Origin of the sequence: Natronorubrum sp. A-ect3, from assembly GCF_041821125.1 — an archaeon.
Classification (GTDB): Archaea; Halobacteriota; Halobacteria; order Halobacteriales; family Natrialbaceae; genus Natronorubrum; species Natronorubrum bangense.
Window position 1 is genome coordinate 1 of the sequence record NZ_JBGUBB010000009.1, and the last position, 57,406, is coordinate 57,406.

Consider the following 57,406-nt stretch of genomic DNA (forward strand, 5'->3'; position numbering starts at 1 on the left):
CTTTCCAATCGAGAGAACCATGGTACGGTGAATCGGGACACGGCATGCCCCTCGCACACACTTATGTCATACATTAACATGCTCCACAAGGAATTTAACTGATACTGGGCTATTATCGAGTGTGATCGGCACCTCCGGTCAGGTTTGCCCGGCCGGATAGCTGTTGCTCCCGATCGAGTTAGTAACCGTTAAATGCGTCCCGCCGGTATCTGCCTGTAGTATCTCGTGACAGCCGCTTCTTTCCCGATAGCCCACACGCACATCAATCCCAACACATGGTAGACGTAAGCCAACACGAACTCGTGCCGGAACATACCGTCCTCGAGGAAGAGGTCCTCGAGGAGGTTCTCTCCGAGTACGACATCGACCGTACAGACCTGCCCAAAATCAAATATACCGACGCTGCACTCCCGGATGACGCGGAGATCGGTGACGTCATCAAGATCGTTCGGAACTCGCGGACGACCGATCAGGCGATTATCTATCGACTTGTGGTGGAATAAATGGCAATGGAACTTGACCGAACGAAACGACGTGACATTTCGCGCGAATACTTTTCGAAGGAACGACTCGCCGAACACCACTACCGCTCGTTCAACGCCTTCCTCAACCGAGGGATGCAGGAAGTCGTCGACGAGAAGGCAACGATCGACACCGACATCGGTGACAAAGAAGGCGAGGAACCAGTCCACGTCGAGCTCGGCGACGTTCGTGTCGTCACACCGCGTGTGCGCGAGGCCGACGGGTCGGAGGAACTTCTCTACCCACAGGAAGCCCGGCTTCGGAACATCACCTACTCCGCACCCGTCTTCATGGAGATGTCCATCGTCAAAGGCGAGGAAGGCGACCAGCGGGTCGTCGACTCGACCGAGACAAAGATCGGTCGGATGCCGATCATGGTCGGCTCCGACAAATGTAACATCGCCGGCTTCTCCGATGAAGAACTGATCGAAATCGGTGAAGACCCCGCCGACCCTGGCGGCTACTTCATCGTCAACGGCTCCGAGCGCGTTCTGATGACCAGCGAGGACCTTGCACCGAACAAGATCCTCGCCGAGTACGACACCAAGTACGGCGACGAGATTCAGGTCGCCAAGACCTTCTCGCAGCGTCGTGGATACCGTGCACTGGTGCTGTGTGAACGAACGCGTGACGGCCTGCTCGAGGTCTCGTTCCCTTCGGTGTCAGGCTCGATTGACTTCGTGACACTCGTGCGTGCACTTGGCCTCGAGAGCGACGAGGAGATTGTCCACAAGGTCTCGAACGACCCCGAGGTCGTCAAGTACATGCTCGAGAATCTGGAGGAAGCAGAGGTCCAGACCGAGGAAGAAGCGATCGAGACGCTCGGGAAACGCGTCGCCTCGGGCCAGGGGAAAAACTACCAGCTCAAGCGCGCAAACTACGTCATCGACCGCTATCTCCTCCCACACCTCCACGAGGACGGTGTCGAGGAAGAAGACGTCCGGATCAACAAGGCACACTATCTCTGTCGGATGGCCGAGGCCTGTTTCGAACTCGCACTCAACCGACGCGAGGCCGACGACAAAGACCACTACGCCAACAAGCGCCTGAAGGTCAGCGGCGACCTGATGAAAGACCTGTTCCGGACCGCGCTGAACAAGCTGGCACGGGACGTCAAGTACCAGCTCGAGCGCGCAAACATGCGAAACCGGAACCTCTCTGTCTCGACGGTTGTGCGCTCGGACGTGCTCACCGAACGACTCGAGCACCCGATCGCGACGGGCAACTGGGTCGGTGGCCGCTCCGGCGTGAGCCAGCTGGTCGACCGGACCGACTTCATGGGGGTTCTCTCTCACCTTCGGCGGCTCCGGTCGCCGCTGTCGCGCAGTCAGCCCCACTTCGAGGCACGGGACCTTCACGCGACCCAGTGGGGTCGTATCTGTCCCTCGGAGACGCCTGAGGGGCCAAACTGTGGCCTGGTGAAGAACTTCGCACAGGCGATGGAGCTCTCCCAGAACGTCGAGGACGAACAGGAACTCAAACGCGAACTGGCATCGATGGGCGTCGAGGGCATTCCGGGCCTCGAGGGCATCGAACGATCGACATCGACGGCAGACGACTAATACAATGAGCAGCCAACAACGAGAAGCCAAGGTATACGTCAACGGGTCGCTGGTGGGGACACATCCCGACCCGCACGAGCTAGCCGAACAGATTCGCGAAGCACGACGCATCGGGGACGTCAGCGAGATGGTCAACGTCTCGGTCAAAGAGCGTACCCGCGAAGTGATCGTCAACGCCGACGCCGGTCGTGCACGGCGACCACTGCTGGTCGTCGAGGACGGCGAGCCCCGGATTACCGACCAGGAGATCGAGGCGCTTCAGCAGGGCGACCTCGAGTTCGAGGACCTCGTCGATCACGGCTACATCGAGTTTATCGACGCCGAGGAAGAAGAGGACATCTACGTCGCCGTCGACGAGGACGACGTCACCGAAAAACACACGCACCTCGAGATCGATCCCTCTCTGATCTTCGGGATCGGTGCGGGAATGATTCCGTACCCAGAGCACAACGCGAGTCCGCGTATTACGATGGGTGCAGGGATGGTCAAACAGTCGCTCGGACTGCCGAGCGCAAACTACCGCATCCGGCCGGACACGCGCCAGCACCTGCTGCACTATCCGCAGCTCTCGATGGTCAAGACCCAGACGACTGAACAGATCGGCTTCGACGAGCGGCCTGCCGCACAGAACTTCGTCGTCGCCGTGATGAGCTATGAAGGGTTCAACATCGAGGACGCGCTGGTCATGAACAAAGCCAGCGTCGAGCGTGCACTCGCTCGCTCGCACTTCTTCCGAACCTACGAGGGCGAGGAGCGACGCTACCCCGGTGGACAGGAAGACCGCTTCGAAATCCCAAGCCAGGACGTTCGTGGTGCACGCGGCGAGGAAGCCTACGCACATCTGGACGAGGACGGACTGGTCAACCCCGAAACGCGAGTCGACGAGAACTCCGTCTTGCTCGGGAAGACCTCCCCGCCACGATTCTTGGAAGAACCCGACGACATGGGTGGTCTCTCGCCACAGAAACGTCGCGAGACGTCGGTGACGATGCGCTCGGGCGAATCCGGCGTCGTCGACACGGTCACGCTGATGGAAGGCGAGGACGGCTCGAAGCTCTCGAAGGTCTCGGTGCGTGACGAGCGAATCCCGGAACTCGGGGACAAGTTCGCGAGTCGCCACGGCCAGAAGGGGGTTGTCGGCCACCTCGCTCCACAGGAGGACATGCCGTTCACGCAGGATGGCGTCGTTCCTGACCTCGTGCTCAACCCACACGCGCTGCCGTCGCGGATGACCGTCGGACACATCCTCGAGATGATCGGCGGCAAACTCGGTGCGATGGAAGGCCGTCGCGTCGACGGGACACCGTTCCTCGGTGAAGACGAATCCGAGCTTCGAGACGGACTCGAGAACGCTGGCTTCGACTCCGCGGGCAAAGAGGTCATGTACTCCGGTGTCACTGGGGAAAAGATCGAGGCCGAGATCTTCGTTGGAATCATTTTCTACCAGAAGCTCTACCACATGGTCTCGAACAAACTGCACGCCCGTTCGCGCGGGCCGGTGCAGGTGCTGACTCGCCAGCCGACGGAAGGGCGCGCCCGCGAGGGTGGTCTCCGTATCGGGGAGATGGAGCGGGACGTGTTCATCGGCCACGGTGCGGCCATGACGCTCAAAGAACGACTGGTCGACGAATCCGACCGCGAGGAGGTGTACATCTCCGCGGAAACCGGCATGATCGCGGTCCAAGACGTCAATCAACGTCGTGTCTACGACCAGCTCACCGGTGACGAAAGCGACATCCACCGCGTCGAAATCAGTTACGCGTTCAAACTGTTGCTAGACGAGATGATGGCACTCGGCATTCGACCACGGCTCAACCTCAAGGACGCAGTTTAACATGTCAATCCAAACACCAAAAGAACTCGACGAGATCCAGTTCGGGCTCATGGACCCGGAGACGTATCGGGACCTCTCGGTCACGAAGGTCATTACGGCGGACACCTACGACGACGACGGTTTCCCCATCGATATGGGGCTTATGGACACGCGTCTGGGCGTCATCGACCCCGGTCTCGAGTGTCCGACCTGTGGACAACACTCTGGATCGTGTCCGGGCCACTTCGGACACATCGAACTCGCTGCACCGGTCATTCACGTCGGCTTTACGAAGCTCATCCGTCGACTGCTGCGTGGCACGTGCCGGGAGTGTTCACGGCTGTTGCTCACCGAAGACGAGAAAGAGGAGTTCCGCGAACGGCTTGCAGAAGCGAAACGCCTCAGCCGTGACCCACAGGACGTATTGAAGGCGGCGATTCGGCAGGCACGAAAGAAAGACCGATGTCCGCACTGTGGCGAGGTCCAGTACGACATCGACCACGAAAAGCCGACGACGTACTACGAGGTCCAGCAGGTGCTGACCAGCGAGTACTCCCAGCGCATCGCCGCGGCGATGCAGGGTGGCGAAGACGGCGAACGGATGTCGCCGGACGAACTCGCCGACGAGACCGATATCGATCTCACCCGAATCAACGAGATTCTCTCAGGGTCGTTCCGCCCACGAGAGAGTCAGCGCAAATCGATCGAGAAGGCCCTCGACATCGACCTCACGGAAGAGGACACCAACAAGCTGATGCCCTCCGACATTCGGGACTGGTTCGAAGCGATTCCCGACGAGGACATCGAAGTCCTGGGTATCAACTCCGAGCGCTCGCGTCCCGAGTGGATGATTCTGACCGTGTTGCCGGTTCCACCCGTGACGACACGGCCGTCGATCACGCTCGATAACGGCCAGCGCTCCGAAGACGACCTTACCCACAAACTCGTGGACATCATCCGGATCAACCAGCGGTTCATGGAGAACCGTGAAGCCGGTGCCCCACAGCTGATCATCGAGGACCTCTGGGAACTGCTCCAGTACCACGTCACCACGTTCATGGACAACGAGATTTCGGGGACGCCGCCCGCTCGCCACCGCTCGGGACGGCCGCTCAAGACCCTCTCTCAGCGCCTGAAAGGCAAAGAGGGACGATTCCGTGGCTCGCTGTCCGGGAAGCGTGTCAACTTCTCCGCCCGAACCGTTATCTCACCTGACCCAACGCTGAGCCTGAACGAGGTTGGGGTTCCGGATCGGGTCGCAAAGGAGATGACCCAGACGATGAACGTCACCGAGCGCAATCTCGAGGAGGCTCGGCGATTCGTCTCCAACGGCCCAGAGGGCCATCCTGGCGCAAACTACGTTCGCCGACCGGACGGTCGTCGACTCAAAGTCACCGAGAAGAACTGCGAACAGCTCGCCGAGAAAGTCGAGGCCGGCTGGGAGGTCAACCGCCACCTCATCGACGGCGACATCATCATCTTCAACCGGCAGCCGTCGCTCCACCGGATGTCGATCATGGCCCACGAGGTCGTGGTCATGCCGTACAAGACGTTCCGACTCAACACGGTTGTCTGTCCGCCGTACAACGCCGACTTCGACGGCGACGAGATGAACATGCACGCCCTCCAAAACGAGGAGGCTCGCGCCGAGGCGCGCGTGCTCATGCGTGTCCAAGAACAGATGCTCTCGCCGCGATTCGGTGAGAACATCATCGGTGCGATCCAGGACCACATCTCCGGAACGTACCTGCTTACCCACGACAACCCACGGTTCAACGAAACCCAGGCACTCGACCTGCTCCGTGCGACGCGGATCGACGAACTGCCCGAGCCAAGCGGGATCGACGACGAAGGAAAGCCGTTCTGGACCGGCTACGCCGTCTTCTCCGAACTGCTTCCCGACGACCTCAACCTCAATTTCACTGGGACGATCGGTGAAGACGTCATCATCGAAGACGGACAGCTCATCGAGGGAACCATCGCCGAAGACGAGGTCGGCGAGTTCGGCGGCGAGATCGTCGACACGATCACGAAGGTCTACGGCAACACGCGTGCCCGGATCTTCGTCAACGAGCTCTCGACGCTGGCGATGCGTGCGATCATGCACTTCGGGTTCTCGATCGGGATCGACGACGAGACGATTCCAAAAGAAGCCCAAGACCGCATCGACGAGACGATCGACGACGCCAACGACCGCGTCGAGGAACTCATCGAGGCCTACGAACGGGGCGAACTCGAGTCCCTACCAGGCCGGACGATCGACGAGACCCTCGAGATGAAGATCATGCAGACGCTCTCGCGTGCGCGTGACAACGCCGGGAACATCGCCGACGAGCACTTCGAAGACGACAACCCGGCCGTCGTCATGGCAAACTCCGGTGCCCGTGGGTCGATGCTCAACCTGACCCAGATGGCCGGCGCCGTCGGCCAGCAGGCAGTTCGAGGCGAGCGAATCAACCGTGGCTACGAGGACCGCACCCTCAGCCACTACGAGCCAAACGACCTCTCGGCAGAAGCCCACGGCTTCGTCGAGAACTCCTATACAAGCGGGCTGACTCCACGAGAGTTCTTCTTCCACGCGATGGGTGGCCGGGAAGGACTGGTCGACACGGCAGTCCGAACTTCCAAGTCCGGATACCTCCAGCGTCGGCTGATTAACGCCCTCTCGGAACTCGAAACCCAGTACGACGGCACCGTCCGAGACACCTCGGACACCATCGTCCAGTTCGAGTTCGGTGAGGACGGTACCTCGCCAGTCAAGGTGTCCTCCAGCGCGGACAACGACATCGACGTCGACGAAATCGCCACGAAGGTTCTCGACGAGGAGTTCGACTCCGAAGAGGAGAAGGAGGCGTTCTTCAGCCGGAAACCGGAGCCGACGAACCTCTCCGAGCATGCGGATAGCCGCGTTGTCGACCGAACGGAGGTGACCTCCGATGACTGAGGTCGACTACGACGTCACCGACGACATGATCGCCGTCGTCGAAGACACCGACCTCCCCCGTCGTCTCAAGGACAACGTCTACGAGACACTCGAGAAACGCGGTGACGCCACCGTCGAGGACGCAGACGACGTCGCAAGAGCCGTTGAAGCCCGATATCTCGATACTCGAGTCGACCCACTCGACCCTGTCGGGACCGTCTCCGCCCAGTCGATCGGCGAGCCCGGAACGCAGCTGACGATGAACACGTTCCACTACGCCGGTGTCGCAGAGATCGACGTGACCCAGGGGCTGCCGCGACTGATCGAACTGGTCGACGCACGGAAGACCCCTGACACGCCGATGATGACCGTCTATCTCGAAGACGAGTACGCGACCGAACGCGAGAAGGCCCACGAGGTCGTCTGGAACATCGAGGCGACGAAGATCCTCGCGCTGGGTGACGTCTCGACAAATGTCGCGGATATGCGAGTCCAGATCTCGCTCAATGAGGACACCCTCAAAGAGCGGATGATTACGCCTGAAGAGGTCGCCTCGATCATCGAGGACAACCTCGGCGTCAGCACGATCCAGCAGGGCACCCAGATTCAGTTCGGTCCCGAAGAGCCGTCCTACCGTGACCTGCTCCAGCTCGTCGAAGAGCTGCGTGAGATCACGTTCAAAGGCATCGAAGAGATCTCTCGTGTCGTCATCCGACGCGAGGAACTCGAGGACGGCGAGGAGTTCGTCCTCTACACCGAGGGGTCGGCGTTTGGTGACGCCCTCGAGATCGAGGGTGTCGACGCCTCGCGCACGACGTGTAACAACATCCACGAGATCCACCGCAACCTGGGTATCGAGGCTGCCCGTGAGACGATCATCGAGGAGACGAACAACACGCTCGCAGAGCAGGGACTTGACGACGTTAACGTTCGTCACCTGATGCTCGTCGCCGACATGATGACCAACCGCGGCGAGATCGAATCGATCGGTCGCCACGGCATCTCGGGTTCGAAAGACTCGGTGTTGGCTCGCGCAGCGTTCGAAGTGACGGTCAACCACCTGCTCAACGCCGCAATCCACGGCGAAGTCGACGAACTCGACGGCGTCACGGAGAACGTCATCGTCGGCAAACCGATCAAGCTCGGCACCGGTGACGTCGATCTGCGGATGGGATCGACAAGCACCGGCTCCGGCGGCCAAGCCGACTGATCGATGGGTGTTACCCTCGACGACGACGCCCGTCAGTATCTCGCCGCATTCGAGGATACAACGGGCGTGGATGGACAGGACTGTCTCGTCACCACGGCCGATGCAGATGACGAACGACTCCTCATCGTCGTCTCGAGCGGGCGGATGAGCGAAGCTATCGGTCCGGGCGGACGAACCGTCAAACGATACGAGGACCGTGTCGGCCACCCCGTCAGGCTCGTCGAAGACGCCGACGACCCAGAGGAGTTCGTCGCGAACACGCTCGCCCCAGCGGCAGTGTACAACGTCACGATCAGCGAAAACGACGATACCGTCGCCTACGTCGAAGTCGCCGACGCCGACCGTGGCGTCGCAATCGGGACAAACGGCCGGACGATCGAGGCTGCACGAACGCTCGTGGATCGCCACTTCGGGATCGACGACGTACAGCTGCTCTGATCGCTGGCGACACCGTTTTTTGAGCACCACAGACGACTCGAGACACCGTCCGGACAGCGGCGTTGTTCCACATAGCTGTCATTTACACAACTCGCACAGTTGGGCTCCCTCATGCCCGCCGAGATGCGCTGCGCCGTTCTCAGTCCGTAACTCGAGCAGCGAAACGCGCTCAGATTCGGCGAGCGGGGTGCCTCGAGGACTCTCGTGGCGTAACGGCGACTCGAAACAGGGATGCTTAAGTGCCTTCGTCGGATAGCGATGGATACTATGGCAAACGGCAAGTATGCCGCGCGCAAGCTCAAGAAGGACCGCCAGAATCAGCGGTGGTCCGACTCTGACTACGCGCGCCGCGCCCGTGGACTTCGCGAGAAGTCCGACCCACTCGAGGGTGCGCCGCAGGCTCGAGGTATTGTACTGGAAAAGGTCGGCATCGAGGCAAAACAGCCCAACTCGGCAATCCGAAAGTGTGTCCGAGTCCAGCTGATCAAAAACGGCAAACAGGTCACCGCGTTCTGTCCCGGTGACGGCGCAATCAGCTTCATCGACGAACACGACGAAGTCACCATCGCTGGTATCGGTGGGGCAAAGGGTCGTGCGATGGGTGACCTTTCCGGTGTCAACTACAAGGTTGACAAGGTCAACGGTGTTGCACTGAAAGAACTGGTTCGTGGCAACGCAGAGAAACCGGTGCGATAATTATGGCTGCAGAAGACCAACCCGACCCAGACGCCCCCGCAGGTGGCGCAGACGTCGGCGCGAAGCTGTTCGGCACGTGGGAGATCGACGAAATCGCATACAACGATCCGTCCACCGAACGCTACATTTCGGTGACGCCAGTCGCTCACACGGCCGGCCGCCACGCCAGCAAGCAGTTCAAGAAATCCCAGATCTCGATCGTCGAGCGCTTCATCAACCGCTTGATGCAGACCGAAGAGAACACGGGCAAGAAACAGCAGACGCTCAATCACGTGCGTGATGCGTTCGAACTCATCCACGAGCGCACTGACGAGAACCCGATTCAGGTGCTCGTCACCGCCGTCGAGAACGCAGCCCCACGCGAGGAGACCGTCCGCCTCAAATACGGTGGCATCTCGGTCCCCAAGGCCGTCGACGTCGCACCCCAGCGTCGTGTCGACCAGGCCCTGAAGTTCCTCGCCGAAGGCGTCTACAACGACTCGTTCAAGACCCCGACGCCCGTCGCAGAGGCCATCGCCAGCCAGCTTATCGGCGCGGCCAACTACGACGTCCAGACCTACGCGGTCAGTCAGAAAGAAGAGAAAGAGCGCGTCGCGGCAGCTGCACGCTAAGCTCTCGGTTTTCTTTTGTTTTCTTACCTCGAGAGCGGCAGTGCTCCACTCTCAGCCGACGAGCTACAGTTCATGTGTCTTGATGGCGGTACTCCAGCGGAGTTCGCCGTCAAGTAATACGGGGAACGACTCAGTATTAAGGAATTTTACGAGCTCCGCTGTCGTCACTGACCGCAAGCGAAGTTCTCCGAAAGCTAGATGAAACGACTCAATTGATTCAATCGCCAAATTAGATACGCCGCCTAATTTTCGATGAGACGATGGATACATATCTAAGACAACCTCTCTCTCCCCTCTCTCTCGAACGAGTGTCCCCACTGTCGGTAGTCCTTGATTCGTCTGCACTACAGAGAGTGTACCATCACCGACGAGATGATATTGGCAAGCATAGTCTCGTGTCTTTTGAAACATGTCCAATGCACCATAGAGTGGTAGACCAAAATTCAACAGGCGGGCAAATGCACGTCCCGCGAAAACTGCATCGCTATTTTCAATCTCACTGAATGTGACGATGCCGCCGATCGCTCCGCCCTCGATAAGACGAAGGCCCTGTTCGTAGGACTGGCATGCGTTGAGGAGAAACGCCTTCGCGCCAACCGTTCCGAAGTCGCCTGCATCAACTGTCCCATCTGAACATCGAAAACCGTTGGAATCGATGTGGCCAATATAATGAACGAAATCACTTTCACGAGTGAAGATTTCCTCGAGTTCATCGGTTGTGAGGTTATAGTGGACGGTAACATCAAGCGGAAGATCGTTCCGACTGTGATACGCGCTGTTGACCGTCACGAACTCGCCGCTCATCTCCGAGTCGTTACAGATCACTTCAATCTCGAGCGGGCCGTCTCGTGGTGATTGTGTGATTCTATTTTCGAAAGCTAGTAGCGTCCCAGTACCAGTTACTCCGGTTTGATCACCCCGCCAAGACTGTCGGATCGGTACTGAATTAGAATCCGTTTCCGCCCTCTGAACCTGCATCTGTGATGTTTGAACTGGGTTGCTTACAGTATTCTCGACATTAATAGTCGCAAGTAAGTCCGTCAAGAATGGAAGTGATTCAACATTCTTTGCAGACTGACTAAGCTGGACTTCAAACTGCCACTCAGGAAGGTGTGGTTGTATCGTCTCGAACGGAACCGCCAAATAAGTCTCGAGCTGTTCGGCTAGCGGCTGTTCATAAATAGCTTCAATATCAAATTCGAGAATCGGCTCGACCGCTTGCCGTTCGTACAGTGGCAGTGGTGTCTCCCCCTCAGTTCGAACGATGCAATCAAGCAAGAAAATGTGCTTGAACACCTGCTCGACTCTCCGTTCAAACCCGTGTTCTCCCTTGAGTGGATAAGAGTAGCCGGCTTCCGTGACGAGTCGTGGTGTCGGCCCCGGAACAACCGCTGCTGCGAGATAGTACGCAAGTGGTGCGACGACGAACGTGTGTTGGAGTGTCGGTGGAATCTCGATCCGAACACCTGTCTGTGGTCGTGATAACTCATCAGGAATTTCAACATCAGCACCCAATTCGACAGCTGGTGGATGGCCACGAAGTGTCGGATACGATCGCTCGGGTGTCGTCGTCTTCAGTGCGGACCCGAACATCGAGATGGCTTGCATCACATCGGTTGGTTCTGTGGTCGTCGTGATCGTCGCTGCCGGTGATGTGTGATACGATCGTGCGCCGATGACGATCGACGTCGGTTCCTCAAACTCAATCAGTGTCTGACCAACACTCGCACGAATGTCCACCGCACTTTCGATGGTTGCATAAACTTTCAGTGGTCCAGAGATATCGAGATGGTATTCTGCTCGTGGGAGGGTTACTGTCTCGTGTATTTTAACTTCAGTAACCAGCGAGCCAGATGAATTGCGGACGTAGACTGAATTATCGCTTAACACCCTGAAGCCATTAGTCGTAATCTCTACTGCGGACTCTAATGGATACGGTATACAATCGTCAGAAACCGATGTCGGCGTGACTGACGTGTTCGTTTCGATCTGATACTGCTTACGTTCAATCGGATCAACAATCGCTAACCCGTCTGAAGTCGGTTTGAATTTTGGTTTCATCGGCAAAGAAAAGATAACAAACAACTCGTGGTTGTCAGCGCTAGATCTTATGTGAGATTTCTGTATAGAGATGAATATACGTTGTGGCCAATTGAGAATGTCGTCCGCTCGTTCCACAGTATATGTGTATGGGTTGTAATGTTCTGTCCGCTCCCGACCACATTTAATAGTATCTACCAGAGGATACTAGTACGAGCTGTGTTGCAGGACTCTCCGTTCCAACTGTTTGTTGTCCATCCGACACTCTCTCTGGCCGAGGTGGAGACCGATCGGTCTCGAGTCACCGTCGATATCCGCAGGGCCGATTTTGATCGATCGATTCTCGAACAAATCGACACCGGGTGCGATCTACTCGTTCTCGACTGGAAACTCGAGACGCCCGACGCGCGCGGTGTGCTCGACACGTTCCGACAGAACGCTCCAGATACGCAGATTCTTGTCCTCTCCGAGGACGTTCCCGCCGATGATCCCGTTGATCGTGGTGCCGACGAACTCCTTGTCGGACCGCACTCAGACGAGAAGTTGTGCTTGACGATCGAACGGCTTCTGCTGCAGGGTGCCTACGAGGAGGCCATGAACGAATTTTTCCGGTTATCGACCGAGCGAGCACTCCTCGAGAGTGAACGCCAGTCCGATGTCGACGCCGCTGATCGGTATCAATCAATCGTCTGTAACCTCAATGAGTCTCGGAGACGAGCAGCCACGATTCGCGACGAACTCTCGGTTGATGAATTCAATCGGTCACTTCGGCAGTTGTTCGATAAGTAGCAGCGGCGGGATGAAATAGATGACTGTGCGACTTTATCATCGGTTTGCAAGTGAGGAGCGGCCGCTCTACGCTTTCGAACACCTTCTTACATATATAACACTACTATCTATTTATATGGTATATTAAAATAAATTTATATTATAGCGACAGAATGTATCAAGTGTACCATGGATGACCTAACCCAGTACCTCAAGAACCACCCACGAATGATCGGCGCGCTGTTTACGATCCTGCTGGTGCTGTCGCAAGCAGGAACTGTTGCAGCTGCCAACTACTCATACCCCGGCCCGTAGTTCATTCTAATCGTTCTACGTTGACATCGACACTCCACTGAATCTCATCATCAATGAGGACCGGCACATTATCTATCCTAAATAGTTCCCGTAACTGTGTTTTTGTTACGGGAATCCATCCAGTTTTGCTGGGAACGATATGATATGAGTTGATATCATCTACACTTGGCACGTATACGCCACCCTTCTTTACTCTAACAGACATGTACGTATACATATTTATGAATATTTGATCGTTTTCAACCGTAACTGAACATATTTCTGGAGATCCAACCTTCGATTGAGCGATCGCGATCAATCCATCGCCAACAATATGATACTGCTCGCCTACGACACTCTTTTTCCGTGCAATCTCCACCGCAGCGTACAGCGGATATCCTCGGTTCAACAATCGTGCGATCGTACTTCCGACGCTCACTGCCCCGGTATTCACAACGTCGTCGTGGGTCACAATGCCGCCGATGCTGCCAGCTTCGATGAGGTGGAGTCCTTGATCATGCGACTGACAGCCGTTGAGTAGAAACGCTTTTGCACCGGATGTCTCGAGCAGCGATGCATCGACTGTGCCATCCGAACACTGCATCCCGTCGTCATCGATGTGGCCAATAAAGTGGAGGAAGTCTGTGTCGGACTCCAAGACGGCTTCGAGTTCGTCCGTCGAGAGTTCGTAGTGAACCGTCACGTCGAATGGGAGTTCCGCTCGAGTTCCATAGACGCCGTCTACGGTCTCGAGTTCGTCTCGCATCGCTGCATCGTTGCAGACGACGTCGATTTCGATCGGATCTGCCTTCGGCTGTCGGCCGATACTGTTGTGAAACGCAGACAGTGGCGCGTTGCTGATAATCTGTGTTGACCCACTGCTGTTCCAGCGTTGTTCTATTGTCGGGATTGACATGCCCTCGTTCGACGTTGTCGCCAGCTCTGCGTCACGGACTGGACTGTTGCTCCGGGTGAAATCCCCTCTGGCGAACTCTTCGATTGCCTGTGCCGAGACTGTGGGCTGTGTGTCCGTTGGCGGCTGTGGCTCGTCTTGGACACGGATACTCGAGAGGCTGTTCGTGACGAACGGGAGAAACTCAACGCGTTCTGGATCCGGCTGGAGTCGCGTCTCGAGACTCCAATCTGGAAGGTGTCGGTCGCCAGTCTCAAACGAGACGTCGGTGAGATACGTCTCGAGTTGTGCGGATAGGGGCTGGTCGTATACGGTCTCGATATTGAACGCAAGGGCTGGTTCAATCGCGTCTCGCTCGTGTAAGGGGAGTGGTGTTGTGCCCTCGGTACGGACGATGCAATCGAGGAAAAAAACATGTTTAAGCACACGCTCGACAGTGTCAGCAAAATCGGCTCCACAACCGAGGGAGTACGTAAAGCCGCTCTCGGTAACGAGCCGTGGTGTAGATCCGGGTACAACGTCAGCGCCGAGATAGTACGCGAGCGGTGCAACGACGAACACGTGGCGAGTTGTGTTTGGGATTTCGATCCGCACACCGGTTTCTGGAGTGGCAAACTGCGATGGGATATGCAACTCATCTCCGAGTTCTATTTTTGGTGGGTGACCACGGAGTGTCGGATACGACCGTTCAGGCGTCGTCGTTTTCAGTGCTGATCCGAACGTCGAAACCGCTCGCATCATGTCGGTCGGGTTTGAGGTCGTCGTAACCGTTCCTGCTGGACGCCGATGATAGGAGCGAGCACCGAGACTCACGGCCGTCGATCCATCGAGAGAGACGTAGGTCTGGTCCGTATCAGAGTAAATCTGCACCGAACTTTCGAGACGGGCATACAGCTTCAGTGGGCCGGACAGATCGAGGATATACTGATCTCGTGGCAGTGACGCTTGTTCACTCGGACGAACTTCGGCGACCATCGATCCGTCTCGGTCGCGGACGTAGACGGTGTTACTCGTCGGCAGCGTAAGCATCGCCGTTGTAATCTCGACGGCAGCATCGACGGGATACTGTAGCCGGTCTGTACGCACTTCCTCGAGCGAAACCGGATCGTGTGTCGTGAGCCGATACCGATGGCGTTCGATCGAATCGATGACCTCCAAACCGTCGTCAGTAGGCTCGAATGTGGGGTTCATGGAGTGGAGAGGGTCGTGGTGTGATCGGGAGACAGAACACGAGTCGTCACTCGAGTGGGTAGGTGGTGGTTACGACTGGGAGACAGAAACCCAGCCAGAGTGGAGTTCACCGTCGGCGATCGACCAGCGTTCCTGGGGGACGCCGTTTTGCTCTCGCAGCTCAATGATGATGTCAAACAGCGGTGCCAGTACTGATGCGGTGTCCGAGTCGCTGTCCATCGAGAGATGATAGTGGATCATCCCGTCAACAGTTTTGGCCCGACCGTTAGTCAGATGGAGGAATTTGAAGACCTGTTCGGTGCCGTACTCCTCGAGCAGCGGCACCAGCGATTCGACGCCAACACGGAGTTCTGCGGGTGCAAGCCCGTTCGACTCGGCGTCGAACGTTTCGATTGCATTCGAGATTTCGATCCCCAGCTCGGCGAGCGTAGTGGTCGTGACCGGTGAGTCGTCGATCGAGGGTGCGATGGAGTCCATCGCGTCCGAGTCCCCAGCACTCACAGCAGCGCCGCGAGCCTGTGTCGCGTACCGGATGAGCGTACTCGTTGCTTGGGAACCGGAGATACCCTCGAGTAACTCGGAGGCGTCGTGGCGCGTTCCGGTCGTGGAGACCAAAACACGTCGGCGTGATTCGGCTGTCGCCTGTCCGAGTAGTCGACGACAGAGATGTCGACGCTGCGCTGGTCGGACGGAGCCGACGACGAGGACACTGGCACCCTGTCGCTTCAGTTGAGAGAGCCCGTTGGAGAATCGCTCCTCGTTCGACTCGCCCCCCAGAGCGTTTCGCGAAAGCATCAGTATATATTTCAGATATGGACCTATCAAACGTTAAGTGTTCGGGCCGATCTGAACCTAGAGATTGGGTCTGACGGCACGCTGACAATGATTAAGCGCTATCGATCACTCTGCAGCCAGTCCCTCGCCACCGACGTACGCGCGGGTGGCATCGACGAGGATCTGTCGATAGGTGCTTGCATCGGGATCGCAGGCGAGTTCGCGGAACCGTCGTTTGAACCCCTCGAAGTCCACACTGGGAGCGTCCATCGCAGCCGCGTGTGAGAGGTCATAGAGTCGATGAGTGTCCTCGACGAGATCGTGGCGTTCTGCCAGTGCCAGGGCAAACGCCGCGTTCACGGCCGTAATCTCGGGATCAGCACTCGTCGAAAGGCGCTCGAGACCGGGCCGAGCGGGCAGCTCTGGGCGGTCGGCAATCGCCATCGCGAGACTCGACTCGAGAAACGAGAGGAGTTTCTGCCCGGGGCCAACTGCGAGCGTAATGTCGTCGGCGTAGATGTCTTTCATGTGATTCGCGATCTGATAGCAGTGAGAGAGTTTGCGTCGTTCGACGCGTTTGCCAGCCAGTGCGAGATAGAGAACCTCTTCGGTCGACTGGATGTGAGACGGGTGTTCTTGCTCGTGTCTGGCCATATGTGAAAACTCGTGTAAAGCCAGTTCGCGGGCCATGGCACTCGAGGCGGCCTGTTTCGAGATGTTGAGGACATGGTGGTCGTCGTAGTGGCCGGCCCAGGTCCGTTCGTCGGGGTCGTCTCGAAGCTGGACGGAGACGGGTAACGACAGCTCGTACTCAGTCTCGAAGAGGTCTCGAGCGCTGAGAAACGGCGACGTAGGGCCAGAGCCCCGTATTCGGAGATCCATGCGTATCAGTACCAAGTTCTGTGAGTGTATGTCTCTTACGCCCAATTTCGTCGGTCGAAACTCGCCCGGTCGTCAGTGTCGTCTGTTGCGTGGCATTCACTCACGCAAGTTGGAAATTCCGGCGTAAAAACCGGGATAATCGACGGATTCGCTCGAGGACGAAACACTACCCTTTTGACCCCGCTACCGGTAACAAGGAGTATATGGGCCGACGCAAGAAGATCGTCCAAGAGTGTGAACGGCTGATGGGCGAACCGGAGAACATCCGGAACATCGCCATCGCCGCTCACGTCGACCACGGTAAAACAACCCTTTCTGACAACCTCCTCGCTGGCGCCGGCATGATCTCCGACGAGACCGCTGGAGAGCAGCTTGCGATGGACACGGAAGAAGACGAGCAGGAACGTGGGATCACCATCGACGCAGCAAACGTTTCGATGACCCACGAGTATGAGGACACCAACCACCTCATCAACCTCATCGACACGCCAGGCCACGTCGACTTCGGTGGCGACGTCACGCGTGCGATGCGTGCTGTAGACGGCGCACTCGTCGTCGTCGACGCCGTCGAAGGGGCCATGCCTCAGACGGAGACAGTGCTTCGACAGGCACTGCGCGAAGGTGTCAAGCCAACACTGTTCATCAACAAAGTCGACCGCCTGATCTCGGAGCTTCAGGAAGGACCTGAAGAGATGCAGGAGCGACTCCTCGCAGTCATCCACGACGTCAACGAACTCATTCGTGGCATGACCGAGGACATGGATGACATCGAGGACTGGACGGTTTCCGTCGAAGACGGAACCGTCGGCTTCGGATCCGCCCTCTACAAATGGGGCGTTTCGATGCCGTCGATGCAGCGCACCGGCATGGACTTCGGCGAAATCATGGAACTCGAGCGCAACGACAACCGTCAGGAGCTCCACGAGCGGACGCCCCTGTCGGATGTCGTCCTCGACATGGTCTGTGAGCACTTCCCGAACCCTGTCGACGCACAGCCCCGCCGTGTCCCACGCATCTGGCGTGGTGACGCCGAGTCCGACCTCGCCGAAGAGATGCGTCTCGTCGACGAGAACGGCGAGGTCGTCTTCATGGTCACCGACATCGCGATGGACCCCCACGCGGGCGAAGTCGCCTCCGGTCGTGTCTTCTCGGGTTCGCTCGAGAAGGGCCAGGAGCTGTACGTCTCCGGGACCGCAGGCAAGAACCGCGTCCAGTCTGTCGGCATCTACATGGGTGGCGAACGCGAGGAAGTCGACCACGTTCCCGCAGGGAACATCGCAGCCGTCACTGGCCTGCGCGACGCCATCGCCGGTTCGACCGTCTCGAGCGTCGAGATGACGCCGTTCGAGTCGATCGAGCACATCTCGGAGCCGGTCATTACGAAGAGCGTGGAGGCCCAGACGATGGACGACCTCCCCAAGCTCATCGAAACACTGCGTCAGGTCTCGAAAGAGGACCCAACGATCCAGATTACGATCAACGAGGACACCGGCGAGCACCTGATCTCCGGACAGGGTGAGCTTCACCTCGAGGTCATCACCCAGCGTATCGAGAAGAACCAGGGCATCCCGGTCAACACCGGTGAACCGATCGTTGTCTACCGCGAGGCAATCGACCGTGTAAGCGAAGAGGTCGAGGGTATCTCGCCAAACCGTCACAACCGCTTCTACATCTCCGCCGAGCCACTCGACGAGGAGATCGTCGAGACGATCCGGATGGGCGAGGCGTCGATGGACATGCCTGAACTCGAGCGCCGTGAAGCGCTTCAGGAAGCCGGCATGGACAAAGACGACTCCCAGGACGTCGAGCATATCCACGGGACGAACATCCTGCTCGACCAGACCAAGGGTATCCAGCACCTGAACGAGACGATGGAGCTGTTCATCGAGGGACTCGAGGAAGCCCTCGACAACGGTCCACTCGCCAACGAGCCGGTCCAGGGTGCACTCATCCGTCTGCACGACGCACGACTCCACGAGGACACCATCCACCGTGGCCCAGCACAGGTCATCCCCGCCACGCGTGAGGCCGTCCACAAGTCGCTGATCGTCGGTCAGATCAAGATGATGGAGCCGATGCAGGACGTCCGTATCGACGTGCCAAACGACCACATGGGCGCCGCCTCCGGCGAGATTCAGGGTCGTCGTGGCCGCGTCGACGACATGTACCAGGAAGGTGACCTCATGGTCGTCGAGGGTATCGCACCCGTCGACGAGATGATCGGATTCGCCTCCGACATCCGGAGCGCGACCGAAGGTCGTGCCTCCTGGAACACTGAGAACGCCGGCTTCGAATTCATGTCCCAGTCCCTCCAGCGCGATAAGATTATGGAGATCCGAGAGCGCAAGGGCATGAAGCTCGAACTGCCACCAAGCATCGACTACATCTAAGCAGTGGACTTGACGGGCACCAGCCCGTCAGTATGCTGTTGTTGCCGTTTTCTTTCGACGTTGGGACGTGAGCGACAGCGCTCCACAGGCGATCCGTTCAGATAGTTAGAACAGTGAACGGACCACGCACTACGGCTGCCTACCGAGCGGCTAGTTCCAAGCTCTGACTTCGGAAAGCAATAGAATGATATTTTCTCGGTAGCGAACTGATTCCATGGGCGAACAACAAGAAATTGCATTGTCTAACCCACCAATAAAGAATGTCTTGGTAGTGTCCGCAATTGTTCTTGTCGCTACCGTCGTCGGGTCATGGGGAGTTAGCGCTACTGATAGTCTCGGGACGGTAGTAACGTGGATCTGGATCGGGATTGGACTCGCCGCACTCTATCTGCTTTACGACATCGCAAACAGTGTGAAAGAACTCAACTACAACTCTTAGCTGTTCAGTACCTCGCCCGTACTGACCGCTGAGCGGTGTTAATCCGATCAGTTACTGTAGATTTTGAAGAGAGTTGTGAGAACACCGCTTCCGTACGGAGCCAGCGCTAGCTGGCGAGTTGGTGAGGTGGTTATTCGCGTTCGCCGGCACCCAGCGCCGCCTCACCGACCTTCTCGTGGCCCTCGATAACTTCCTTCCCGCCCATGTACGGCCGCAGGGCTTCGGGAATCGTCACTGTGCCGTCTTCGTTCTGGTAGTACTCGAGGATCGCCACCATCACGCGGGGCAGGGCAAGCCCGGAGGCGTTCAGGGTGTGGAGGAACTCAGCCGATTCGTGACGCTCGGGCCGATAGCGCAGGCCGGCACGGCGAGCCTGGAAGTCCTCGAAGTTCGAGGCACTCGAGACCTCGAGCCAGCGGCCACCTTCCTCGGGGCCGTCCTCGAGGTCGTCGCCGGGGGCCCAGACTTCGATGTCGTAGGTCTTCGCGCTCGCGAACGTGAGGTCGCCGGTACAGAGTTCGAGAATGCGGTAGGGAAGGCCGAGTTCCTGGAGAACGGTTTCGGCTTCCGAAAGCAGCCCCTCGAGGCGGTCGTAGCTCGTTTCAGGTTCGACGAAGTTGACGAGTTCGACCTTGTTGAACTGGTGGACGCGCACGATCCCGCGCGTCTCGGTGCCGTGCTCGCCAGCTTCACGCCGGAAGTTCGGCGTGTACGCCTGATGTTTGAGCGGGAGGTCGTCTTTCAGGAGGATGTCGCCGCCGTACATGTTGGTGACCGGCACTTCGGCGGTCGGACAGAGCCAGAGATCGTCGTCGCCGTACTCGTCGTTGTCGCCGCCCAGCCGATAGGCGTCGTCGGCGAACTTCGGAAGCTGTCCAGTCCCGCGCATGGCCTTGCTCTTGACGGGAATCGGCGGGAAGAGGTCGACGTACCCCTGTTCGCGGTGGATATCCATCATGAACTGGATCAGCGCGTGCTCGAGTCGGGCGCCGTCGCCTTTGAGGAAATAGAAGCCAGCGCCAGTGGTCTTGGCACCGCGTTCCTCGTCGATGATGTCCAGTTCGTCGCCGAGTTCGTAGTGGGGCGTGACGTCCTCGGGCAGCGCACGGAGATCGTCGAAGCCCCAGCGCCGATCTTCGACGTTATGGCGCTCGTCGACCCCGAGTGGGACGCTCTCGTGGGGGATCTGTGGGACCTCGAGGAGGCGCTCTTTGAGTTCTTCTTTGAGCTCGGCGGCCTCGCTTTCGACGTCTTCGATCTCGGCTTTGAGCTCTTTCGAGCGAGCGATAGCCTCCTCGCGTTCTTCGTCTTTCCCTGCAGCGACGAGCTTGCCGATCTGCGTGGTGATCTCGTTGCGGTCGTGGCGCAGGTCATCGCCGCGGGCTTTCAGCTCTCGCCAGCGCTCGTCGATCTCGAGGATTTCGTCGAGATCGACGTCAGCACCTCGGTTGTCGAGGGCATCGCGCGCCGCGTCGGTGTTTTCGCGCAGATAAGTCCGATCGTGCATTGCTGGATCCTTCTTTGTGCCCCTCCAAAACCGTGTCGGAAGGCTGCATCGTGTGGCCACGATGGCCACATCCGGGCTGTGGATCGCCGGTTACATCGACCGCGCTCGGGAAACGTTTTTTTCGGCAGGGAACCGTCTTCGGTGTATGGACCCGCTCGAGGGCGAAGCGTCGTCGGTATCGGTTGAGTACGAGCCCGTCAGCGTCAAGGACGTGCTCGTCGAGATGAAAGACACGGCGGAGCTGCTGATCGATCTCTCTTATTCTGCAGTGCTCCACCGGAACACGGATCTCGCACAGGAAGTGCTCAAGCTCGAACAGCGCATGGACGTCCTCGAGCTTCGAGCACGGATGAGCCTTATGATGGCCGTGCGCAAGCCTGATGACGCCGAGGAGCTCGCTCCCGTGTTGGGAATCGTCGCCGCGACCGGTGAGATAAGCGATGCTGCCGGTGACATCGCAAAAATCGTCTTAGAGGAGATGGGGCTCCCCGATGCCATGCGTGCAGCGCTGCCCGAAGCCGCCGAAACGCTCGTTCGCGGCGTCGTCGATCCCAACTCCGCGTACGCTGATCGAACCCTCGTCGATATCGACCTTGAGTCGGAGACAGGGGTGCGCGTGATCGCGCTCCGGCGTGGTGACGACTGGCTGCTCAACCCCGGCCCGGAGACAACTGTCGCGGCCGACGATGTCGCGTTGCTCCGCGGCCCCGAGCTGGCGATTGGCGATGTCTACGAGACACTGACTGGCGACGTCTACGAGACGCCAACCGTCGACGACCCCGGGATTGAAGACTTAGAGCGGGCAGTGGACACGATTATCCACATGAAGAACCTCTCGGAGCTGGCGGTCGATCTGGCTTACAGTAGCGTGCTGTTCGACAGCGCAAAACTGGCCGAAGAGGTCCGAAACTTAGAGATAGAGGTCGACGCGTTACAGTCACGCTTCGAAGCCTGGACGCTGCGGGCGGCTGCCGACGCGGCGGATCCAGTGACGCTTCGGGGACTGATCCGACTGGGCAGCAGTACGGAGGTGATCAGCGACGCAGCGATCGACATCAGCGAGGGTGTGCTTCGAGATATCGACGTCCACCCGGTCGTGCAGCTGGCAGTTCAGGAAAGCGACGAGCTCATCACACGCGTCGAGATCGAGTCGGGAAGCGAACTCGACGGCACGTCGGTCGCAGCCGGCGTCCCGGACGTCGAGTCGACGATGTCGGTGATCGCCATCCGCCGGCCCGACGAAGGCTGGCTACTTGTGACTGACTCCGATGCCGAACTCCGTGGTGGCGACATCCTCATCTCCAAAGGGACACGGACGGCCGCGAGCGAGTTCGAAGCACTGGCACAGGCCTGATCGGCATCCGAAGACGGCACGCGGCGTCTCACTCGACGAACTCGAGTAAGATGCCGACGAGTTCGAGGTAGACGAACGTTCCGAGGACGACGACGGCAATTGCGAGGAGAAACGGAACGAGTGTCTGTCCCAGTCCTCGAAGCGGTACTGTTCGAAAGAGTCCGATCATCGTGCTGCCCGCCTCGTTGGGGCTGCGTGTTGGTGGGAGTGGTGTCGGTCTCGTCGGCCGTGAGCTGGTTCAGGCGACATATGTGAACAGCCAACAGCGTTGTACTTGAAACTCAGTCAGACGCCCGACAGACGTGGCGATGACAGGGTTTTGAGACACTGACTCAGACTGGTAGAAACTATCAGTGAAAGGCCACATTTTGTTTCACAGTTCGTCGCCGAGCGATGGCCTCGCGGATGTCGGTGATGGCCGGCAGATCAGAAGCCAAGCACCAGTGCCGAGACGCCGATAAAGATGACCATCCCGAAGACGTCAACGACGTTGGTGACGATGGGGATCGTCGTGTCGTCGGGGTCGATCCCCAGTCTGTAGGAGCCGTAGGTCGCGGCGAAGCTGAAAACGATCGCGATAACGGCGACGGACATCCCGCTGACGAGCGAGATGAACAACAGCGTGGCGAGCCCGATCGCGCTGTTGAAAAAGAGGACCCCGATCAGGTAGGCCCCGATACCAAGCGCCGTAAAGATCGTCGCCGCAAGTGCGAGGACCGCCGCAACGTTCGCCCACAGCACCCGATCCCGTGGATCGAGCTCCGTCGTCCCCAGGTGGAATCGTGTCGAGAGCCGCGAACTCAAAATCGCCCCGAGGTTGCCTCCCATGTCGACCATCGTGGGGACCATCACCGCCAGAATAGCGACCTCCTCGAGCATCTCTTCGGCGCTCTCGAGGGTAACGCCCGCCCAGAGGACGATGATCGAGAGGACGATCAACAGCGGAAACATATTGCTGACGATCGACTTCCAGTCCCACGTCCCAAGCGAGCCCTGCGGGACGACCATCAGACGATCACCTCGACGAGGCCGACCGCAAAGAGCATGAACAGCATGCCGAAGATGTCACCGAGAGTCGTAACGATCGGGCCGACGAGATTGTCTGGGTCGTAGCCGAACTTGTAGCCGGTGAAGATCAGCCCAAGCAGGCCGAAGATCATGATGACCGACGTCAGCATCCCCGCAATCAACATGATCCCGACGAGTTCATAGAGGGCTGCGACCTCCCAGCCAAGAATCAGGAGGCCGACCCAGGTGACGACCCCGATGACGATGGAAATCCCGATCCCATTGATAAACGACGCGAGGATTGCATTGACGAGACGATCGTCCCACTCGAATCGAGGGTCGATCAACCCCTGGTGGAGCCCGCTGGCGATTCGTCCTCCGAGAGCCCCGTAGACGTTCCCTCTTGTCGCGAGGAAGACGGGAATCATCACGAACAGACCAGGAAACCGTTCAATACTCTCGACCATCCCCTCAAGGACGATTCCAGCGAAGAGTCCGCCACCGAGTGCGATGAACAAGATAGGAAGTGCCTCCCGATAGATCGACCAGAAGTCACTGCGAACGCTCATATCAGTGCATTACTCAGTTGCAAGTTAAACGTACCGGGAACGAATGTCTCCGCAGTCGCTACCGGTGAATTCCGACGAGATCGTTTCGAGTTCACTGATAGGTGTCTGTTGAAGAGAATGAAGCGATCGTCGGAAATCAACGAGATGGAAGCGACAGTCGGCTCCTCGAGACGGTGCGTTCGTTACTGCTGGAGGTGCTCGAGAATATCGTCCGTGTCAGCCGGAACGGGTTCGGGGTCGCCACCGGCAGCGGCCGCAGCGTCAGGGTCTTTGAGCAGGTGGCCGGTCGTGAGACAGGCAACGCGTTCGTCGTCGTCGACGACGCCCGATGCACGGAGTTTTCGAAGGCCAGCGACGGAGGCAGCGGAGGCAGGTTCGACGCCGATCCCCTCGCGGGCGAGGGCTCGCTGGGCGTCAGTGATCTCCTCGTCGGAGACGGCAACGGCGGTGCCACCGGTTTCACGGATACCGGGGATGGCTTTCGGTGCGTTGACGGGGTTCCCGATCCGGATCGCCGTCGCACGCGTCTCGACATCGTCCCAGCGTCGGACCTCGTCGGCGTCGTTCTCGATCGCTTCGACCATCGGCGCAGCGCCGTCGGCCTGCACGCCCGTCAGCTTGGGGACGTCGTCCTCGTCGAGTTCGCCCGCCTGAACGAGTTCGCGGAACGCCTTGTACAGCGCCGAGGTGTTCCCGGCGTTACCCACCGGCAGGACGATTCGGTCGGGGACGGTGTCGTAATCGGCGAGAAAGCCCTCGAGGATCTCGAGGCCGATCGTCTTCTGGCCCTCGAGCCGGAACGGGTTCAGCGAGTTCAACAGGTACACCTCGCCTTTGGCGGCCAGTTCCTGAACGATGTCGAGGCAGGCGTCGAAGTTACCGTCGACCTCGAGAATGCGCGCGTCGTGCAGACTCGCCTGGGCGATTTTCCCGGCTGCGACCTTGCCCGCAGGCAAGAGCACGAGCGTCTCCATATCGCCACGAGTGCCGTAGGCGGCCAGCGCAGCGCTCGTGTTCCCCGTCGACGCACAGGCCAGTCGGCCGACGCCGAGTTCTTTGGCGACCTGAACACCGACAGTCATGCCTCGGTCTTTGAACGAGCCAGTCGGGTTCATCCCCTCGTGTTTGATTCGCAGCGCTTCGATGCCGATCTCGTCCTCGAGACGGGGCACCTCATACAGCGGCGTCGCTCCCTCCTGAATGGAGACACCCGCCTCGAACGGCAACGCGGCGGCATACCGCCAGACACCGTGCCCCTCGAAATCGTCGAACGTCGGCAGGTCTGCGTAGCGGACCTCGAGTAAGCCGCCACATTCGTCGCAGGTGTACCGGACGTCGTCAAACGGCGCAAACGTTTCGCCACACTCGATACACTCGAGCCAGACGCCATCGTCTGCGACGTCGGGAACGGCCGGCTGCTCTGCGGACAGGCTGAGACTCATTATCAGCCGAGAGGTGTGGCAGTGGCAAAAAGGACGTGGATTCGCCGGTCACCCTTGTGACTGACCCGCAGTCGGTTCCGATGCCGCCCATACTCGATGCTGCTGCTCCGACAGCCGTGTCTGCTCAGACAACGATGAGTGCAAGCAATACTGCAGGACCCAACAGCAGGATGACCGTCGCGAGTAGCAACCGAACTGACATGCTGATGGGATCCGATGTCGAACACTCTGATAACTGTCCCACACTGTTCAACACGGTAACCATTCCATACCAGAAATAACACCCAGCTTAACAGCGTGGACGGTGAGCAGCAGATCGCGTCGAACGCGGACAACACACTCGAGCAACCAGCTCAACACCGCCTTCTGAGCGTGGAGCCGGTTTTACAGCCCACCTTCTTTCGCTCGGGTTCGTTCCACTCACCGCTCACGAACAAATCTGGATCAAAAAGCCACTCGCGTCGCTCGCGGTTCTTACTCGAGCAACCAGCTCAATACGGCTTTCTGGGCGTGGAGCCGGTTTTCGGCCTGATCGAAGACGATCGACTGGTCGCTCTCGATGGCCTCGTCGGTGATCTCCTCGCCGCGGTGGGCAGGGAGACAGTGCATAATCGACGCTTCGGGGGCGTACTCGAGCAGGTCGGCTCCGACCTGGAAGCCCTCGAAGTCGTTCATTCGAACGTCGCGTTCGTCCTCTTGGCCCATGCTGATCCAGACGTCGGTGTAGATGATATCGGCGTCCGAGACCGCCTCGATCGGGTCCGTCGTCGTCGTCGGATCGCCACCGAGCTCGCGGGCACGCTCGAGCACTTCGTCGTCGAGTTCGTAGCCCTCGGGTGTGGCGACCGTCAGATCGATGTCGGTCAGCGCACAGCCGAGTGCGAACGACTGAGCGACGTTGTTGCCGTCGCCGATCCAGGTCGCTGAGACGCCATCGAAGCCGTCTTCCTGTTCACGGATCGTCTGGAGGTCCGCGAGCGTCTGGCAGGGGTGGGCGTCGTCGGTCAGCCCGTTGACGACGGGGACATCGGCGTACTCCGCGAGCACCTCGACGTTCTCGTGTTTGAACACGCGGGCCATCACGGCGTCGACGTACCGCGAGAGCGCACGCGAGGTGTCTTTTAGCGGCTCGCCACGACCCAGTTGGATGTCGTCTTCCCCGAGGAAGATCGCGTGGCCGCCCAGTTGGGTCATCCCCGTCTCGAAGGAGACACGGGTACGGGTGCTCGCCTTCTGGAAGAGCATCCCCAGGGTCTGGTCCTCGAGATCAGCATGGTCGTCGCCAGCTTCGACAGCGCGTTTGTACGCTGTGGCCCGATCGAGGACCGTGAGCAGTTCCGTCTCGGTGAGATCGTCGACGTCGAGGAAATGTCTCGGCTGTGTATCGTCAGTCTCTGTCGTCATTGTTGTATATGAAAATTGTATGCTCAGTTTTCGCTCAACGTCCGCGAGACACGCTCGAGGACGGCAACTGACTTGTCGAACTCCGACAGCGACAGTCGTTCGTCGGGTGCGTGATCTAAGTCGGAGTTGCCGGGGCCGTAGGTAACCATTGGACAGTCCCACGCGCCCGCGTAGATGTTCATGTCGCTGGTCCCCGTCTTGCGCACCAGTCGTGGCTCTTTGCCCTCCTTACGGATGGCGACGCGGAACGCTCGAGCGACCTCCGTTCGCGGGCTCATCATCACGGGCGGAACCTTGTCTTTCCAGGTCACGGTTCCGACCTCGAGTTCGGCTTCCGCGGCTTCGCGAACGGTCTCGACATCGAGTGCAGGCGGGACGCGCAACTGGACGTCCATCGTCGCCTCGACGGAGAGACCGTCCTCGCTGACACCGCCTTCGATGTCCACGGGCTTGGTCGTCACCTGCTCGAAGACGGGTTCGTACTCGCCACCTTCGAACTGTTTTTCGACGCCAGCCCACCAGCGAACGGCGTGTTGGATCGCGTTCGGGTCTGGCCGGGAGGTGTGGCCGGATTCGCTGGTTGCGACGTACGTGCCAGCGATGAGACCACGGTAGCCGAGCGTAATCCCATCAGTTCCGGAGGGTTCGCCGTTGACGACGGCGTTCGGTGCGTCGTCTCTGTCGGCGACGAGATAGCGCGATCCCTTCGAGTCGACTTCCTCGCCGACGACGCCGACGAAAGAGACGCCGGTGCGGACGGCGGCGGCCGCCATCGCGGCGAGGGGGCCTGTCGCGTCGACGCTGCCACGACCCCAGAGAACCTCGTCGTCGCCGGTTTCTTCGACCTCGACGGGGATATCCCCTGGCACGGTGTCGATGTGTGACGTGAGCAACACGGAATCGTCTGCTGGTGCGCGGACGTTGCCAACCGCGTCGATCCAGACCTCACGATTGTGGGCCTCGAAGAAGTCCACAAGCCGTTTGGCCGCCTTGCGCTCCTCGCGGGTCGGCGATGGGATCGAAACGAGGTCGACCAGCAGCTCCCGGGCGTCCGAAAGCGAGACATCCGCCGGTTCACTCGTGCTCGCGCTCATGATTCAGGGTCGTCGGGTGCGATAACCGCGCCAAGTGCGTCGACGAGCTGGTCTGCCTCCTCCTGGTCGAGCACCAGCGGCGGCAGCAGGCGCAGGACGGTCCGACCCGCCGGCAGCGCCAACACCTGGTGGTTGATCGCCAGGTCACGGGCGGCACGATTTGCTCCTCGCTTCAACTCGATGCCGATAAGCAGGCCCTCGCCGCGGACCTCGCGGATCTCGTCACCGAGCCTGGCCTCGAGTTCGGTCGTAAGGTAGTCGCCCATCGACGCGGCGTGGGCTGGCCACTCCTCTTCGACCAGCGTCGAAATCGTCGCGTGGACCGCCGCGGTGACGACGGGACCACCGCTGAACGTGGCGTTGTGTGAGGCCGCGCCGTCGGCGATCCAGTCTGCGACCACGACGCCACCGATAGGCAGGCCGTTGCCGAGTCCTTTCGCCGTCGTGAGGATGTCGGGCGTGACGCCAGCGTTCTGGCAGGCCCACATCGAACCCGTCCGTCCCATGCCGGTCTGGACCTCGTCGAAGACGAGCGCCGCATCGGCCTCGTCGGTTGCCTCACGGGCGGTCTCGAGGTAGCCCGCTGGCGGGACGTTGATGCCGCCTTCGCCCTGGATGGGCTCTAAGATGACGGCTGCAGTTTCGTCGTCGACGGCGTCGGCGAGTTCCTCGCCATCGCCGTAGGGGACGAACTCCACGTCGCCGGCCAACGGCTCGAACGGTTTCTTGTATTTGTCCTTCCAGGTCGCCGCGAGCGAGCCCATCGTCCGGCCGTGGAAGCTCCGGGTGGCGGCGATGATTTTCGAGTTGCCGGTCGCCGAGCGAGCGAACTTCAGTGCGGCCTCGTTGGCCTCGGTGCCGGAGTTACAGAACCACGCAGAGTCGAGCCCGTCGGGCGTCGACGCGACGAGCGCTGCGTAGGCATCCTCGCGGGACTGAACCGGGAACGAGGAGTCGACGAACGTCAGCTGGCCGACCTGTTCCTGTACCGCATCGACGACAGCCGGGTGGCTGTGTCCAAGCGGCGTACACGCGTAGCTCGCGCCCGCGTCGAGGTACTCTGTCCCGTCAGTGCTGTAGAGGGACGATCCCTCGCCGCGCTCGAGTGGGATCGGCTTGCTGCCGGAGATGAAGTCATGGTCGCTCATTGTGCAGCCTCCTCAGTGTTGAGGACGCCGGGCTCGAGGGTCGTTCCCTCGCCAGCGAGTGCACTCGAGATCGGTTCGTCTGCGTTCGCATCAGCGACGACGACCGAGGATGCACCGCCCGTCAGCGCCTCCTCTGCGGCCATGACTTTCTTCGTCATGAACCCTTCCGCAGCCGATTTGACGGTCTCGAACGCCTCGGGAGTCGACGCCGAATCGATTTTTGTCGACTCGTCGTCGGGGTCCTCGTAGACGCCGGAGACGTCCGTGAGGAGCACGAGGTCGGCCTCGAGTGCGCCGGCAACCGCCGCAGCGGCGCGGTCGGCGTCGGCGTTGACGGCCGTGTAGCCACCGTCTTTCTCCTTGCCGAGCACCGGGACGGAGACGACAGGCGTGTAGCCACCCTCGAGGAGGGTCTCGAGCAGATCCGCGTTGACCGACTCGATTGTGCCCGAGTGGTCGCCGCGTTTGATCTTTTTCTTGCCGTCTTCTTTGACGCGGACGGCTGACTTGCGCTTGCCTTCCAGCAGTTTGCCGTCGGTGCCCGAGAGGCCGACTGCGTTGACGCCCTCGTTCTGGAGACTCTCGACCAGATCGGTGTTGAGCTTGCCGGGCATCACCATCTTGAAGACGTCCATGGTACGATCGTCGGTAAAGCGGCCGACGACGCCGCCAGGAGTCTCGACGTAGGTCGGCTCCTCGCCGAGTTCCTCGAGCGTCTCGTCGACGGCGGTTGAGCCGCCGTGGGTGAGTACGACGTCCTCGCCATCCTCGACGAGACTCGCAACGTCCGCGAGTGCGCCTTCGGGATCGACGGCGCGTGCGCCGCCGATTTTGACGACGGTCGTCATGGTGCCCCCACGGGGTGCAGCCCCGCAAACTCGAGTCCGGCCGTCTCCTCGAAGCCCAGCGCGATGTTGGCGGCGTGGACTGCCTGGCCCGCCGAGCCTTTCATCATGTTGTCGATCGCCGAGAAGACGACGATGCGCTTGTTCGAGGGGTCGAGTTCGAAGCCGACTTCGGCGAGGTTCGTCCCCGCGACCGACTTCGGCTCTGGGTAGCGGTAGACGCCGGAGCCACCGGCAGCCATGCGGACGAACGGCTCGTCCTCGTAGGCGCCGCGGTAGGCCTTCCAGAGGTCGCCTTTCGAGACGGGACCCGACGGGAAGACGTGGCTCGTCGCGCTCGCGCCGCGGATCATATCGACGGCGTGGCAGGTAAACGCCACTGAGGTGCCGAGGAACTGCTCGATTTCGGCTTCGTGTCGGTGACCCGTCGGCGCGTAGGGACGGACGACGCCCGAGCGCTCGGGATGGCTCGAGGCCTCGCCGCCGCCGGCGCCGCCTTCGGAGGAGCCGACTTTCACGTCGACGACGACCTGCTCGCCACCCTCGAGAATCCCCTGGTCGAACAGCGGGTAGAGGCCGAGGATCGTCGCGGTGGCGTTACAGCCGCCGCCGGCGATCAGCTCCGCGCCCGCGAGGTTCTCACGGTTGATCTCGGGCAGGGCGTACTCCGCCTTCTCGAGATACTCTGGTGCGCTGTGGCCGTCGTACCACTCGTCGTACTGTGCTTCCGTATCGAGCCGGAAGTCAGCCGAGAGGTCGACGACGGTGTCGGCGATCTCGAAGAACTCGTCGATCTGTCCCATCGAGACGCCGTGTGGCGTCGCCGCAAAGAGGACATCGACGCTTTCGAGATCCTCGGGTTCGGTAAAGCGCAGGTCCGTGCCGCGCAGCGGTGGGTGGACGGAGCCGACGCTTTTGCCGGCTTTCGATCGACTCGTGACTTCGGCGATCTCGACGTTCGGGTGGCCGGCGAGCAGTCGCAGCAGTTCGCCGCCCGTAAAGCCCGAGCCGCCGATGACGGTCGCAGTAGCGGTTTCGGTGGCTGCCATCAGGCGCTCACCTCGAGTTCGTTCTCGGCAGCGTCGGCTGCCTTCTGCTCAAGCCAGTCGACGACGGTGCCGGCGATGTCGGTGTCGACGGCGCCGTCGAGGGCTTTGAACTCGACAGTGTGGTTGACCTCGTGGACAGTATAGCCGTCTTCGGTCTCCATCAGGTCGATACCGAGCAGTCCACCGCCAACGGCGTCGCTGGCCTTTTCGACGAGTTCAATAGCCTCTTCGTCTGGCTCGAAGACGTCCGTCTCCGCGCCTTTGGCGGCGTTGGTGATCCAGTGGTCCGACGAACGGACCATGCCGGCGATCGGCTCGCCATCGGTCGCGAGCACGCGGATGTCACGGCCGGGTTTCTCGACGAACTCCTGGACGTAGAACACCTTGTGCTCGTAGTGGCCGAGCGTGGCCTTGTGCTCTAAGATGGCTTCGGCGGCGTCCGGCGAGTCGATCTTGGCCATCAGGCGGCCCCACGATCCCACGACGGGTTTGAGCACGCAGGGGTAGCCAAAGTCTTCGATGGCTTCCATCGCGGTCTCTTTGGTGAACGCGACCTTGGTCGCCGGCGTCGGCACGCCTGCCTGCTCGAGCGCGAGACTGTTTTTCACTTTGTCCGCACAGATGTCGGCTGTCTCGTGGCTGTTGACCACGGGGATGCCGTAGGCCTCGAAAAACTGCGTGGCATAGAGGCTGCGGCTCGTGGCGAGACAGCGATCGACGACGATGTCGAGGTCAGCGAACGCTTCGGGGGCCTCGCTGATGTCGAACGTCTGCTTGCGGACGTCGATCTTTGCGACCTCGTGGTCGCGCTCGCGAAGCTCGTTGAGCAGGAGCTTCTCGTCCTTGCGAATCCGGGAATAGAGTATTCCTACGTTCACGCGAACCACCCCTGGTGTGTGAGCTCAGGGCTCAAGGTAGTCGCGACCGTGTGCAAGGTCACTCACCCCAGTCCTCTTCGAGCTCGGGGGCTCGCTCGAGGACTGGCGGCTCGGTGTCGACGACTTCAAGCTCTGCGCCACAGGTCGTACAGTCAACGATCTCTCCCACTTCCAGATCATCGTGCAGGGACACTTCCGCCCCACACTCGACGCATTCGGTCATTGTACCTGCAACTGGGAGCCAATAACCCTTAAACCCTTCGAACTTATCAAGAGATATACACGAAGCGCAGTATCGTCTAATGGAGTGAAAGTACTGTTTTCCAGCCGATTACGGTTTCCGTATCATGGAGTTGGTAGTTTGTCCCCTGACGGGGACCGCCGCGAAATCGTGGGTCGCACTCGAGCAACCGAACGGTTCGCCACTGTGGGGTGTACAGGCTCAAACATAGCCGTTTACCTCCGAGCGAAGCGTCTGACGAGCTGTTTCGAGTGCGTCGTCGGTCACTTCGAGCGTTTCGTTGTCGGCCTCGAGCGCATCGCGAGCCGCCTCGAGCTGTGGGTCGACGGCCTCGGGAGCGGGCCCACCCTGTGAGTCACGGCTCGCAACGCTTTCGGCGGGATCGAGGGCGGCCTCGACGGCATCGGGGTCGACGACTGACTCGAGGGGTTCACCGAGCACCTCCTCGGCAGCGGCCGCGATCGCGTCGTAGTCTGCTCCACTCTCCGCTGCAATCGCAACGAGTTCGTGTGCCGTCCGGAACGGCAACCCATTCGCCGCAAGCAGGTCAGCGACGCCGGTCGCCGTCGAAAAGCCCGCGCCAGCTTCTGCCGCGAGCGTCTCTGCGTTCCAGTCGGCCGTCGCCACGGCCCCGGCCGCGACTTCGCTGGCTTCGGTCACCGCGTCGACGGTCTCCCAGGCGTGGGTCGTCGCACGCTGGAGGTCACGGTTGTACGCACGGGGGAGCCCTTTGAGCGTCGTCGTCAGCCCCTGTACGCTGCCGGCCGCATCGCCCGCGACCGCGCGAACGAGTTCCAGCGTGTCGGGATTTTTCTTCTGGGGCATGATCGACGACGTCGAGGAGTAGTCGTCGGCAAGGTCGACGAAGCCACGGTTGGCGAAGATGATGATATCTTCGGCCAGCCCGGACAGCGTCGTCGCATGTGTCGACAGCGCCTGGGTCGTCTCGAGCAAGAAATCGCGACTCGAGGAGGCGTCCATCGAGTTCTCGACAACCGACTCGAAGCCGAGCAACTCGGCGGTGCGTTCGCGGTCGATGTCGAACGTCGTGCCGGCGAATGCGGCCCCACCCAACGGCGACTGGTTGATCCGCTGGTAGGCATCGAAGAGGCGTTCCGTATCGCGACGAACCGCGCCTTCGTACGCCAGCGCCCAGTGTGCCACCGTCGTTGGCTGGGCTGGCTGGAGGTGCGTGTAGCCGGGCATGATCGTCTCCGTGTGCTCGGCGGCGACCTCGACGAGCGACTCGCGCAGTGCGAGCGTTGTCTCGATCGCCTCGAGGACGTCCTCACGCAGGCGATAGCGGATGCAGGTCGCGACCTCGTCGTTTCTCGAGCGTGCGGTGTGCATCTTCCCGCCATCGGGGCCGACCCCCTCGATGACGGCCGTCTCGATGGCCTCGTGGACGTCCTCGCCGTCGGGCAAGGAGGCGTGGCCGTCGACTTCGATCGCATCGAGTGCCATGAGGATCTTGCCCGCAACGTCGTCGCCGATGATGTCCTGCTCGGCGAGCATGATGGCGTGTGCGCGGTCGATCTCGATATCGGCCTCGAAGATCCGTTCGTCAGCCGCAAGCGAGGAGAGGAAGCTCCGGGCGGGGCCGCCGCTGAATCGGTCCCGCCGGACGACACCTTCGTCACCCGAGATGCCGCTTCCGTCGGTTTCCAGTGTGGATTCGGTCGGCCCGTCGTGAGCGCTCTCCTCAGTCATTGTTATTCGTCCTCGTCCGTGTTCGCCGCGATCGCTTCGTTTGCGAGACGGCGCTGGAAGCCGTGGTACTTCGCGACGCCGGTGGCGTCTTCCTGGGTGATCTTCCCAACCGTTTCGGTGTCGAAGGAGGCGTGTTCAGCCGAGTAGGCCGCGAATTTGCTGTCGCGAGCCACGGCGCGAGCCTGGCCACCCTCGAAGCGAATCGTGACGGTGCCGGTGACGCGTTTCTGGGTTTCGTCGATGAAGCCCTCGAGTGCGCCGACGAGCGGGGCGTCGATCAGGCCCTCGTAGCCCTTCTTGGACCACTTCTGGTCGATCAGCTGCTTGAACTCACGTTCTTCCTGCGTGAGGACGAGCCCTTCGAGCGCCTCGTGGGCGTTGAGCAGCGTCGTCGCTGCGGGGTGCTCGTAGTTCTCACGAACCTTCAGCCCGAGCATACGGTCTTCCATCGAGTCGGTACGGCCGACGCCGTAGGCGCCAGCGACCTCGTTCAGGTGCTCGATGAGCTCGACGGGCTCGTACTCGACGCCGTCGACGGCGACGGGACGACCCTGCTCGAACTCGATGTCGATCTCCTGGGTCTCGCCGGTTGGGGCCTGCGTCCAGGCGTAGATGTCCTCCGGTGGGACGTAGCTTGGGTCCTCGAGGTCGTCGCCCTCGACGGAGCGACTCCAGAGGTTGGTGTCGATCGACCAGTCGCCGCCACTGCCACCCTCGACGGGGAGGTCTTTCTCGGCGGCGTACTCCTGTTCCCACTCACGGGTCAGACCGAGTTCACGCACGGGGGCGATGACCTCGAGGTCGGAGTTACGCCAGACAGCTTCGAAACGCAGCTGGTCGTTTCCTTTGCCCGTACAGCCGTGGGCGATGCCGGTACAGCCCTGTTCTTCTGCGACCTCGAGAATTGCCTCGGCGATCACTGGGCGGGCAAGTGCCGTCCCGAGTGGGTAGCCCTGGTAGGTCGCGTTCGCGCGAACGCTCTCAAGGCAGAGGTCTGCGAACTCTTCTTTCGCGTCGACGACGTAGTGTTCGAGGCCGAGTGCCTCGGCAGTCTCTTCGGCTTCGTCGAACTCTGAAGCCGGCTGGCCGACGTCTACCGTGACGCCGATAACGTCGTCGTATCCGTACTCTTCCTCAAGCAGCGGGACACAAACAGTCGTGTCAAGCCCACCCGAGAACGCAAGTGCGACGCGTGTCATATGGTACTCGAGTGAAACAGCAGGAGGGACTTAAGGACATTGATTTTAACTGCGTAAATTAAGGACAGAGCGGCTGCTAACAGGAAATTTGGCGTTTCTGGGATAGTGGAACAATCCGGTGACGTGGGGTGTGATGTAGGTCGGGCTCAAAGGCCCGCCGTCGCCGTCGTCGCCGCGGAGAAGCAGTCCCGTCGGTACCGGAAACCGAACTCGTGGTTCCGACGGTGAGACTCATTGGTGGGGGAATGGCAGTCCTCTGTATTAAATCCTGCTGAATAGCGAGCAACGTGACGGCTACGTCTCCGCTTCGTCCTCGTCGGGAAGCGCGAGCACGTTCTCCCGACCGATCCGGAAGACCTCAATCTCGTCGTCTTCTCGCAGGCTCCCGACGACTTGGCTCGTTTTGGCTTCAGTCCAGTCCAGTTCTGAGACGACTGCCTGCTGTTTGATCCGGCCACCATGGGCCTCGAGCAGTTGCAGAACGCGTTCTTCGTTGCTGAGCAGGTCGGATGACGGCCCGTTCGAGCCATTAGCTGCACTCGAGCCATCGGCAACCGGCGGGGTCATACCGCCGCTGCTGGTCGTCGCCGCGTCGTCTCGGTTCCGTTTGAGCAACCAGCCAGCAGCGCCAACGGTCGCTAGCAGGGCAAGCGCGGCCAGCACAGCAAGCCACGGCATCGACGGCCCATCCGTCGCTTCAGTCGGCTGTCCGTCATCGTTCGTCTCTTCGATCATGACGACAAGGGGTGGGTCGGGTGAAAACTCGGAGCCATCGCTGTCCCAGTAGACGTAGTCTTCGCCGACATCCTCCGGTGAGGGAGCGGTCTCCTCGATCGTGTAGCCCTCGGGGGCGATTATTTGTAGCGAGGTGTTCTGCGACAGAGTGTATCCTGCGAGTGCGTCGCCTGCCTCGATTCGATTCAGTTCGACGTACGCGAACTTCGACCACTCGAAGCGAACCTCGACACGGCCGATATCTCGCGGTGCAGCGCTCGTATCCGTCCCAACGGAGACGTTCGAGATCTCCATCTCGTCTCTCTCCGTCGCGTTTACCCCTTCAGCCAGGACCTCACTCCAGCGGGCTTCTTGGCTGTCGGCGTACGCCTCCGGATTCGCTTCGACATCCTCCTGAAGCGCTTCCCACGTGCCATCGGAGTTGTTCTCGAAGCGATATTCGATGGCGAACGTGGCCGACCCGTTTTCGGAGACGAAGATATCGATGTGGATATCGTCTGCTTGGGCGAGCCGGTCGCTCTCATCGGATGACTCCTGCATCAGTGCACCCTGTGCACCGGCGGTGCCAGCGGCCCCAGCCGAAAGGGCCGGCAGCAACGCGAGCGCACACCCGATACCCACGAGCACCCAGACCAGGGCCCAAAGCCCCTTTACATCCATTACAATCACATGCCGTAGCCGTCCAGATATGCTTTGCGACGTTGTAACGGTGTATTTTTCAGACAGTCACGCCTACATGAAGGTATGCTCGACACGCGTGGCGAACTCGAGGTCGAAACACTTCTGAAAATCGTCCTCGGACTGGTCGCCGTCTTACTGGTCTTGCAGATCCTCCAGACACTGGTCAGCGGACTCGCCAGCCTGCTCGGCCCGTTTTTCTTGCTGGTCCAGCTTGCGATCGCCGTCCTGATCGTCCTCTGGTTGGTCGATCGGATCTAACTCACAAGTCGCCAGATCAGCACACTCATACGCGAACCACCCCTACAGCGAGGCACGTGTACAGCGTCAACGTCCCGGTCCCCGGTCGCGTCCGCACGCTCGCGAACGAACTCTACCCTGATCTCGTCGGCTTCGAGCACGTCCGTGAGGAGCACTCGTGTCTGCTCAAACGCCTCGGCGAAGCCGACCACGTCGCCCAGTTACAACACCGCGCACATCGCGCGCTCGAGGGCGCGCCCGCAGTCGAGGCCCAGATCACCGAGATCAACTACTTCGAAGACCCCCCACTCGGATCAGCCCCCGTCGTCTATCTCGCCGTCGAGAGCCCCGGCCTCGAGTCGATTCACAACGATCTCACTGAGGCGTTCGAGGTCGTCGAGGGACTCGAGGGCGACGACTACGTCCCCCACGTCACGCTGGCCCGCGGCGGCGACCTCGAGACTGCGAAACGACTGGCCGACCGCGAAATCGAGCCGATCAAATGGACGGTCAACGGCCTCGAGTTCTGGGATGGAACGTACAAACTCCCAGTGAGTCGGGTGTCGTTGCCAGCCTAACTCGAGGGCTGTTAGGGCCGCGGCGACTCGCCATCGTAGGCGTCGTGGTCACCGTAGAAATTGAGCATCGCGAACTTCAGCTTCTCGGGGTCAATATCGAGCAGTTCCTCGCGTTCCTCGTGTGGGAACGTGCTGTTGACACTGTATCTGCCGAGGTCGGATTTGGCCGTCCGCGAGTAGCGCCGGTCGAGCAGTGCGCGGACGCCGACGTCCTCCGGCGAGCGAATCACTCGGCCGAGCGCCTGTCTCGTTTTGCGAATCGTCGGAATCTCAACGGCGTAGCGCCAGCCGGTCTCGGTTCCCTCGAAGGCCGCGTCGTAGGCCTCCTGTACGGCCTCGGCTCGGTCGTCGAGATGCGGGTACGGCACGCCGACAACCAGCACCGTGGTCGCGTCGTCGCCGTCGAAACTTACCCCTTCTGCGAGGGTTCCCCACAGCGAGGTACACAACACCGCCCCGTCGTCTGCGACGAACCGCTGGCGCAACCGCTCGACTGACTCACCCGGTTCGTCCAGGTACACCGTCTTCTCCGAGCGGCGCTCGAGGCGGTCGGCATACCGGCCCGCTTCGCCGTAGTTGGGGAAAAACGCGAGCGTGTTTCCGGGAGTCATCCGCACGGCGTCGTGGATCGTCTCCGTTACGGTCTCTTGGACGTCGGGATCGTCCCGGTCCGAGGCGAACAGCGGCGGCGTCTCGACGGCGTACGTTCGCCGTCTGTCCGCGGGAAACTGCAACCCGTAGGCCATCGTAACCGGCTCCTCGAGGCCCAACACGCTCTCGGTGACGTCGAACGGCTGAAGGGTCGCACTCATCAGGACGGTGCTCGAGACCTCCTCGAACAGTCGCCCCGTCACCTGCCGCGGCAGACAGGAGTACAGCTCCGCGCGGCCGTAGACTTCGTCGGTGCCGGCATCGCGGGTGACGGCGACGACCGGGTACAGCCCCTCGGCCGTTCCCTCGTCGAGCCACGCGCTAACGAACGCCGCGGCCTGGAGCGTTTGACACTCCGTTCGCGTTGCCGTTTCGCCCTCACGGTAGGCCTCTTCGTACTGCTCGTCGAGTTCCTGGCCGAGTTCCATCGCGGCCTCGAGGTCGTCGTCGATTCCCCGGCCGGAGTAACGCTGGAGGAACTCGAGTGTCAGGTCATCGCGTCGGTCATCGTTGGCGATCGAGATATCAGTCCAGTTCTCGCCGATCGCTTCACGATCGCCGAAGCCAAACGACGCTTCGTAGGTCTCGACCAGCGCGCGGTGAAACGCCGAGAGGACGTTGCCGGCGTTCTCGGCTCGCGAGTCGTCGGCCTCCGCGAGTTCGTCCAGCGCCGAGTCGAACGTGCGCTCGGAGCAGGTCCGGGTGGCGTGTTCACGAGCGGCGTCTTCGACGTTGTGGGCCTCGTCGAAGACGACGATGACGTCCTCAGGATCGCGACCCAGCCAGCGGAAAAACTGCTGTCGGATCGTCGAGTCGAGCAGATGGTGGTAGTTACAGACGACGAGGTCGACACCCTCGAGGCCCTCCTTGAGGAGTTCGTACCCACACAGCTGCTGGCTGTCGGCGTACTCGTAGATCTCATCCGGCGTGCGGACGTCTTCGAACAGCCAGCCGAAGAAGTCGTCCGTGTCTTCGGTCAGGTTGTTCCGGTAGTACTCACAGACGTTCTGCTTCTCGAGATCATCGAGTCGCTCCTCGAGTGACTCGAGTTCGTCCATGACGGCGCTTCGGGCGTCGGCTGCACCGCTGTCGCCGTCTTGGCTCTCTGTGAGGAGTTCGCGCTGGCGGCGCTCAAGCTGTCGTTTGTCGCGTTCGGTGTCGACGACTGCGCGGGTGTTATCCCGCAGGGCCTGACACTCCTCGTAGCCAACATCGATGTGACACATCGACGATTTGCCCTTGAAAACGACCGCTCGAATCCGTTCTTCGCGGGTGATCGCGCGGGCCTCGGCGACGAACTGGCGCATCTGCTGGTGGACGTTAGTCGTAATGACGACCGTCTTGTCCTGCTCGCGGGCGACCTCCAGCGCTGGAACCAGCGACGAGAGCGTCTTTCCGGTTCCACAGGCTCCTTCGAAGAGGACGTTCTGCCCGCGTGTCAACGCGTTATGGATGCGATCCATCGCCTCGCGCTGATTCTCGTACGGCTGGTCGTACGGGAAAAAGCGCATGTACCCGGCAGTCTCGGACACGGTACGTGATTGGCTCTTCATTCGATAAAAGAGTTCGTCTCAGCCGATCCCCAGACGGTCCCGCCGCCCACGGGGACAGTGTGACGCGATGGCGAAAGGATCGTCATCCCCCGACCTGTAGCAGATCGTATGATTGCAATCTTCTCCGATACGCATCGCAGCCGTGGACACGGTCTCGAGGGCGAGGCGCTGACTGCGGCCCGCGAAGCCGATGTCGTGATTCACGCGGGTGACTTTACGAGTGCGACCGCACTCGAGGCGTTTCAAGACGAGTGTGCGGTACTCCACGCCGTCCACGGAAACGCCGACAGCGCGGCTGTCCGCGACCGACTCCCGACGGCCCGTACCGTCGAGGCTGATGGGATCAGATTCGCCGTCACCCACCGCCGAGACGGCGGCGAGATGGGACTCGTCATGTTCGGCCGCTCACGGGACGCCGATGTCGTCGTCTCGGGGCATAGCCACCGACCGACGGTCGTCGAGACTGAGGACTGTCTCCTCGTAAACCCCGGCAGCCACGCCGATCCACGCGGGAACCGGCCGGGGTTTGCCGTCCTCGAGGCGGTGGGGGACGACGAACACACTGGGGGTGAGACACGACTCGAAGGCGAGATCCGCCAACCGGATGGGACGCTCGTCGAGTCGTTCGAGGTCACGGGAACGGCGACAGCCGATCACACGGAGTAACCCAGGAGGAGAGGCGTCAGCGGGGTCGACGTGGGTGATCCCGTCTCGACCACGGCGGACGGCGACCCGTGTTCGAGACGTATGTGCTCCGTTGTTAGCCAGATGAATAGACACAGCGGAAGGTGAAACAGCTGTTTTACCGTTCGTCTCGCTCGTCTCGCCGCCTGCTCGCGTCGCGATCTCTCAGCAGTGTATCAGATGAACGAGGTCGAAACGGTTTTGCGCGCTGGCACAGTACGGGTCTTGTATGCTCGGTTTCCTCCCCGACGATCCCGTCATCATCGCGGTCGTGGTGATCCTCCTGTCGCTGGTCTTTTTCTCGTATCTGCTGATCCGGCGCACGATCCTCGAGTTCCGAGATGGGATGCGCTGACGGCCGTCAAACCGTGTCGAACACTGTGCTGACAGCGTCAACTGCGTTCTCGAGATCCGCTCGTGAGATGTCTCGATGGGTACAGAACCGAATCGTCGTCGCATCGAGCGCGGATGCGGCCACGCCTCGCTCGTGAAGCCGCTCGAGAACCGCTTCGGACTCGAGTCCCGTTTCAGCGACGTCGACGAGCACGATGTTCGTCTCGGGCGCGTGGACGTCGACCCCCTCAACGTCGGCTAGTCCATCGGCGAGCAGCCGTGCGTGTTCGTGGTCCGTCTCGAGCGTCGACACGTTCTCGAGGGCACACAATCCGGGTGCCGCGATGAGGCCAGCCTGTCGCATGCCGCCACCGAACAGCTTTCGCGTCCGCCGAGCACGTTCGACGAACGCCTCGCTGCCGGCGAGTATCGATCCGACCGGCGCGCCGAGCCCCTTCGACAGACAGAACATGACCGAGTCGACGGGCTCGGTGAGGTCGGTCACAGAGACGTCGAGCGCTGTCGCGGCGTTGAACAGCCGTGCCCCGTCGACGTGAACCGGCACACCGCGCTCGTGAGCCGCGTCGGCTGCGCCGGCGATCCGATCGGGGGCGATCGCGAGCCCGCCGCGGGCGTTGTGCGTGTTCTCGAGCCAGAGCAGTCCGGTTCCGGGTCGGTGAAGGTCCGCCGCGACGTACTCGTCGTCGACCTGTGCCGGCGACGGGACGCCACGCGCCGTCTCGAACGTCCGGAGCTGGAGGCCGGCGTGCTGGGCGAGGCCACCGAGTTCGTACTTGACGACGTGGCTTTTGCGATCTGCGAGCAGTTCTTGGCCCCGTTCGGTGTGGACGCGCGCCGCGATCTGGTTCCCCATCGTTCCCGATGGAACGTACAGGGCGGCGTCCATCCCCACCGCCGATGCGGCCCGTGCCTCGAGGTCGTTCACTGTTGGATCCTCGCCGTAGACGTCGTCGCCCACGTCGGCCGTGCGAGCAGCTTCGCGCATCCTTTCGTCGGGTGTCGTGACCGTATCCGAGCGGAGATCAATCATATGCTGACCAACAGCCGACGACAGGGAACCATTTACGGTCGTGCTGTTCGACGACGACTGCATGGACGACACCACCCGACAACTGAACCGGAGCCGTTCGAAACGACGATGAGCCAAGACGAGTCGACCGGCTCGAGTGGGCACACGCAAGGAAGGCGTCTCGTCTCGGTACTCCGTCTCGCGGCCGTCGCGTTGCTCGTCGTCGGCTTCAGCGGCTGGCTGCTTGACGACGGTGGGGAGGTCACACTCGAGTCTCCGTTTACGATCGCGTTCGGACTCGGTGTCGGCTGTGCGGTTGCCTCGATCTATCTCGGGATCTTTCTGGCGAATCGGGACTAACCGTCGATCGAAACGTCAGCCCCAGATGTGTTCAGCTGCCGAACGCTACGAACGCGGCTCGAAGCGGTGCAACACGGCCGTTTTGTCGTCATCCCATTCGGTGTCGTGGGTCCGTTCGATCCGGCGCTTGTACGACTCGAGATCAGGCGACCCCTCGGCGCGGGCGTCCTCGTCGGTGAGTTCACCGAGGCGCTCTTCAGTGACGTCGACGACTTCGAACGTGGTGTCGTCGATCTCGAAGGTATCACCCTCCGAGGCGTGTTTGTCACCACGGTGGAGCTGTGTGACGTCGCCCTCGAGTGCAGCCGTTCGGAGCCGTGGTGCCGGTAACAGATCGCTCGCGTCGATTGTGCCCATACCGAGCCGGTTTCGCTACAGGATAATAACCCTATCGGCAGCGTTAACAACGGCTGTGGAGGGCGAAAGGGGGTGTCAGTATGCAAGTAGAACAGCTATCTCCATCCCACAGTTATGCTGTGGTATGCCCTACCAATTTTCGTGTTCGGGTGGGAACTGTCAGTTCATGGTTCGCTCGAGTAGTTCCGACGAAGTGAAACGATTAGTTCGGGCACACGTGCGGATGACTCACGGCGGTCGGATCGATCAGTCAGACCTCGAACGTGGCATGGAACGGATCGAGCTGGCCTGATCGCGTTCGGATCGTTGTCGACGGACAGTGCAGACTGTGCTCGTGACCTCACATCACTACAGTCCCGTGTGCCAGAATGTTCCGTGACTGGTACTGCCAGATGAACGTCAGTAACCGCCCAAGCGCGTCTCACGTGCGATCAGTGCGTGAGTAGTTTTATCTGGCAGTGTGAGTCGACGTCTCGTTCTCGAGGACCGTCGCAAGCGAGTCGGCGTCGCCGGCGACCGCTCGCTGGACTGTTCGAGCGGAAAGTCGAAGCTCGAATGTGGAGAGTTCGGGGTTGGCCACCGAACCGTTAAGACGCTGCGGAAGCAGGGTGAAAGTGATGGTGGACGACCCCGAGGAGGGGATGTTGTCGTGGGACGAATCCGTGTTCAAAAACGAGCACGTCTTCGAGATCGACTACGTTCCCGAGACGTTCAAGCACCGCGAAGGCCAGACCCAGAGCCTGACGTACGCGCTTCGGCCAGCAGTCCGTGGATCGCGGCCGCTCAACGTCGTGGTCCGTGGCCCGCCCGGAACCGGCAAGACGACGGCCATCCAGAAGCTGTTCGACGAGGTCGGTGCCCAGACCAGCGAGGTCCGGACCATCCGGGTCAACTGTCAGGTCAACGCCACCCGTTACTCGGTGTTCTCGCGCCTGTTCGAGGGCACGTTCGATTACGAGCCGCCGTCGTCGGGAATCTCCTTCAAGAAGCTGTTCGGCCAGATCGCCGAGAAACTCGTCGAGGAAGACCGCGTGCTCGTCGTTGCACTCGACGACGTCAACTACCTCTTCTACGAGAACGAGGCCAGCGATACCCTCTACTCGCTGTTGCGCGCCCACGAGGAGTATCCGGGTGCCAAAATCGGCGTCGTCGTCGTCTCCTCGGATCCGGCACTGGACGTCATCGACGAACTCGACTCTCGGGTCCAGAGCGTCTTCCGGCCCGAAGACGTCTACTTTCCGATCTACGACCAGCCCGAAATCGTCGACATTCTCACCGAGCGGGTCACGCGCGGGTTCCACGACGGTGTCATCTCCCGTGACGTTCTCGAGTACGTCGCCGAGCTCACTGCCGAGAGCGGTGATCTCCGGGTCGGGATCGACCTGCTGCGTCGAGCCGGCCTCAACGCCGAGATGCGAGCTAGCCGTACCGTCGAGCTACAAGACGTCGAAGACGCCTACGAGACATCGAAGTACATCAACCTCACACACAGCCTCTCGGGACTGACCGACACCGAAGAGGCGCTGCTCGAGGTGATCGCCAACCACGACGGCGAGCAGGCCGGCGACGTCTACGAGGCGTTTCACGACCAGACGGAGCTGGGCTACACCCGCTACTCCGAAATCGTCAACAAACTCGACCAGCTGGGACTGATCGACGCCGACTACACCGAGGTCGACGGCCGCGGTCGCTCGCGGTCGCTGTCGCTCTCCTACGAGAAAGACGCGGTGTTAGATCGGCTCGAGTGAGACGGTCATCTGCGGAGACGGTTACGCCTGCTCAATATCCGTTCGATACGACTCGGCCGTTTCGAGTGCGTTCTCGAGGCGGGCTTTGGTGTCGCCACTGGCTCGTTCACGGGCCTGACGGAGCGTGTTGAGATGGGCGTCAAAAACCGCGTGGTCAGGGTTTTGCTCGCTGGTAACGTACTCGTCGAACGCGTCAGCCGTCTCATGGAGGTCGTCACGGACGTCGTCGTCGGTCGCCGCTTTCGCTGCCTGTTCGAGATCGTCGCGGGCTTGCTCGAGTTGATCCGTCATAGCCAGAGCCACACCGACCGGGTCCATAACAGTTGGGCGGGCAGGAGCCACCTGACGATGCGGGCAACGAGAACGGAGGGCGAACGGCCAACTATAGTAGCCACTGAACGTCAGTGCGTACCCGATCGCACGACAGCTGTGCGATCGGTGTGCAAACAGTTTCAGTTGTTGCTATAGGGCGGGCCTACACGATCGCAGCCGAGTATGGCGACGAAACCGCCGTTGCTGGACGCTCGAGCGACGAGAGTCGTCGGTGTAGCGCCGTCCTTCAGTATGCACAGACAGCCTACACGAACGGGGGTCGCGGGAAACGACACGACAACCATCGATACTAACTACCCCGTTTTTGCTGGTTCCGTCCTCCGTCTTGGCTGCACTATGCCAGTATCACGACGCACAGCCCTGAAATCGATGGGCGCTGCCGGTGGGCTCGCTGCCGCAAGCGGAACCGTCTTTGCAGCCGGAGAGTACGAAGACGACAAGCGACCGACAAAGAAAGACGAAAAAGAGTACCCTGCCGACGAACCGACCGTGCCGAACGCGGCAGTTCGCGTCGCGCACTTCTCGCCAGATGCACCGAACGTAGACGTCTTCGTCGACGGAGCGCAGGTGCTTTCGGACGTTGCGTACGGTGACGTCTCGCCGTATCTCGAGATCGAGCCGGGAACGTACACCGTCACGATCACGGCGGCTGGCGACCCCGAAACCGTCGCGTTCGAGGGAGATGTCGAGTTCGGCTCCGCGTTCTACACCGTCGCGGCGATCGGTGAACTCGGCGCCGACACGTTCCGACCCGAGGTGCTCGTCGACGCCGGCTCGGCGCTCGTCCGGCTGTTCCACGCGTCACCGGATGCCCCAGCCGTCGACGTCTACGCCGACGACGCCCCGCTGTTCGAGAACGTCGAATTCGGCGAGTCGACCGACTACGTCGCCGTTCCGGCCGGCAGCTACACCCTGTCAGTTCGGCCGGCGGGCGATCCGGAGACGACCGTCGCCGCGTTCGACGTCGACCTCGAGTTGGACACGGCCTACACCGCAAACGCCATCGGCTACCTCGAGCCGCCGGCGGAAGCGGAAGGTCGTGAGTTCACCGTCGAGATTACGGTCGACGGTGTGCTCGGCGACGACGAGTAATCGGCGCCGACCGATCCAGTCGGCCGTCGGCTCGGTGAACGCCATCCCTCGCTGTGACTGTCTCGTGTGCCGCATGCGAGCGGGTGAAGTGGCTCGACCACCTGAACCCGATAATGAGCGACACGCGAGGCCCCCTCCAGCCGGACCGTCCCGACGTCGACCGTCCTTTCGAGGTCGATGCGCCATTCGATCCCGCCGGTGACCAGCCCGAGGCGATCGAGCAACTCGCCGACGGCTTCCGGTCAGGCATGGACAAACAAACCCTGCTCGGCGTGACCGGCTCGGGGAAGACAAACACCGTCTCGTGGACGATCGAGGAGATCCAGAAGCCGACGCTCGTCATCGCCCACAACAAGACGCTGGCAGCCCAACTGTACGAGGAGTTCCGGAATCTCTTTCCCGACAACGCCGTCGAGTACTTCGTCTCCTACTACGACTACTACCAGCCCGAGGCCTACGTCGAGCAAACCGACACCTACATCGACAAGGACGCCTCGATCAACGACGAAATCGACCGGCTTCGACACTCTGCAACCCGATCACTGCTGACTCGTGAGGACGTCATCGTCGTCGCCTCCGTCTCGGCGATCTACGGCCTCGGTGACCCGCGCAACTACATCGACATGTCGTTGCGACTCGAGGTCGGCGAGGAGGTCGGCCGCGACGGCCTCCTTGCCCAACTGGTCGATCTGAACTACGAGCGCAACGACGTCGACTTCACGCAGGGGACGTTTCGCGTGCGTGGTGACACCATTGAGATCTATCCGATGTACGGCCGGTATGCCATCCGCGTCGAACTCTGGGGTGACGAGATCGATCGGATGGTGAAAGTCGATCCGCTCGAGGGCAAAACACAGGGCGAGCAACAGGCCGTGCTGGTCCACCCCGCAGAGCACTACTCGATTCCCGAAGCGAAACTCGAGCGCGCGATGGACGAGATTCGCGACGACCTCGACTCCCGGATTTCGTACTTCGAACGCCAGGGCGACATGATCGCTGCCCAGCGCATCGACGAGCGGACAACGTTCGACCTCGAAATGATGGCCGAGACGGGCTACTGTTCGGGCATCGAGAACTACTCGCTGTATCTCTCGGATCGGGAGTCGGGCGAGGCTCCCTACACGCTGCTGGATTACTTCCCGGACGATTTCCTCACCGTCGTCGACGAATCCCACGTGACTCTGCCCCAGATTCGGGGCCAGTACGCCGGCGACAAGTCCCGCAAAGATTCGCTGGTCGAGAACGGCTTTCGACTCCCCACCGCCTACGACAATCGCCCGCTTACGTTCGAGGAGTTCCAGGAGAAGACCGACCAAACGCTGTACGTCAGTGCGACCCCAAGCGACTACGAGCAAGAGCAGTCGGGACAGATCGTCGAACAGATCGTTCGTCCGACCCACCTCGTCGACCCCCAGATCGAGGTCGCAGATGCCACCGGACAGGTCGACGACCTCATGGATCGCATCGACAAGCGCATCGACCGCGACGAACGGACGCTCGTGACGACGCTGACCAAGCGGATGGCTGAGGATCTGACCGAGTACCTCGAGGAAGCCGGCGTCGACGTCGCGTACATGCACGACGAGACGGACACCTTAGAGCGCCACGAGATCATCCGCTCGCTTCGCCTGGGCGAGATCGACGTCCTCGTCGGCATCAACCTGTTGCGGGAGGGACTGGACATTCCCGAAGTCTCGCTCGTCGCGATTCTCGACGCCGACCAGGAAGGGTTCCTGCGTAGTGAAACCACGCTCGTCCAGACGATGGGCCGGGCGGCCCGAAACGTCAACGGCGAAGTCGTCCTCTACGCCGACGAGCCCTCGAACGCGATGGAGTCGGCGATCGAAGAAACCCAGCGACGTCGCGAGATTCAACAGGCGTACAACGAGGAACACGACCTCGAGCCGACGACGATCGAGAAAGCGGTGGGCGAAACCAACCTCCCAGGGAGCAAGACCGACACCTCGAGCGTCTCCGGGAAGGACATCGCGGACGACGACGAGGCTGCCCGCTACATCGCCGACCTCGAGACACAGATGCAGGAGGCAGCGAGCAACCTCGAGTTCGAGTTGGCGGCGGACATCCGGGATCGCATCCGGGAAGTGCGCGAGGAGTTCGACCTCGAGGGCGACGACGAGGGGATCGCGCCGCCGGCCGAGGAGTTCTAGGTCCGACACTTCTTTTCGGCTCACGTCGTTCGCTGTAGTCTACTATTGGCGTATTTTGGCGATTTCGTGGCCAGATGCCCGCTTCGTACGGGATGAACATGCGTTGATAATAAGCAGCCATGAGGTCGTAAATCCGACTCCGAACGAGGTCGTGTTCATTTCCGTATGTATTTATATTCTATATGTAAATCAAAGAAATTAAAATATACTGCGTTAATTTATGTGATATGAGTGACAGTAGAAGAACGTTCGTTGCAATATTCTTCGCCGTGCTCATGGCGACCTCGATGATCGCCATGCCCGCACTCGCAGCCGGGCCGAGTGCTGGCACGGTGAACGAGCGATCGACCGGCGTCACGATCCAGGGAGATGGACCACCTGGCCACGGCGACGGCCCACCAGGACAGAACGGCGGCGGACCGCCCGGCCACGACCGCGGCGACGCGAACGTAACCGTCCCGGAACTCGAGGCGAACACGTCGATCGAGACGGCGGTGAACGCGACCGAACGACTCGGAGAGCTCGATCTCGAGCCCGGCGAGAACGAAACCAACGAAGCTGACGAATCCGCGATGACGGCCGCGGACGAAACCGTCGCGGCAGTCAACGCCTCGCTGCAGGCGTATCGACACCTCGAATACGCTGATTCTCGCGAGGCCTTCGAGCGGTACGCCGACGCGCAGCGAGCGCTCGCGGAACTGGCCGAAGCCGTCGACGAAGACGACGAAGCGATCGTCGACGAGATCGGTCGCGACCTGTACGCGGCGAGCGATCGGAGCGCGCGACTCACCGTCGTCGACGCCAAGTCCGTTGTCGCCGCGAACGACGAGGAGTTACGGAATCCCGGCCAACGACAATCGGCCGAGAGCGCGCTCGGCAACGCGATCGACGCGCTCGAGCGAGCCGACGACACTGGGGGAACGGACGCCGGGCCGGCGGATCGCGCGAACGCGGCAACGCACCTCGAGAACGTGTGGAAACACGGCGAGCGAGCGCTCGACAAAGTCGAGAAGAACACCGAGCCAGCGCTGTCGCTCTCGCAGAATCGAGCCTTCGAGCGAAACGATTCGGTCGTCGTCCCGGTTCAGGCGATCCTCGACGACGTCCGCCCGTACGCCTACGACGAGGCCGACGTAACGGTCGACGGGAACGGCACCGCCGACGACCTCTCGCTGATCGCCGGCGAATCGGCGACGTCGACCGCGAGCGGGACGACGTTCGTCGACCTCGGGCCTGAGCCCGAGAACGTGACCGTCACGGTGACGGCGACGGCTGAACACGACGACGAGCGGACGGCCGAGGCGACCCAGGAACTTCGCGTCGACCTCGACAACGTCATTCTGGACCGGCCGTCCCTCGACGAATATCAGGAGGTCGCAGTCTCGAACGACTCGTCGGGCGTTGCCGTCGATGTCGGCGGCGACGGACTCCACGAGAGCGATATTTCGGTGCGCGACGAGACGCCCGCGGACGACGATCCCTATCGTGCGGGTCCGATGGTTCGCATCGAGAGCCAGCAGGAGTTCGACGAGGCAACCGTCGAGATCCCGCTCGAGGAGGATGCTCTCGAGCGCGAGGGCAACCTCTCGGTCGTGACGTGGGATCCCCACGGCGACGAGCCGTGGACCCCGGTCGAGACCGAGGTCGACGCCGACGAGGGCGTCGCGACCGCCGACGTCGATGGTTTCTCGTTCTTCTCGGTGTTCTGGATCGACGACTGGGAGGACGAGACGAGCGATACGATCACGCTCGACGGAAACGAAACCGACGGTGACGTCGGCGACGGTGGCTCGCTCGAGAAGGCGGACTTCACGTTCGTGATCGACGTCAGCGGCTCGATGAGGGGCGACCGAATCCACTACGCCCGGGAGGCCGCCCAGCGGTTCGTCGGCGCGTTCGAGGACGACGAACGCGGCGCACTCGTGGAGTTCGAGTCCTCGTCCAGGCTGATCGAGGGACTGACCACCGATCACGATGAACTGAACAGCAGCATCGAGTCGCTCTCCGTTGGCGGTGCGACCAACACCGGTGCTGGGCTACAGGACGGGATCGACGAACTCGAGGCCAACGGCTGGGAGAACGGCTCGCAGACGATTATCCTGCTGGCCGATGGGGGGACCAACCGCGGTCCCGATCCGGTCGGTATCGCGAACGAGGCTGCCGAGAAGGATATCGACATCAGTACGATCGGGCTTGGTAGCGGTATCGACGAGAACGAGCTCCGCGCGATCGCCGGCGAAGCGAACGGTGAATTCTATCACGTCGAAAACTCCGAGGATCTCCCCGATACCTTCGAGCGTGTCGCGGAGAATCAGACCGGCGTCAACCTGGAAGATACCAACGGCGACGGCATTCCGGATCTCGTCGCCGAGATGGACCTGGCGATGCCGACCGGGCCGCCGGGTGTCGCGGGCGAACCGCTGGACCTCGATCCGACCGCGCTAGACACCAACGACGACGGCATTCAGGACAACGAAACGGTCGACATCAACTATCGCGTCCACGAGGAGGACAACGAGACGAAACTCACCGCACAGGTCACTTACGCGGCACACCATCCCGCGATGGTGGACACGACCGGTGACGGGTTGACCGATGCCGAGCAACTCGAGGACGGCTGGGAGATTGCCTACACGGACTCACGCGAGGATTCGCTCGAGGTGCTCGGCGAACTCGAGGATCTCGACGATCTCGGTGACGTGGACGAACTCTTCGAGACGAAACGCGTCTACGCGAATCCGCTCCTCAACGACACCAGCGGCGACGGATTGTCGGACCGCGAGGAAGTCGAGGAGCTGGGAACGGATCCGGAATCGACCGACACGACCGGCGATGGCGTTCCGGACGCCGACGCCGAGGATCCGACGCTGTTCGACATCAGTTCGCCGGACGTGACCGTCACCGACGCACACTTCGACGATCCGTCCGCCGATGCGTCCGTCTCGATCGGGTGGGACGGCGTCGACGTCGACGCCGAACTCGACACGACCGGCACGTACGAGGCGCAGTTCCTCGCGGAGGATCCGGCCGGACTCGGTGAGGCGCGGATCGTCCAGGACGGCTCGGTCAAAAATACGACTGCCCTTTCGGGGACGCACGACGGCGGCACCCTCGAGTTCGAGACGGGAACGCTCTCGACGTTCGCCGATCTCTTCGAGGGGACTGCCGTAACCGTTCAGGTCGACGACCGTCACGAGATCATCGAGGAGGTTGGGACGACCGAAGCGGAAGCGATCGAGGTCGGCGGCATCTTCCATCAGGTCTCCCAGGAACTTCGCGCTGCCGGGTACACCAGTGCCGAGGTCGAGGAAGCGCTCGGCTTCCTCGAGGGAATGACGACCGGTGCGGGGGAGACACTCGGTGGAATTCTGGCGATCTACGATGATCCACACGTGATCGTGGAGGCAGCGAGGGCGATTCCCGAGGCCGTCGAGAACTTCGACGAGATTATCGAAGCGCTGCCCGCGGCAATCGAAGACCAACAGCAGTTCAACAATCCCCACGAGAAAGGCGATCAGTACTACGACGACTTCCGGTACGGCTGGTACCAGGGCTACTTCTTCTGGTTCGTCGTCGAACTGGCGGTTCCGGCCGGTGAGGCTGGGAAGGCGCTCAAGAGTACCGACACGGTGCAGTCGACGGTCGACCGGATCAGTACACCGCAGGTTCAGCGGGCCGCCCAGATAGCGAAGCAGGGTGGTCAAACCGCGACAGCGCCGGTCCGGTACAGTCGTCAGCAGCTCTCTCGAGCTGCCGTTGGTACCTTCTCGCTGACGGAGGAAGCCGCAAACCGACTGCTTGGACCGAGCCGATCGACTGGGAAACAGGTCGACAATGCCCATACTGCAAGGCAGCTCGATGATCAAACGGTCGATACACTTACCGACGGTGGTACTCCTCCGACGTTCCGTGAAGGAGTTCATAAAGCTGCTGATGGAGACACGATCAGCTCCTACAGTCAGATCGATCGAACAGTACAAAAGATAGAGACTGAACTGAGTGGTGTCAACCAGCAGCGAACACGGAACATCGTTGCTGATGCGTCTGGTGCGGGGATCAAATTCGTTGACGAGATCGACGCTGACACGCTCAGACGGCTCACAGACTACGATGGCGCTCGCGGTGCAGGGATGCGTGAGTCGATCGCTAGGCAGTATAGTAACGGAAATTTGAACAGTCAGCAAATAGAGTCATTTAGCCGAAACTTAGACGACCTCCACGGAAATGTTGACGGCGTTGAACGGACGATCGCAAGCGATATCGCGCCCCCGTCTGAACAGAATAACGTCCGGGGCGCACTCTACGAATTCCGCGTCGCAAACGAACACGTGGATAATCCTCAGAACGTACGGGCCATTGGTAGCGAATACGACGGTATTAGCCCGACACAATTGAACGATGAGCAATTCAATCAGCTCATCGATGAGGTCAACTTCAGAGACAGGACCAGTAGAGAGGCCCAGCTCAGAAAAATCGATGATTCACTCGGCGGCGGTCCAGAACTTGACGTCGTAAAGACTAACGGGAAATATATCGAGGCAAAATCGAGTGTCGGTGCTGTCGAATACCCTGACATTCAGGAAAAGATAATTCGATACAAGGCTCAGCAACTGGAGGGCAATATTAACCCGTCAGCTGAAATGGAGATCGTCGCTCCGAGTGGAGCATTCACCGATGCTCGTACCGGAGGACCGAATAAGGTTGGGAAACTTATTGAAGAAACAGATGGTGTAACCAAAAGCACTCTCGATTCACTCGGCGAGCCCACACCTAGTCCCTCCGTGATGGCTCCAAACGCTCAGGTCGAAAGTGGATTACAGGTAGGCTACTAACACATCGGTAACGTCAATTCGAGATCCATGGGACAGAGAATCAAAGATCTACGGTCGGAAGACGTAATTTATTTTCAGTTCGTGTATCAGGACGGTAAACAGGACGAACTAGTTACACAACAACTGAACGCGTTCGACCGGGACGAGCGATTCACAAAAACGACCGAGATGTCGTTCAAATCTGATTCTGGCTCCATCCTTTTCTACACGGATGATGTACCCGGGATAACGAACATGTCCTATCTATATAATTATAGATGGGACGGAGAAACCGATGCATTGGATCTCTGGTATGCTCCCCTCCTCAGATTCCCAGTGGATCCTGACTATCTCTACGATAGCGACGACGACGTAACCGATCCAGCAGACGAAGCGGCGCTTGAGGAGTTGATCGATATCGTGAGACTCGGGTATCACGCTACCGACGACACGCCGCTGGCTGTCTACGCTTCGACACCGAAACAGCGCTTCTACAGAAGCGAAGCCGAACAACCTCCCTTCACCGCTCGCTCGTTGGCCCGCGACGAATACGCCTGTCTGAGTTGGCTCACGGTTTTCACGCCACCGATGGTCGAAACCTACGGTCGCGAGACACTCCGTTCGGCACCTGCGTACCGGACGAGGGAACTCGACGATGGGGCGATTGTGCTTGTCTGTCACGACAGGCCCTTCGATTGGGACGCGGATTGTCGCGCGGTCGCTGATCACATCGGTCTACCGCTCCTCCAAGACCTGACAGCGGCGGACGGCCAGTGAGCGCATTTCGGTTCTTCGTAGCGCCATTCTCGAGAACCGGGGTTCTCGGAGGGACGCAAGCTAATCCCGTCGTAACACTACCAATGCGGGTATAAAATCGACGAGTAAACTGGTACAACAGTATATGAAAAATATATGACGTTGTGAGAGTCAGTCTGTTTTCCCTGTGCAGGTACTCCTGCTACGGCACCCTTCTCGTCGATGATATGAAAGTAAAACAAAGTATAGATGAGGAACGAGTGTGATTAGTAGTCATGGGTCCAGCGATCGATCTAATCGCGTTTTACGCAACTCGACATCCGTGTGGAAGATGACAGCGGCGTCAGCCGTGTGTCGCTTTCACAGTCAGCCGTCACGGAATTCGAGGAGACGGACGTCGCAACGACGAATCGGATAGTTGACTGGCACGCTAATCCGAGCGCGTCTCGTAATATCGATCCTAATCTCAAAGCGAATGATCTCGTTCACGTCGCTCGGCACGGTGACGATATATCTGAGACACAGTTGATTGTCAAAGGTCCTGATGCAGACGGGAATCTGGTCGCTCGATGGCTCGAAGCGGGTGACTTGGAAGAGGGATGGACCCACATAGAAGCACGACACATCGAAGGAACGTATCAAGTAAAGTACCACGGGTCGGGTGACCCGTGGCGTTCGTCTCTGGCCAACACCACCAGAAACGGTGGTGAAGGCGGCATCGAACTTTAATCCCCTTCGCGCTCGCCTGATGGCTCGCGTAGAACCAGTAACACCCGAACACGCCGTTTGCATCCGTGAAGGTCAGCCCCTTTACGTGGGCTCGACACCACCAGTCTCACCACGTCTTACCATGTTTCAGTGCGTGGATTTTGAGAGGTTGTTAACGGTGAGTTCCTACCTGATTCAACGAGATAATATATAATAAAACAGTGGCCTGTGACGAGGTGCGTACGCGATTCACCCACGGGTCATCTGACCCGTGGAACTCTCGCTGTACCCTTAGATAGCGAAGACGCGACGGGTATATTCCCGACAGGGGAGACAGTCAGAGGACAGAAAGTGCCAAACACGGTCTCGCGAAACGACGTGCACAATATGATCTATGATGCAATCAAAGACGGTGAACCAACACCACAGGGGCAAAAAACCAGATACTATTTCGAACCGCTTGACGAAGGATACTCAAACAGTGGAATCGATAATATGAGGGTATCCACATACCCAGATGGTTCAGTTGAAACTGCATATCCAATGAGCGGAGATGCTGTTATGCGGTGGGTCCCAGATCTGAACGACGGACAAGGAGGATTCGTTGAAAACACATGACCCCTGCAAACGATGGAGCAACTGTGACGATCAAGTTCCATTACGACCAGCGCTATCGACAACGAATAATTGACGACGCTGAACCAGATAGTTGGATCCAAACATCGATTTCGATCGATGGGACTGATCTCTATGGCGAAACATATAGTCGTGTCACCGGATTCGCCTGTGGAATAGTAATCTCGCTCTTGGAATCAGTAGTTGCCGCTCAATCTACCGAGCGAACAATAATCGAATTCGAAAATGGACCCTCGTGGCTGACAGTCGATCCGATTGACGAAACAACGGTTGAACTCGCTGCATGCCATACATACAGCGGGGCAAAGGATCCAAATGAACGACTCGACGTCGACCGAGTCCAACTCGTTCAACGGAGCGCGTGGCGAGATGCAGTTGTAACGCACGCTCACGACTTCATTGAGGAAATTATTGATCTAAATCCAGAACTTGACGAGCACGAGGTCATCGCTCAAATACGAAGCCAGGTTCGAGAAATAGAATCGACCGAACGATAGGATCTCGAATCACAGCTAGTCGCGCTTTCTTTTCTATTCATCAGACTAGCCCGATAGCTCGAGACGGGGACGCTCTCGACGTTTGCAGACCTCTTCGAGGGGACTTCGGTGACCGTCCAAGTTGATGACCGCCACGAGATCATCGAGGAGGTGGGGACGACCGAAGCGGAAGCGATCGAGGTCGGCGGAATCTTCCATCAGGTATCCCAGGAGTTACGTGCCGCCGGATACACCGCCGCGGAAGTCGAGGCTGGACTTGGCGTACTCGAGGGAATGACGACCGGTGCCGGCGAGACGCTCGGCGGCGTCCTGGCGATCTACGACCATCCGCACGTGATCGTCGAAGCGGCGAAGGCAGTTCCCGAGGCCGTCGAGAACTTCGACGAGATTATCGAGGCGTTGCCCGCGGCGATCGAAGACCAACAGCAGTTCAACAACACCCACGATCCCGGTGACCAGTACTACGACGACTTCCGGTACGGCTGGTACCAGGGCTACTTCTTCTGGTTCGTCGTCGAGATGGCGGTTCCGGCCGGGGAAGCCGGGAAGGCGCTCAAGAGCACCCCGCAGAATCACCGGTGGCGCTGTCACTGAATTTCGTTCTCTCGAGTACGAAACTGGTACGTCGAATCCGGACACGGTATTTTGCGACTCGAGCCACTACTTCTTGTTGTGTGATGTCAATGAGAACACAAGAGACCGCAGACGAGGAAAGCGAGACGACACCAGCGCGACGGGCGTTACTCGGCGCAGTCGGGGCGGCAACGGGACTGACGGCACTAACGGGGACGGGCACGGCACAGGGCGATGGAACGGTCCAGACACGGGGGTGTAGCGACGCCGAACTAACCCCGGACGACTGGTCGACCGGTGCGATCACGGTCCAGGACTGTTCGGGCACCGGCGGGCAGGTCGACGTCAGCGTCACCGGCAGCGTTTCCGAACAGCGATACGTCTCGTCGACGGCTACCCTGCCCTCGAGTGGGACACTGTCCGTCCCGGCAGGTGGCCGGGAGACGCTGTGGTTCACCGGACGACTCTCGCGGCTGTCGTGTTCGAACGACGCGCTCAACGTCGGCGTCGTCAACCGCGGCTGAGCGCTGCTCGACCCGCCGCGGTTCTCACAACTCGAGTGTGTAGACTGCCTCTCGGCGCTCCTCGTCGCCGATTTCGACGGTGCCTTCGCCAGTCTGTTCGAACCCTTGCTCTTCGTAGAATCGCTGGCCACCGTCGTTCGACGCGAGGTCGATCGCACGCATTCGTGCCATATTGAAATCCTGCAGGTCCTCACGAAGTCGCTCATGCAGCGCCGTGCCGATCCCCTCGCCCTGATGGTCGGGGTGGACCGACATGCGAAGCACGTCGCCTTCCTCCCCGGTGACGACGCCGTGGGTGAAGCCAACGACGTCACCGTCTTTCTCCGCGACTAAGAACGCGGTACCGGGTTCCGACAGTGCCGTCTCGAGAGCCTCATCACCGTACCACTCGTCGACGGTCGCATCGATCGTCTCGGCCTCGAGTTCGTCGTAGGTGTCATGCCAGGTCTCGCGGGCGACGGTTCGGATCGCCTCGCGGTCGTCGAGCGTGGCTGGTCGGAGTTCCATACTATTTGCTGCACCACCGAGTGACAAAGTGGTATCACCTTACAGACCACCGAGGAGAAAGCCCACGACGTCAGTCGTGTGGAGGATGTCAATGTGTTGTGCCGTCACCGTCCCGAACGTCGCGACCCGGCTCAGTGTCTACAGCTCGAGCGTGTAGACCGCCTCATCGTAGTTCTCGCCGTCGATTTCGACCTCGCCGGTGTCGGTCTGTTCGAAGCCCAGTCCTTCGTAGAAGTTGCGGCTGGTGTCGTTGAACGCGAAGTCGAACGACCGAATGCGATCGACATCGTAGGCCTCGAGTTGCTCGATCAGCCGTTCGTGGAGATCGCTGCCGACCCCCTCGCCCTGACAGTCCGGATCGACGTACATCCGGAGGATGTCGGCCGTCTCGCCCTGTGCGACGGCGTGGGTAAAGCCGACGATCTCATCGTCATGTTCGACGACGAGGACGACCGTGCCGGGTGCCTCGAGTGGCATCGAGTCGCTGGTGTACCAGTCGTCAACCGTGCGGTCGATCATGTCGGCCTCGAGTTCGTCGTACGTATCGTGCCACGTTTTGCGCGCGACGGCTTTGATCGCCTCGAAATCCTCGGCGTCCGCCGGTCGAATGTTCATATTAATGATTTGGAATAGCGGACATAAAGTGACTTCGGCTGTGGCATCGACTGCCAACGGCGCGGCTCGCGCGAAGATTACGTCTGGACATCGAAGCCGCGGTCGCGAAGCAAGTCAGGGACGCGATCGCGGTGGTCGCCCTGCAGTTCGATCCGGTTGTCGTCGACCGTGCCGCCCGTTCCGAGCGCCTGCTTCAGTGCCGAGGCCGTCGATTTGAGCTCCGATTGAGAGAGGTCGAACCCCTCGACGATCGTCACCGGCTTGTCGTACCGACGCCGCTCCATCCGGATCGACAGGCGCTGTTCGGCTGTCTCAAGGTCGCCCT

General features: G+C 60.4%; 56 protein-coding genes (1 of these 56 cut by a window edge). 29 read left to right on the top strand and 27 right to left on the bottom strand.

Annotation, left to right across the window (positions count from 1 at the left end; genetic code table 11):
* Positions 1-275: 275 nt before the first annotated feature.
* The 8 genes from ACERJA_RS17730 (at position 276) to ACERJA_RS17765 (ending at position 9,775) form a co-directional block, all read left to right on the top strand.
* Positions 276-503 (top strand): DNA-directed RNA polymerase subunit H, encoded by a 228-nt coding sequence (locus tag ACERJA_RS17730; protein ID WP_373609566.1) that lies wholly within the window; start codon positions 276-278, stop codon positions 501-503.
* Positions 504-2,084, top strand: a complete 1,581-nt coding sequence (locus ACERJA_RS17735; RefSeq protein ID WP_006065184.1) for a DNA-directed RNA polymerase subunit B'' — start codon at positions 504-506, stop codon at positions 2,082-2,084.
* A gap of 4 nt (positions 2,085-2,088) precedes the next feature.
* Positions 2,089-3,918, top strand: a complete 1,830-nt coding sequence (gene rpoB / locus ACERJA_RS17740) for a DNA-directed RNA polymerase subunit B (RefSeq protein ID WP_373609567.1) — start codon at positions 2,089-2,091, stop codon at positions 3,916-3,918.
* A gap of 1 nt (position 3,919) precedes the next feature.
* Positions 3,920-6,841 carry a DNA-directed RNA polymerase subunit A' gene (locus ACERJA_RS17745; RefSeq protein ID WP_373609568.1) on the top strand — a complete coding sequence of 974 codons (2,922 nt, stop codon included), beginning with the start codon at positions 3,920-3,922 and terminating at the stop codon, positions 6,839-6,841.
* Positions 6,834-8,030 (top strand): DNA-directed RNA polymerase subunit A'', encoded by a 1,197-nt coding sequence (gene rpoA2 / locus ACERJA_RS17750; RefSeq protein ID WP_006065187.1) that lies wholly within the window; start codon positions 6,834-6,836, stop codon positions 8,028-8,030. Before ACERJA_RS17745 ends, rpoA2 begins: the two co-directional genes overlap by 8 nt.
* Positions 8,031-8,033: 3 nt before the next feature.
* Positions 8,034-8,468, top strand: a complete 435-nt coding sequence (locus tag ACERJA_RS17755; RefSeq protein WP_006065188.1) for a NusA-like transcription termination signal-binding factor — start codon at positions 8,034-8,036, stop codon at positions 8,466-8,468.
* A gap of 267 nt (positions 8,469-8,735) precedes the next feature.
* A complete protein-coding gene (locus ACERJA_RS17760) occupies positions 8,736-9,164 on the top strand; it encodes a 30S ribosomal protein S12 (protein WP_004267302.1) in 429 nt (142 codons plus the stop codon).
* A 2-nt stretch (positions 9,165-9,166) separates the two neighbouring features.
* Positions 9,167-9,775 (top strand): 30S ribosomal protein S7, encoded by a 609-nt coding sequence (locus ACERJA_RS17765; protein ID WP_006065189.1) that lies wholly within the window; start codon positions 9,167-9,169, stop codon positions 9,773-9,775.
* Positions 9,776-9,838: 63 nt separating this feature from the next.
* Here the strand turns inward: ACERJA_RS17765 and ACERJA_RS17770 are convergent, their stop codons facing one another.
* Positions 9,839-11,836, bottom strand: coding sequence for a hypothetical protein (locus tag ACERJA_RS17770; protein WP_373609569.1), 1,998 nt, complete (start codon positions 11,834-11,836; stop codon positions 9,839-9,841).
* A gap of 258 nt (positions 11,837-12,094) precedes the next feature.
* On the opposite strand from ACERJA_RS17770, the gene ACERJA_RS17775 reads away from it, so the two are divergent.
* Positions 12,095-12,604 carry a HalX domain-containing protein gene (locus ACERJA_RS17775; RefSeq protein WP_373609570.1) on the top strand — a complete coding sequence of 170 codons (510 nt, stop codon included), beginning with the start codon at positions 12,095-12,097 and terminating at the stop codon, positions 12,602-12,604.
* A 168-nt stretch (positions 12,605-12,772) separates the two neighbouring features.
* A complete protein-coding gene (locus tag ACERJA_RS17780) occupies positions 12,773-12,898 on the top strand; it encodes a hypothetical protein (RefSeq protein ID WP_373609571.1) in 126 nt (41 codons plus the stop codon).
* Between the two features lies 1 nt (position 12,899).
* Here ACERJA_RS17780 and ACERJA_RS17785 read toward each other — a convergent pair whose 3' ends face one another.
* From ACERJA_RS17785 to ACERJA_RS17795, 3 genes are all read right to left on the bottom strand, one after another.
* Positions 12,900-14,981 carry a hypothetical protein gene (locus ACERJA_RS17785; RefSeq protein WP_373609572.1) on the bottom strand — a complete coding sequence of 694 codons (2,082 nt, stop codon included), beginning with the start codon at positions 14,979-14,981 and terminating at the stop codon, positions 12,900-12,902.
* 69 nt (positions 14,982-15,050) lie between these two features.
* The gene (locus ACERJA_RS17790; RefSeq protein WP_373609573.1) at positions 15,051-15,776 is read right to left on the bottom strand and encodes a hypothetical protein; all 726 of its coding nucleotides are present in this window, start codon (positions 15,774-15,776) and stop codon (positions 15,051-15,053) included.
* A gap of 105 nt (positions 15,777-15,881) precedes the next feature.
* Positions 15,882-16,637: a DUF5781 family protein gene (locus ACERJA_RS17795; RefSeq protein ID WP_373609574.1), complete on the bottom strand. Its 756-nt coding sequence runs from the start codon at positions 16,635-16,637 to the stop codon at positions 15,882-15,884.
* Positions 16,638-16,840: 203 nt separating this feature from the next.
* On the opposite strand from ACERJA_RS17795, the gene ACERJA_RS17800 reads away from it, so the two are divergent.
* On the top strand, positions 16,841-19,027 hold the full coding sequence (locus tag ACERJA_RS17800; protein WP_373609575.1) for an elongation factor EF-2: 2,187 nt from the start codon (positions 16,841-16,843) through the stop codon (positions 19,025-19,027).
* Positions 19,028-19,241: 214 nt separating this feature from the next.
* The gene (locus ACERJA_RS17805; protein ID WP_373609576.1) at positions 19,242-19,466 is read left to right on the top strand and encodes an Mn2+/Fe2+ transporter; all 225 of its coding nucleotides are present in this window, start codon (positions 19,242-19,244) and stop codon (positions 19,464-19,466) included.
* 130 nt (positions 19,467-19,596) lie between these two features.
* Here ACERJA_RS17805 and serS read toward each other — a convergent pair whose 3' ends face one another.
* Positions 19,597-20,973 carry a serine--tRNA ligase gene (gene serS / locus ACERJA_RS17810; protein WP_136350835.1) on the bottom strand — a complete coding sequence of 459 codons (1,377 nt, stop codon included), beginning with the start codon at positions 20,971-20,973 and terminating at the stop codon, positions 19,597-19,599.
* A 145-nt stretch (positions 20,974-21,118) separates the two neighbouring features.
* Between serS and ACERJA_RS17815 the strand changes: the two genes are divergently transcribed.
* A complete protein-coding gene (locus ACERJA_RS17815) occupies positions 21,119-22,327 on the top strand; it encodes a potassium channel family protein (RefSeq protein WP_373609577.1) in 1,209 nt (402 codons plus the stop codon).
* Between the two features lie 28 nt (positions 22,328-22,355).
* Here ACERJA_RS17815 and ACERJA_RS17820 read toward each other — a convergent pair whose 3' ends face one another.
* The 14 genes from ACERJA_RS17820 to ACERJA_RS17885 all read right to left on the bottom strand — a co-directional run bounded on the left by ACERJA_RS17820 (position 22,356) and on the right by ACERJA_RS17885 (position 36,309).
* Entirely contained in the window at positions 22,356-22,496 is a 141-nt protein-coding gene (locus ACERJA_RS17820; protein WP_006065197.1) for a hypothetical protein, read from the bottom strand.
* 257 nt (positions 22,497-22,753) lie between these two features.
* Complete coding sequence (locus ACERJA_RS17825; RefSeq protein ID WP_373609578.1) at positions 22,754-23,335, bottom strand: magnesium transporter; 582 nt, start codon at positions 23,333-23,335, stop codon at positions 22,754-22,756.
* Entirely contained in the window at positions 23,335-23,904 is a 570-nt protein-coding gene (locus ACERJA_RS17830; RefSeq protein ID WP_373609579.1) for a magnesium transporter, read from the bottom strand. The genes ACERJA_RS17825 and ACERJA_RS17830 overlap by 1 nt, the downstream gene beginning before the upstream one ends.
* 182 nt (positions 23,905-24,086) lie before the next feature.
* Positions 24,087-25,346, bottom strand: a complete 1,260-nt coding sequence (gene thrC / locus ACERJA_RS17835; RefSeq protein WP_373609580.1) for a threonine synthase — start codon at positions 25,344-25,346, stop codon at positions 24,087-24,089.
* A gap of 474 nt (positions 25,347-25,820) precedes the next feature.
* Positions 25,821-26,750 carry an ornithine carbamoyltransferase gene (gene argF / locus ACERJA_RS17840; protein ID WP_006065201.1) on the bottom strand — a complete coding sequence of 310 codons (930 nt, stop codon included), beginning with the start codon at positions 26,748-26,750 and terminating at the stop codon, positions 25,821-25,823.
* A 23-nt stretch (positions 26,751-26,773) separates the two neighbouring features.
* Positions 26,774-27,844, bottom strand: coding sequence for a [LysW]-lysine hydrolase (locus ACERJA_RS17845; RefSeq protein ID WP_373609581.1), 1,071 nt, complete (start codon positions 27,842-27,844; stop codon positions 26,774-26,776).
* A complete protein-coding gene (locus ACERJA_RS17850; protein WP_373609582.1) occupies positions 27,841-28,992 on the bottom strand; it encodes an aspartate aminotransferase family protein in 1,152 nt (383 codons plus the stop codon). The genes ACERJA_RS17845 and ACERJA_RS17850 overlap by 4 nt, the downstream gene beginning before the upstream one ends.
* Positions 28,989-29,840 carry an acetylglutamate/acetylaminoadipate kinase gene (locus tag ACERJA_RS17855; protein WP_373609583.1) on the bottom strand — a complete coding sequence of 284 codons (852 nt, stop codon included), beginning with the start codon at positions 29,838-29,840 and terminating at the stop codon, positions 28,989-28,991. Before ACERJA_RS17855 ends, ACERJA_RS17850 begins: the two co-directional genes overlap by 4 nt.
* Positions 29,837-30,886 carry an N-acetyl-gamma-glutamyl-phosphate reductase gene (gene argC, locus ACERJA_RS17860; protein WP_373609584.1) on the bottom strand — a complete coding sequence of 350 codons (1,050 nt, stop codon included), beginning with the start codon at positions 30,884-30,886 and terminating at the stop codon, positions 29,837-29,839. Before argC ends, ACERJA_RS17855 begins: the two co-directional genes overlap by 4 nt.
* Positions 30,886-31,764 (bottom strand): lysine biosynthesis protein LysX, encoded by an 879-nt coding sequence (gene lysX, locus ACERJA_RS17865; RefSeq protein WP_373609585.1) that lies wholly within the window; start codon positions 31,762-31,764, stop codon positions 30,886-30,888. The genes argC and lysX overlap by 1 nt, the downstream gene beginning before the upstream one ends.
* Before the next feature lie 58 nt (positions 31,765-31,822).
* Complete coding sequence (lysW, locus tag ACERJA_RS17870) at positions 31,823-31,987, bottom strand: lysine biosynthesis protein LysW (RefSeq protein WP_005554620.1); 165 nt, start codon at positions 31,985-31,987, stop codon at positions 31,823-31,825.
* A gap of 219 nt (positions 31,988-32,206) precedes the next feature.
* Positions 32,207-33,715, bottom strand: a complete 1,509-nt coding sequence (gene argH / locus ACERJA_RS17875) for an argininosuccinate lyase (RefSeq protein ID WP_373609586.1) — start codon at positions 33,713-33,715, stop codon at positions 32,207-32,209.
* A 2-nt stretch (positions 33,716-33,717) separates the two neighbouring features.
* A complete protein-coding gene (locus ACERJA_RS17880) occupies positions 33,718-34,914 on the bottom strand; it encodes an argininosuccinate synthase (protein WP_373609587.1) in 1,197 nt (398 codons plus the stop codon).
* A gap of 294 nt (positions 34,915-35,208) precedes the next feature.
* Complete coding sequence (locus tag ACERJA_RS17885) at positions 35,209-36,309, bottom strand: helix-turn-helix transcriptional regulator (RefSeq protein ID WP_373609588.1); 1,101 nt, start codon at positions 36,307-36,309, stop codon at positions 35,209-35,211.
* A gap of 84 nt (positions 36,310-36,393) precedes the next feature.
* Here ACERJA_RS17885 and ACERJA_RS17890 point away from each other — a divergent pair, with 84 nt between their 5' ends.
* Positions 36,394-36,588, top strand: coding sequence for a hypothetical protein (locus ACERJA_RS17890; RefSeq protein ID WP_006065210.1), 195 nt, complete (start codon positions 36,394-36,396; stop codon positions 36,586-36,588).
* Positions 36,589-36,644: 56 nt separating this feature from the next.
* On the top strand, positions 36,645-37,145 hold the full coding sequence (locus ACERJA_RS17895) for a 2'-5' RNA ligase family protein (RefSeq protein ID WP_373609589.1): 501 nt from the start codon (positions 36,645-36,647) through the stop codon (positions 37,143-37,145).
* 11 nt (positions 37,146-37,156) lie between these two features.
* Here the strand turns inward: ACERJA_RS17895 and ACERJA_RS17900 are convergent, their stop codons facing one another.
* Positions 37,157-39,328 (bottom strand): ATP-dependent DNA helicase, encoded by a 2,172-nt coding sequence (locus ACERJA_RS17900; protein WP_373609590.1) that lies wholly within the window; start codon positions 39,326-39,328, stop codon positions 37,157-37,159.
* A 129-nt stretch (positions 39,329-39,457) separates the two neighbouring features.
* Here ACERJA_RS17900 and ACERJA_RS17905 point away from each other — a divergent pair, with 129 nt between their 5' ends.
* A complete protein-coding gene (locus tag ACERJA_RS17905; protein WP_373609591.1) occupies positions 39,458-40,015 on the top strand; it encodes a metallophosphoesterase in 558 nt (185 codons plus the stop codon).
* Positions 40,016-40,262: 247 nt separating this feature from the next.
* On the top strand, positions 40,263-40,388 hold the full coding sequence (locus ACERJA_RS17910; RefSeq protein WP_006065214.1) for a hypothetical protein: 126 nt from the start codon (positions 40,263-40,265) through the stop codon (positions 40,386-40,388).
* A 6-nt stretch (positions 40,389-40,394) separates the two neighbouring features.
* On the opposite strand, the gene ACERJA_RS17915 is transcribed toward ACERJA_RS17910, so the two are convergent.
* On the bottom strand, positions 40,395-41,417 hold the full coding sequence (locus ACERJA_RS17915) for a low specificity L-threonine aldolase (RefSeq protein WP_373609592.1): 1,023 nt from the start codon (positions 41,415-41,417) through the stop codon (positions 40,395-40,397).
* Between the two features lie 108 nt (positions 41,418-41,525).
* Here ACERJA_RS17915 and ACERJA_RS17920 point away from each other — a divergent pair, with 108 nt between their 5' ends.
* Positions 41,526-41,756 (top strand): hypothetical protein, encoded by a 231-nt coding sequence (locus tag ACERJA_RS17920; RefSeq protein ID WP_049889690.1) that lies wholly within the window; start codon positions 41,526-41,528, stop codon positions 41,754-41,756.
* A 45-nt stretch (positions 41,757-41,801) separates the two neighbouring features.
* On the opposite strand, the gene ACERJA_RS17925 is transcribed toward ACERJA_RS17920, so the two are convergent.
* A complete protein-coding gene (locus tag ACERJA_RS17925; RefSeq protein ID WP_373609593.1) occupies positions 41,802-42,113 on the bottom strand; it encodes an ASCH domain-containing protein in 312 nt (103 codons plus the stop codon).
* A 124-nt stretch (positions 42,114-42,237) separates the two neighbouring features.
* On the opposite strand from ACERJA_RS17925, the gene ACERJA_RS17930 reads away from it, so the two are divergent.
* Positions 42,238-42,405 carry a DUF1059 domain-containing protein gene (locus ACERJA_RS17930; RefSeq protein WP_373609594.1) on the top strand — a complete coding sequence of 56 codons (168 nt, stop codon included), beginning with the start codon at positions 42,238-42,240 and terminating at the stop codon, positions 42,403-42,405.
* A gap of 156 nt (positions 42,406-42,561) precedes the next feature.
* On the opposite strand, the gene ACERJA_RS17935 is transcribed toward ACERJA_RS17930, so the two are convergent.
* A complete protein-coding gene (locus ACERJA_RS17935; RefSeq protein ID WP_373609595.1) occupies positions 42,562-42,693 on the bottom strand; it encodes a hypothetical protein in 132 nt (43 codons plus the stop codon).
* Between the two features lie 37 nt (positions 42,694-42,730).
* Here ACERJA_RS17935 and ACERJA_RS17940 point away from each other — a divergent pair, with 37 nt between their 5' ends.
* Positions 42,731-43,861 carry an ORC1-type DNA replication protein gene (locus ACERJA_RS17940; RefSeq protein ID WP_373609596.1) on the top strand — a complete coding sequence of 377 codons (1,131 nt, stop codon included), beginning with the start codon at positions 42,731-42,733 and terminating at the stop codon, positions 43,859-43,861.
* A 21-nt stretch (positions 43,862-43,882) separates the two neighbouring features.
* Here ACERJA_RS17940 and ACERJA_RS17945 read toward each other — a convergent pair whose 3' ends face one another.
* Entirely contained in the window at positions 43,883-44,152 is a 270-nt protein-coding gene (locus ACERJA_RS17945) for a hypothetical protein (protein WP_373609597.1), read from the bottom strand.
* Between the two features lie 411 nt (positions 44,153-44,563).
* On the opposite strand from ACERJA_RS17945, the gene ACERJA_RS17950 reads away from it, so the two are divergent.
* The 9 genes from ACERJA_RS17950 to ACERJA_RS17990 all read left to right on the top strand — a co-directional run bounded on the left by ACERJA_RS17950 (position 44,564) and on the right by ACERJA_RS17990 (position 55,959).
* Positions 44,564-45,286 carry a DUF4397 domain-containing protein gene (locus ACERJA_RS17950; RefSeq protein ID WP_373609652.1) on the top strand — a complete coding sequence of 241 codons (723 nt, stop codon included), beginning with the start codon at positions 44,564-44,566 and terminating at the stop codon, positions 45,284-45,286.
* A gap of 113 nt (positions 45,287-45,399) precedes the next feature.
* Positions 45,400-47,454 (top strand): excinuclease ABC subunit UvrB, encoded by a 2,055-nt coding sequence (gene uvrB / locus ACERJA_RS17955; protein ID WP_373609598.1) that lies wholly within the window; start codon positions 45,400-45,402, stop codon positions 47,452-47,454.
* A gap of 227 nt (positions 47,455-47,681) precedes the next feature.
* Entirely contained in the window at positions 47,682-52,286 is a 4,605-nt protein-coding gene (locus tag ACERJA_RS17960; protein WP_373609599.1) for a VWA domain-containing protein, read from the top strand.
* Between the two features lie 315 nt (positions 52,287-52,601).
* The gene (locus tag ACERJA_RS17965; protein ID WP_373609600.1) at positions 52,602-53,042 is read left to right on the top strand and encodes a hypothetical protein; all 441 of its coding nucleotides are present in this window, start codon (positions 52,602-52,604) and stop codon (positions 53,040-53,042) included.
* A gap of 303 nt (positions 53,043-53,345) precedes the next feature.
* Entirely contained in the window at positions 53,346-53,750 is a 405-nt protein-coding gene (locus ACERJA_RS17970; protein WP_373609601.1) for a hypothetical protein, read from the top strand.
* Positions 53,751-54,116: 366 nt separating this feature from the next.
* Entirely contained in the window at positions 54,117-54,347 is a 231-nt protein-coding gene (locus ACERJA_RS17975; protein ID WP_373609602.1) for a hypothetical protein, read from the top strand.
* On the top strand, positions 54,344-54,862 hold the full coding sequence (locus ACERJA_RS17980) for a hypothetical protein (RefSeq protein ID WP_373609603.1): 519 nt from the start codon (positions 54,344-54,346) through the stop codon (positions 54,860-54,862). Before ACERJA_RS17975 ends, ACERJA_RS17980 begins: the two co-directional genes overlap by 4 nt.
* A gap of 108 nt (positions 54,863-54,970) precedes the next feature.
* A complete protein-coding gene (locus tag ACERJA_RS17985; protein WP_373609604.1) occupies positions 54,971-55,456 on the top strand; it encodes a hypothetical protein in 486 nt (161 codons plus the stop codon).
* An 83-nt stretch (positions 55,457-55,539) separates the two neighbouring features.
* Positions 55,540-55,959, top strand: coding sequence for a hypothetical protein (locus ACERJA_RS17990; protein WP_373609605.1), 420 nt, complete (start codon positions 55,540-55,542; stop codon positions 55,957-55,959).
* A 24-nt stretch (positions 55,960-55,983) separates the two neighbouring features.
* Here ACERJA_RS17990 and ACERJA_RS17995 read toward each other — a convergent pair whose 3' ends face one another.
* From ACERJA_RS17995 to ACERJA_RS18005, 3 genes are all read right to left on the bottom strand, one after another.
* Positions 55,984-56,466, bottom strand: coding sequence for an N-acetyltransferase family protein (locus ACERJA_RS17995; RefSeq protein WP_373609606.1), 483 nt, complete (start codon positions 56,464-56,466; stop codon positions 55,984-55,986).
* Positions 56,467-56,604: 138 nt separating this feature from the next.
* Positions 56,605-57,081, bottom strand: a complete 477-nt coding sequence (locus tag ACERJA_RS18000; protein ID WP_373609607.1) for an N-acetyltransferase family protein — start codon at positions 57,079-57,081, stop codon at positions 56,605-56,607.
* Positions 57,082-57,158: 77 nt separating this feature from the next.
* On the bottom strand, positions 57,159-57,406 hold the 3' portion of the coding sequence (locus tag ACERJA_RS18005; RefSeq protein WP_373609608.1) for a translation initiation factor. 52 nt of this gene lie beyond the right edge of the window; only the last 248 of its 300 coding nucleotides appear in the window; its start codon lies off the right edge, out of view; the stop codon is at positions 57,159-57,161.

Bases quoted from the DNA above. Each gene is read 5' to 3' on its own strand.
- ACERJA_RS17910 (WP_006065214.1), top strand. From the start codon at position 40,263: ATGCTCGGTTTCCTCCCCGACGATCCCGTCATCATCGCGGTCGTGGTG.
- lysW (WP_005554620.1), bottom strand. From the start codon at position 31,987: ATGACCGAATGCGTCGAGTGTGGGGCGGAAGTGTCCCTGCACGATGAT.
- rpoA2 (WP_006065187.1), top strand. From the start codon at position 6,834: ATGACTGAGGTCGACTACGACGTCACCGACGACATGATCGCCGTCGTC.
- argC (WP_373609584.1), bottom strand. From the start codon at position 30,886: ATGGCAGCCACCGAAACCGCTACTGCGACCGTCATCGGCGGCTCGGGC.
- ACERJA_RS17815 (WP_373609577.1), top strand. From the start codon at position 21,119: ATGGACCCGCTCGAGGGCGAAGCGTCGTCGGTATCGGTTGAGTACGAG.
- ACERJA_RS17820 (WP_006065197.1), bottom strand. From the start codon at position 22,496: ATGATCGGACTCTTTCGAACAGTACCGCTTCGAGGACTGGGACAGACA.
- ACERJA_RS17825 (WP_373609578.1), bottom strand. From the start codon at position 23,335: ATGGTCGTCCCGCAGGGCTCGCTTGGGACGTGGGACTGGAAGTCGATC.
- serS (WP_136350835.1), bottom strand. From the start codon at position 20,973: ATGCACGATCGGACTTATCTGCGCGAAAACACCGACGCGGCGCGCGAT.
- ACERJA_RS17830 (WP_373609579.1), bottom strand. From the start codon at position 23,904: ATGAGCGTTCGCAGTGACTTCTGGTCGATCTATCGGGAGGCACTTCCT.
- ACERJA_RS17730 (WP_373609566.1), top strand. From the start codon at position 276: ATGGTAGACGTAAGCCAACACGAACTCGTGCCGGAACATACCGTCCTC.
- ACERJA_RS17960 (WP_373609599.1), top strand. From the start codon at position 47,682: ATGAGTGACAGTAGAAGAACGTTCGTTGCAATATTCTTCGCCGTGCTC.
- ACERJA_RS17850 (WP_373609582.1), bottom strand. From the start codon at position 28,992: ATGAGCGACCATGACTTCATCTCCGGCAGCAAGCCGATCCCACTCGAG.
- ACERJA_RS17950 (WP_373609652.1), top strand. From the start codon at position 44,564: ATGGGCGCTGCCGGTGGGCTCGCTGCCGCAAGCGGAACCGTCTTTGCA.
- ACERJA_RS17845 (WP_373609581.1), bottom strand. From the start codon at position 27,844: ATGAGCGCGAGCACGAGTGAACCGGCGGATGTCTCGCTTTCGGACGCC.
- ACERJA_RS17755 (WP_006065188.1), top strand. From the start codon at position 8,034: ATGGGTGTTACCCTCGACGACGACGCCCGTCAGTATCTCGCCGCATTC.
- ACERJA_RS17855 (WP_373609583.1), bottom strand. From the start codon at position 29,840: ATGACGACCGTCGTCAAAATCGGCGGCGCACGCGCCGTCGATCCCGAA.
- ACERJA_RS17945 (WP_373609597.1), bottom strand. From the start codon at position 44,152: ATGACGGATCAACTCGAGCAAGCCCGCGACGATCTCGAACAGGCAGCG.
- thrC (WP_373609580.1), bottom strand. From the start codon at position 25,346: ATGAGTCTCAGCCTGTCCGCAGAGCAGCCGGCCGTTCCCGACGTCGCA.
- ACERJA_RS17805 (WP_373609576.1), top strand. From the start codon at position 19,242: ATGGGCGAACAACAAGAAATTGCATTGTCTAACCCACCAATAAAGAAT.
- ACERJA_RS17780 (WP_373609571.1), top strand. From the start codon at position 12,773: ATGGATGACCTAACCCAGTACCTCAAGAACCACCCACGAATGATCGGC.
- ACERJA_RS17795 (WP_373609574.1), bottom strand. From the start codon at position 16,637: ATGGATCTCCGAATACGGGGCTCTGGCCCTACGTCGCCGTTTCTCAGC.
- ACERJA_RS17975 (WP_373609602.1), top strand. From the start codon at position 54,117: ATGATCTATGATGCAATCAAAGACGGTGAACCAACACCACAGGGGCAA.
- ACERJA_RS18000 (WP_373609607.1), bottom strand. From the start codon at position 57,081: ATGAACATTCGACCGGCGGACGCCGAGGATTTCGAGGCGATCAAAGCC.
- ACERJA_RS17995 (WP_373609606.1), bottom strand. From the start codon at position 56,466: ATGGAACTCCGACCAGCCACGCTCGACGACCGCGAGGCGATCCGAACC.
- argF (WP_006065201.1), bottom strand. From the start codon at position 26,750: ATGACGACAGAGACTGACGATACACAGCCGAGACATTTCCTCGACGTC.
- ACERJA_RS17790 (WP_373609573.1), bottom strand. From the start codon at position 15,776: ATGCTTTCGCGAAACGCTCTGGGGGGCGAGTCGAACGAGGAGCGATTC.
- ACERJA_RS17980 (WP_373609603.1), top strand. From the start codon at position 54,344: ATGACCCCTGCAAACGATGGAGCAACTGTGACGATCAAGTTCCATTAC.
- ACERJA_RS17735 (WP_006065184.1), top strand. From the start codon at position 504: ATGGCAATGGAACTTGACCGAACGAAACGACGTGACATTTCGCGCGAA.
- ACERJA_RS17930 (WP_373609594.1), top strand. From the start codon at position 42,238: ATGCCCTACCAATTTTCGTGTTCGGGTGGGAACTGTCAGTTCATGGTT.
- ACERJA_RS17800 (WP_373609575.1), top strand. From the start codon at position 16,841: ATGGGCCGACGCAAGAAGATCGTCCAAGAGTGTGAACGGCTGATGGGC.
- ACERJA_RS17915 (WP_373609592.1), bottom strand. From the start codon at position 41,417: ATGATTGATCTCCGCTCGGATACGGTCACGACACCCGACGAAAGGATG.
- ACERJA_RS17885 (WP_373609588.1), bottom strand. From the start codon at position 36,309: ATGGATGTAAAGGGGCTTTGGGCCCTGGTCTGGGTGCTCGTGGGTATC.
- ACERJA_RS17925 (WP_373609593.1), bottom strand. From the start codon at position 42,113: ATGGGCACAATCGACGCGAGCGATCTGTTACCGGCACCACGGCTCCGA.
- ACERJA_RS17890 (WP_006065210.1), top strand. From the start codon at position 36,394: ATGCTCGACACGCGTGGCGAACTCGAGGTCGAAACACTTCTGAAAATC.
- argH (WP_373609586.1), bottom strand. From the start codon at position 33,715: ATGACTGAGGAGAGCGCTCACGACGGGCCGACCGAATCCACACTGGAA.
- ACERJA_RS17940 (WP_373609596.1), top strand. From the start codon at position 42,731: ATGGTGGACGACCCCGAGGAGGGGATGTTGTCGTGGGACGAATCCGTG.
- ACERJA_RS17920 (WP_049889690.1), top strand. From the start codon at position 41,526: ATGAGCCAAGACGAGTCGACCGGCTCGAGTGGGCACACGCAAGGAAGG.
- ACERJA_RS17990 (WP_373609605.1), top strand. From the start codon at position 55,540: ATGTCAATGAGAACACAAGAGACCGCAGACGAGGAAAGCGAGACGACA.
- ACERJA_RS17745 (WP_373609568.1), top strand. From the start codon at position 3,920: ATGTCAATCCAAACACCAAAAGAACTCGACGAGATCCAGTTCGGGCTC.
- rpoB (WP_373609567.1), top strand. From the start codon at position 2,089: ATGAGCAGCCAACAACGAGAAGCCAAGGTATACGTCAACGGGTCGCTG.
- ACERJA_RS17785 (WP_373609572.1), bottom strand. From the start codon at position 14,981: ATGAACCCCACATTCGAGCCTACTGACGACGGTTTGGAGGTCATCGAT.
- ACERJA_RS17905 (WP_373609591.1), top strand. From the start codon at position 39,458: ATGATTGCAATCTTCTCCGATACGCATCGCAGCCGTGGACACGGTCTC.
- ACERJA_RS17760 (WP_004267302.1), top strand. From the start codon at position 8,736: ATGGCAAACGGCAAGTATGCCGCGCGCAAGCTCAAGAAGGACCGCCAG.
- ACERJA_RS17765 (WP_006065189.1), top strand. From the start codon at position 9,167: ATGGCTGCAGAAGACCAACCCGACCCAGACGCCCCCGCAGGTGGCGCA.
- uvrB (WP_373609598.1), top strand. From the start codon at position 45,400: ATGAGCGACACGCGAGGCCCCCTCCAGCCGGACCGTCCCGACGTCGAC.
- ACERJA_RS17880 (WP_373609587.1), bottom strand. From the start codon at position 34,914: ATGACACGCGTCGCACTTGCGTTCTCGGGTGGGCTTGACACGACTGTT.
- ACERJA_RS17770 (WP_373609569.1), bottom strand. From the start codon at position 11,836: ATGAAACCAAAATTCAAACCGACTTCAGACGGGTTAGCGATTGTTGAT.